Source organism: Roseibium algae, assembly GCF_037783265.1.
GTDB lineage: Bacteria > Pseudomonadota > Alphaproteobacteria > Rhizobiales > Stappiaceae > Roseibium > Roseibium algae.
On the sequence record NZ_JBAKIA010000013.1, the window covers coordinates 115,344 to 164,492 of the forward strand.

50 protein-coding genes and 1 tRNA gene (1 of these 51 cut by a window edge) are annotated in these 49,149 nt (G+C 54.6%); 27 read left to right on the forward strand and 24 right to left on the reverse strand.

What is annotated here, in order from left to right; all coding sequences use genetic code 11:
* Positions 1-343: the 3' end of an HlyC/CorC family transporter gene (locus V6575_RS17230; RefSeq protein WP_340276101.1), read on the forward strand. The gene continues 1,016 nt to the left of window position 1, outside the view; the window shows 343 of its 1,359 coding nt (coding positions 1,017-1,359); the start codon falls outside the window, past its left edge; its stop codon occupies positions 341-343.
* Positions 344-392: 49 nt separating this feature from the next.
* On the opposite strand, the gene V6575_RS17235 is transcribed toward V6575_RS17230, so the two are convergent.
* Positions 393-695: a BolA family protein gene (locus V6575_RS17235; protein WP_340276102.1), complete on the reverse strand. Its 303-nt coding sequence runs from the start codon at positions 693-695 to the stop codon at positions 393-395.
* A 190-nt stretch (positions 696-885) separates the two neighbouring features.
* Between V6575_RS17235 and V6575_RS17240 the strand changes: the two genes are divergently transcribed.
* The 5 genes from V6575_RS17240 to V6575_RS17260 all read left to right on the forward strand — a co-directional run bounded on the left by V6575_RS17240 (position 886) and on the right by V6575_RS17260 (position 5,968).
* Positions 886-1,476, forward strand: a complete 591-nt coding sequence (locus tag V6575_RS17240; RefSeq protein WP_340276104.1) for a J domain-containing protein — start codon at positions 886-888, stop codon at positions 1,474-1,476.
* 66 nt (positions 1,477-1,542) lie between these two features.
* A complete protein-coding gene (gene cobS / locus V6575_RS17245) occupies positions 1,543-2,529 on the forward strand; it encodes a cobaltochelatase subunit CobS (protein WP_340276107.1) in 987 nt (328 codons plus the stop codon).
* Positions 2,530-2,545: 16 nt separating this feature from the next.
* Positions 2,546-4,462, forward strand: coding sequence for a cobaltochelatase subunit CobT (cobT, locus tag V6575_RS17250; protein ID WP_422785597.1), 1,917 nt, complete (start codon positions 2,546-2,548; stop codon positions 4,460-4,462).
* On the forward strand, positions 4,462-5,511 hold the full coding sequence (locus tag V6575_RS17255) for an esterase-like activity of phytase family protein (RefSeq protein ID WP_340276109.1): 1,050 nt from the start codon (positions 4,462-4,464) through the stop codon (positions 5,509-5,511). Before cobT ends, V6575_RS17255 begins: the two co-directional genes overlap by 1 nt.
* 58 nt (positions 5,512-5,569) lie before the next feature.
* Positions 5,570-5,968, forward strand: coding sequence for a hypothetical protein (locus tag V6575_RS17260; RefSeq protein ID WP_340276110.1), 399 nt, complete (start codon positions 5,570-5,572; stop codon positions 5,966-5,968).
* Positions 5,969-6,663: 695 nt separating this feature from the next.
* Here the strand turns inward: V6575_RS17260 and V6575_RS17265 are convergent.
* Positions 6,664-7,320 carry a VUT family protein gene (locus V6575_RS17265; protein ID WP_340276111.1) on the reverse strand — a complete coding sequence of 219 codons (657 nt, stop codon included), beginning with the start codon at positions 7,318-7,320 and terminating at the stop codon, positions 6,664-6,666.
* A 25-nt stretch (positions 7,321-7,345) separates the two neighbouring features.
* Positions 7,346-7,651, reverse strand: a complete 306-nt coding sequence (rpmB, locus tag V6575_RS17270) for a 50S ribosomal protein L28 (RefSeq protein WP_340276113.1) — start codon at positions 7,649-7,651, stop codon at positions 7,346-7,348.
* Positions 7,652-7,988: 337 nt separating this feature from the next.
* Between rpmB and V6575_RS17275 the strand changes: the two genes are divergently transcribed.
* The 3 genes from V6575_RS17275 (at position 7,989) to V6575_RS17285 (ending at position 11,484) form a co-directional block, all read left to right on the forward strand.
* On the forward strand, positions 7,989-8,837 hold the full coding sequence (locus tag V6575_RS17275; protein ID WP_340276114.1) for a DUF3108 domain-containing protein: 849 nt from the start codon (positions 7,989-7,991) through the stop codon (positions 8,835-8,837).
* Between the two features lie 182 nt (positions 8,838-9,019).
* On the forward strand, positions 9,020-9,976 hold the full coding sequence (locus V6575_RS17280) for an acetyl-CoA carboxylase carboxyltransferase subunit alpha (protein ID WP_340276115.1): 957 nt from the start codon (positions 9,020-9,022) through the stop codon (positions 9,974-9,976).
* 269 nt (positions 9,977-10,245) lie between these two features.
* Entirely contained in the window at positions 10,246-11,484 is a 1,239-nt protein-coding gene (locus tag V6575_RS17285; protein WP_340276116.1) for a L,D-transpeptidase family protein, read from the forward strand.
* A gap of 45 nt (positions 11,485-11,529) precedes the next feature.
* On the opposite strand, the gene V6575_RS17290 is transcribed toward V6575_RS17285, so the two are convergent.
* Genes V6575_RS17290 through ispG form a run of 3 tightly spaced genes read right to left on the reverse strand, consistent with a single transcriptional unit; the run spans position 11,530 to position 14,440 of the window.
* Positions 11,530-12,255, reverse strand: coding sequence for a DUF429 domain-containing protein (locus V6575_RS17290; protein WP_340276161.1), 726 nt, complete (start codon positions 12,253-12,255; stop codon positions 11,530-11,532).
* Between the two features lie 4 nt (positions 12,256-12,259).
* Complete coding sequence (gene pdxY, locus V6575_RS17295; protein WP_340276117.1) at positions 12,260-13,162, reverse strand: pyridoxal kinase; 903 nt, start codon at positions 13,160-13,162, stop codon at positions 12,260-12,262.
* Positions 13,163-13,174: 12 nt separating this feature from the next.
* Positions 13,175-14,440, reverse strand: a complete 1,266-nt coding sequence (gene ispG, locus V6575_RS17300; protein ID WP_340276118.1) for a flavodoxin-dependent (E)-4-hydroxy-3-methylbut-2-enyl-diphosphate synthase — start codon at positions 14,438-14,440, stop codon at positions 13,175-13,177.
* A gap of 246 nt (positions 14,441-14,686) precedes the next feature.
* On the opposite strand from ispG, the gene V6575_RS17305 reads away from it, so the two are divergent.
* The 5 genes from V6575_RS17305 to V6575_RS17325 all read left to right on the forward strand — a co-directional run bounded on the left by V6575_RS17305 (position 14,687) and on the right by V6575_RS17325 (position 19,884).
* A complete protein-coding gene (locus tag V6575_RS17305; RefSeq protein WP_340276119.1) occupies positions 14,687-15,484 on the forward strand; it encodes a hypothetical protein in 798 nt (265 codons plus the stop codon).
* 65 nt (positions 15,485-15,549) lie between these two features.
* Positions 15,550-16,509 (forward strand): 4-hydroxy-3-methylbut-2-en-1-yl diphosphate synthase, encoded by a 960-nt coding sequence (locus V6575_RS17310; protein WP_340276120.1) that lies wholly within the window; start codon positions 15,550-15,552, stop codon positions 16,507-16,509.
* Positions 16,510-16,611: 102 nt separating this feature from the next.
* Positions 16,612-17,394 carry a 3-hydroxybutyrate dehydrogenase gene (locus tag V6575_RS17315; protein ID WP_340276162.1) on the forward strand — a complete coding sequence of 261 codons (783 nt, stop codon included), beginning with the start codon at positions 16,612-16,614 and terminating at the stop codon, positions 17,392-17,394.
* 45 nt (positions 17,395-17,439) lie between these two features.
* Positions 17,440-18,459: a patatin-like phospholipase family protein gene (locus V6575_RS17320; RefSeq protein WP_340276121.1), complete on the forward strand. Its 1,020-nt coding sequence runs from the start codon at positions 17,440-17,442 to the stop codon at positions 18,457-18,459.
* Between the two features lie 597 nt (positions 18,460-19,056).
* Complete coding sequence (locus tag V6575_RS17325; protein WP_340276122.1) at positions 19,057-19,884, forward strand: pentapeptide repeat-containing protein; 828 nt, start codon at positions 19,057-19,059, stop codon at positions 19,882-19,884.
* 153 nt (positions 19,885-20,037) lie between these two features.
* Here the strand turns inward: V6575_RS17325 and V6575_RS17330 are convergent, their stop codons facing one another.
* Positions 20,038-20,838 carry a MipA/OmpV family protein gene (locus V6575_RS17330; protein WP_340276123.1) on the reverse strand — a complete coding sequence of 267 codons (801 nt, stop codon included), beginning with the start codon at positions 20,836-20,838 and terminating at the stop codon, positions 20,038-20,040.
* A gap of 231 nt (positions 20,839-21,069) precedes the next feature.
* Between V6575_RS17330 and V6575_RS17335 the strand changes: the two genes are divergently transcribed.
* Entirely contained in the window at positions 21,070-21,360 is a 291-nt protein-coding gene (locus tag V6575_RS17335; protein ID WP_340276124.1) for a YggT family protein, read from the forward strand.
* A gap of 112 nt (positions 21,361-21,472) precedes the next feature.
* Here the strand turns inward: V6575_RS17335 and V6575_RS17340 are convergent, their stop codons facing one another.
* From V6575_RS17340 to V6575_RS17355, 4 genes are all read right to left on the reverse strand, one after another.
* Entirely contained in the window at positions 21,473-21,679 is a 207-nt protein-coding gene (locus V6575_RS17340; protein WP_340276126.1) for a Trm112 family protein, read from the reverse strand.
* A gap of 13 nt (positions 21,680-21,692) precedes the next feature.
* The gene (locus V6575_RS17345; RefSeq protein ID WP_340276127.1) at positions 21,693-22,376 is read right to left on the reverse strand and encodes an LON peptidase substrate-binding domain-containing protein; all 684 of its coding nucleotides are present in this window, start codon (positions 22,374-22,376) and stop codon (positions 21,693-21,695) included.
* Positions 22,377-22,450: 74 nt separating this feature from the next.
* The gene (trxA, locus tag V6575_RS17350; protein WP_422785596.1) at positions 22,451-23,431 is read right to left on the reverse strand and encodes a thioredoxin; all 981 of its coding nucleotides are present in this window, start codon (positions 23,429-23,431) and stop codon (positions 22,451-22,453) included.
* Positions 23,432-23,537: 106 nt separating this feature from the next.
* Positions 23,538-24,059: a prolyl-tRNA synthetase associated domain-containing protein gene (locus V6575_RS17355; RefSeq protein ID WP_340276128.1), complete on the reverse strand. Its 522-nt coding sequence runs from the start codon at positions 24,057-24,059 to the stop codon at positions 23,538-23,540.
* Positions 24,060-24,310: 251 nt separating this feature from the next.
* On the opposite strand from V6575_RS17355, the gene V6575_RS17360 reads away from it, so the two are divergent.
* From V6575_RS17360 to V6575_RS17370, 3 genes are all read left to right on the forward strand, one after another.
* Positions 24,311-24,385, forward strand: a tRNA-Gly gene (locus V6575_RS17360).
* Between the two features lie 184 nt (positions 24,386-24,569).
* A complete protein-coding gene (locus tag V6575_RS17365; protein WP_340276129.1) occupies positions 24,570-25,052 on the forward strand; it encodes a hypothetical protein in 483 nt (160 codons plus the stop codon).
* An 83-nt stretch (positions 25,053-25,135) separates the two neighbouring features.
* Entirely contained in the window at positions 25,136-25,561 is a 426-nt protein-coding gene (locus tag V6575_RS17370; RefSeq protein WP_340276130.1) for a YchJ family protein, read from the forward strand.
* A gap of 167 nt (positions 25,562-25,728) precedes the next feature.
* Here V6575_RS17370 and V6575_RS17375 read toward each other — a convergent pair whose 3' ends face one another.
* The 3 genes from V6575_RS17375 to V6575_RS17385 form a co-directional block, all read right to left on the reverse strand.
* Positions 25,729-28,173 carry a GcvT family protein gene (locus V6575_RS17375; RefSeq protein ID WP_340276132.1) on the reverse strand — a complete coding sequence of 815 codons (2,445 nt, stop codon included), beginning with the start codon at positions 28,171-28,173 and terminating at the stop codon, positions 25,729-25,731.
* Between the two features lie 23 nt (positions 28,174-28,196).
* Positions 28,197-28,754, reverse strand: coding sequence for a helix-turn-helix domain-containing protein (locus tag V6575_RS17380; RefSeq protein WP_340276133.1), 558 nt, complete (start codon positions 28,752-28,754; stop codon positions 28,197-28,199).
* A gap of 254 nt (positions 28,755-29,008) precedes the next feature.
* Positions 29,009-29,776: an SDR family NAD(P)-dependent oxidoreductase gene (locus tag V6575_RS17385; protein WP_340276134.1), complete on the reverse strand. Its 768-nt coding sequence runs from the start codon at positions 29,774-29,776 to the stop codon at positions 29,009-29,011.
* Between the two features lie 103 nt (positions 29,777-29,879).
* Between V6575_RS17385 and V6575_RS17390 the strand changes: the two genes are divergently transcribed.
* Together V6575_RS17390 and V6575_RS17395 are read left to right on the forward strand one after the other, a co-directional pair.
* A complete protein-coding gene (locus V6575_RS17390) occupies positions 29,880-30,443 on the forward strand; it encodes a TetR/AcrR family transcriptional regulator (protein ID WP_340276135.1) in 564 nt (187 codons plus the stop codon).
* Positions 30,444-30,647: 204 nt separating this feature from the next.
* Positions 30,648-31,385 carry a FadR/GntR family transcriptional regulator gene (locus tag V6575_RS17395; protein WP_422785598.1) on the forward strand — a complete coding sequence of 246 codons (738 nt, stop codon included), beginning with the start codon at positions 30,648-30,650 and terminating at the stop codon, positions 31,383-31,385.
* Positions 31,386-31,456: 71 nt separating this feature from the next.
* Here the strand turns inward: V6575_RS17395 and V6575_RS17400 are convergent, their stop codons facing one another.
* From V6575_RS17400 to kdgD, 5 genes are all read right to left on the reverse strand, one after another.
* Positions 31,457-32,992 (reverse strand): aldehyde dehydrogenase (NADP(+)), encoded by a 1,536-nt coding sequence (locus V6575_RS17400; protein WP_340276137.1) that lies wholly within the window; start codon positions 32,990-32,992, stop codon positions 31,457-31,459.
* A 97-nt stretch (positions 32,993-33,089) separates the two neighbouring features.
* A complete protein-coding gene (locus tag V6575_RS17405) occupies positions 33,090-34,625 on the reverse strand; it encodes a tripartite tricarboxylate transporter permease (RefSeq protein WP_340276138.1) in 1,536 nt (511 codons plus the stop codon).
* The gene (locus tag V6575_RS17410; RefSeq protein ID WP_340276139.1) at positions 34,625-35,098 is read right to left on the reverse strand and encodes a tripartite tricarboxylate transporter TctB family protein; all 474 of its coding nucleotides are present in this window, start codon (positions 35,096-35,098) and stop codon (positions 34,625-34,627) included. Before V6575_RS17410 ends, V6575_RS17405 begins: the two co-directional genes overlap by 1 nt.
* Positions 35,099-35,163: 65 nt before the next feature.
* On the reverse strand, positions 35,164-36,144 hold the full coding sequence (locus V6575_RS17415; protein ID WP_340276140.1) for a tripartite tricarboxylate transporter substrate binding protein: 981 nt from the start codon (positions 36,142-36,144) through the stop codon (positions 35,164-35,166).
* A 78-nt stretch (positions 36,145-36,222) separates the two neighbouring features.
* Positions 36,223-37,131: a 5-dehydro-4-deoxyglucarate dehydratase gene (gene kdgD, locus V6575_RS17420; protein WP_340276141.1), complete on the reverse strand. Its 909-nt coding sequence runs from the start codon at positions 37,129-37,131 to the stop codon at positions 36,223-36,225.
* 903 nt (positions 37,132-38,034) lie between these two features.
* Here kdgD and V6575_RS17425 point away from each other — a divergent pair.
* Positions 38,035-39,321, forward strand: a complete 1,287-nt coding sequence (locus V6575_RS17425) for a lipopolysaccharide biosynthesis protein (RefSeq protein ID WP_340276142.1) — start codon at positions 38,035-38,037, stop codon at positions 39,319-39,321.
* Positions 39,318-40,505: a GNAT family N-acetyltransferase gene (locus V6575_RS17430; protein WP_340276143.1), complete on the forward strand. Its 1,188-nt coding sequence runs from the start codon at positions 39,318-39,320 to the stop codon at positions 40,503-40,505. The genes V6575_RS17425 and V6575_RS17430 overlap by 4 nt, the downstream gene beginning before the upstream one ends.
* Before the next feature lie 13 nt (positions 40,506-40,518).
* Here V6575_RS17430 and V6575_RS17435 read toward each other — a convergent pair whose 3' ends face one another.
* Positions 40,519-42,159, reverse strand: a complete 1,641-nt coding sequence (locus tag V6575_RS17435; protein WP_340276144.1) for an acyl-CoA synthetase — start codon at positions 42,157-42,159, stop codon at positions 40,519-40,521.
* A gap of 284 nt (positions 42,160-42,443) precedes the next feature.
* Here V6575_RS17435 and queC point away from each other — a divergent pair, with 284 nt between their 5' ends.
* Genes queC through queF form a run of 4 tightly spaced genes read left to right on the forward strand, consistent with a single transcriptional unit; the run spans position 42,444 to position 44,733 of the window.
* Positions 42,444-43,133: a 7-cyano-7-deazaguanine synthase QueC gene (gene queC, locus V6575_RS17440; protein ID WP_340276145.1), complete on the forward strand. Its 690-nt coding sequence runs from the start codon at positions 42,444-42,446 to the stop codon at positions 43,131-43,133.
* On the forward strand, positions 43,126-43,482 hold the full coding sequence (gene queD, locus V6575_RS17445; RefSeq protein ID WP_340276146.1) for a 6-carboxytetrahydropterin synthase QueD: 357 nt from the start codon (positions 43,126-43,128) through the stop codon (positions 43,480-43,482). The genes queC and queD overlap by 8 nt, the downstream gene beginning before the upstream one ends.
* On the forward strand, positions 43,479-44,261 hold the full coding sequence (queE, locus tag V6575_RS17450) for a 7-carboxy-7-deazaguanine synthase QueE (RefSeq protein WP_340276147.1): 783 nt from the start codon (positions 43,479-43,481) through the stop codon (positions 44,259-44,261). Before queD ends, queE begins: the two co-directional genes overlap by 4 nt.
* A gap of 4 nt (positions 44,262-44,265) precedes the next feature.
* Positions 44,266-44,733, forward strand: coding sequence for a preQ(1) synthase (gene queF, locus V6575_RS17455; RefSeq protein WP_340276148.1), 468 nt, complete (start codon positions 44,266-44,268; stop codon positions 44,731-44,733).
* A 10-nt stretch (positions 44,734-44,743) separates the two neighbouring features.
* Here queF and V6575_RS17460 read toward each other — a convergent pair whose 3' ends face one another.
* Positions 44,744-45,637, reverse strand: a complete 894-nt coding sequence (locus V6575_RS17460; protein WP_340276149.1) for a DMT family transporter — start codon at positions 45,635-45,637, stop codon at positions 44,744-44,746.
* A 213-nt stretch (positions 45,638-45,850) separates the two neighbouring features.
* Here V6575_RS17460 and V6575_RS17465 point away from each other — a divergent pair, with 213 nt between their 5' ends.
* Positions 45,851-46,645: a lytic murein transglycosylase gene (locus V6575_RS17465; protein ID WP_340276150.1), complete on the forward strand. Its 795-nt coding sequence runs from the start codon at positions 45,851-45,853 to the stop codon at positions 46,643-46,645.
* Positions 46,646-46,647: 2 nt separating this feature from the next.
* Here V6575_RS17465 and V6575_RS17470 read toward each other — a convergent pair whose 3' ends face one another.
* The 3 genes from V6575_RS17470 to V6575_RS17480 form a co-directional block, all read right to left on the reverse strand.
* Positions 46,648-47,316, reverse strand: a complete 669-nt coding sequence (locus tag V6575_RS17470; RefSeq protein WP_340276151.1) for a L,D-transpeptidase — start codon at positions 47,314-47,316, stop codon at positions 46,648-46,650.
* A 309-nt stretch (positions 47,317-47,625) separates the two neighbouring features.
* On the reverse strand, positions 47,626-48,660 hold the full coding sequence (rsgA, locus tag V6575_RS17475; RefSeq protein ID WP_340276152.1) for a ribosome small subunit-dependent GTPase A: 1,035 nt from the start codon (positions 48,658-48,660) through the stop codon (positions 47,626-47,628).
* A gap of 231 nt (positions 48,661-48,891) precedes the next feature.
* A partial coding sequence (locus tag V6575_RS17480; RefSeq protein WP_340276153.1) for a hypothetical protein occupies positions 48,892-49,149 on the reverse strand: 258 nt, incomplete at its 5' end.

Consider the following 49,149-nt stretch of genomic DNA (forward strand, 5'->3'; position numbering starts at 1 on the left):
ACTGGAAGGCCTTCGCCCCCAGGCCGACGGGTCCGTGATCGTCGAGGGCTCTGTTCCAATCCGGGATCTCAACCGCGCCACTGACTGGTCCATGCCAGATGACGAGGCCACGACGATTGCAGGACTTGTCATCCACGAAGCACGCATGATCCCGGAAGAGCGCCAGATCTTCACGTTCCATGGCTTCCGCTTCACTGTGCTCAAGCGAGATAAGAACAGAATTACCCACCTGCGCATCATGCCACTTGGCCAGAAAGCAAAACACGTAGCAGCAACCTCGACCACTCAGCCGGTCGTTGCAGCGCAGGCTCAGACATCTGCGCAATTACCAGAACACAGTTGATTGACAGTTTTGTCTGGCCGGGGTTGAAAGTCCGGCCAGACACATCAGATCAAGAAGTGCCGTGTTGGCGCGCGGCACGTGGATCTGTATCTTCAGGAGCCCGAACTTCAATCGCCAGGGCATGAACGGTAGTGGCAAGTTCTGTTGCCAGTGCATCATTGATGGCCCGGTGGCGCGCCACACGGCTCATTCCCGAGAAGGCTTCGGCAACAATACGCACACGAAAATGTGTTTCTCCGCCTTCGCGCCAGCCGCCATGACCCTTGTGCTTGTCGGACTCGTCGATGATATCAAGCGAGGCAGGCGCAAACGCCCGAGTCAGCTTTATCGTAATGGTTTCTTGCATACTCATGAAAGCCATGTCACCCAGTCACAAGGGTCTCGTCAAGATGGATCAGAGACCTTGATCTTCACTTCGAACGCCCCCAAAACAAGTTAATAAGGGCCTTAAATTGTCTTAATCCGCAATTAGCGTCCATCAGCCCACAATTTGCTTCATTACAAAGCTTGTTCCCGCCCTCAGCACCGATCATAATCCGCTCATGAAACTGGACTCAAAAATATTCGACAGCATCCGCGCAAAGCGTGGAAAGGGAGCCGTGAAGGAGGACAAAGATCAGTCCTGCGAGCATCCTGGCTGCACACGCCCCGGCGTTCACAAGGCTCCCAAAGGCCGTGATCGGGAAGGCGAATATTTTCGCTTTTGCGTTGATCATGTTCGGGAATACAACAAGTCTTACAATTATTTTTCTGGCATGCAGGACGATGACGTCCGCAGCTATCAGAAAGATTCCCTGACAGGTCATCGACCGACATGGCAAATGGGTGTCAACAAAGAGGCCGGCCAAGGGCCTGACGGCATTGACCCTAGTGCCAATCCGCGCCCGACCACATCAAGGCGCGGCGGTGCGGCAAGACAACCACGCCAAAGAAAATTGCTGGCACTTGAAAAGCGATCCCTTGATACGCTCAATTTGGGGCCAACTGCCCGTGGCGATGCGATCAAAGCGCGCTATAAAGAACTTGTGAAATTAAACCATCCGGACGCCAATGGCGGTGATCGTTCTTCCGAGGACCGCCTGCGCGAAATCATTCAGGCGTATAACGTCCTGAAGAAAGCCGGTTTCTGTTAGCCTGCACCTTCCATGCGGGCACTTTCCCAATGACCCCGCCCGGCACGCCGAGGCAGCGGAGGAAAAATGACTGAGATGACGAACGCGGCTGCGAGCACGCCAGATACTAAAGTTTCTGTGGAAGAGGTTTTCGGTTTCAAGTCCGACCTCATGGTGCCCGCATTCTCAACTCCGTCCGAGCATGTCCCGGAAGCAGATCCAGATTACCTGTTCGACCGAGCCACCACCCTGGCTATTCTTGCAGGTTTTGCACACAATCGCCGCGTGATGGTCACGGGTTACCACGGTACGGGCAAGTCGACCCACATTGAACAGGTCGCATCGCGCCTCAACTGGCCGTGTATACGTGTAAACCTCGACAGCCACATTTCGCGGATCGATCTGGTCGGCAAAGATGCCATCGTTCTGAAGGACGGCAAGCAGATTACCGAATTCAAGGACGGGATTCTGCCCTGGGCTTACCAGAACAACGTTGCTCTTGTTTTTGATGAGTATGACGCGGGCCGCCCCGACGTGATGTTCGTTATCCAGCGTATTCTGGAATCCTCGGGTCGACTGACCTTGCTCGATCAGTCACGCGTTATCCGACCTCACCCTGCTTTCCGCCTATTTGCAACGGCAAACACGGTTGGTCTCGGCGATACGTCAGGCCTCTATCACGGCACGCAGCAGATCAACCAGGCCCAGATGGACCGCTGGTCAATCGTCTGCACACTCAACTATCTGCCTCACGACAATGAGGTCGATATCGTCTTGTCCAAGGCAAAGCACTATCAAGGTGCAGAAGGTCGCGCGATCGTGTCCAAAATGGTCCGCCTCGCCGACATGACCCGGAATGCCTTCGTCAATGGCGATCTTTCAACCGTCATGAGTCCACGAACAGTAATCACCTGGGCAGAAAATGCAGAAATCTTCGGCGACGTTGGTTTCTCTTTCCGCCTGACGTTCCTCAACAAGTGCGATGACATGGAACAGGCGCTTGTCGCTGAATTCTATCAGCGCTGCTTCGGCGAGGAACTGCCGGAATCCTCCGTCAACGTCGTAATGAGCTGAGGACTTCATGGCAGGGCTGGGTAGCAATTCCAATCCGGGTGGCTCAACGCCGCTTTCAACGGAACCGTTCAAGCAGTCAGTCACCGGCACGATTCGTGCAATTGCAGGTGAGCCAGAGCTGGAGGTCATCTTCTCAGGTGATCGCCCCGGCTTGTCCGGAGGAGTTGCCCGCCTGCCAGAGCCGTCACGCAAGCTAACAGCAAACGAGGTCGCTATCACGCGCGGGCTCGGCGATTCCATGGCGCTCAAGCGGGCCTGCCACGACGCGAAAATCCACAGCAGAAGGGCGCCAACGGGCCCCGAAGCACGGGCCATTTTCGAGGCCGTCGAACAAGCAAGGTGCGACGCTGTAGGCTCCCTGCGCATGGAAGGCGTTGCAGGCAATATCTCTGCAATGCTGGACGATCGCTACAGAAAAGCCAATGCACCGGAAATCGTCAGCCGTGAAGAAGCGCCTTTGCAGGATGCTGTGGCTCTGATTGTACGTGAACGCCTCACCGGCGCACCACCGCCTGTCAGTGCTACCAAACTGGTCGATATGTGGCGTGGCTGGATTGAGGAAAAAGCCTCCGAGGATCTGGACCAACTAACAACCCGCGTCGAGGATCAGGAGAGCTTTGCCAAACAGATCCACCAGCTTCTAACCTCCTTAGATATGGCCGACGAGATTGGCGATCAGGATCAGGACGAAGACCCTGATCAAAGTGAGGACGACGGCAACAACGACGAAGCTGAATCCGGCGGTGAAAACGAAGAAGATGGCGGCGAACAGGAAGCCGCTCCCCAGGAAATGGAAATGTCCGGGGAACAGCAGGATGCAGGTGAGCAGGACGCTGCTGACAGCGAAATGGACGATTTTTCAGAAGATGACATGGCCGACGCCTCGGAAGATTCCGGGGACAGCGAACGTCGTGACATGCCGCTATCAAACCGTCCGCCGGTATCTGATTATAAAATGTTTACCGAACAGTTCGATGAAACCATCACCGCTGAAGAGCTGTGTGACATGGCAGAACTGGACCGGCTCCGCGGCTTCCTCGACAAACAGCTGACACATCTGCAAGGTGCCGTCGCACGGCTGGCCAACCGCCTGCAGCGAAAACTGATGGCTCAGCAGAACCGGTCCTGGGACTTTGATCTGGAGGAGGGCATTCTGGACACAGCGCGCCTGACCCGCGCCGTCACCGACCCCATGGCACCGCTCGCTTTCAAACAGGAAAGCGACACAAATTTCCGCGACACGGTCGTGACCTTGCTGCTGGACAATTCCGGATCAATGCGCGGTCGCCCGATCACAGTGGCTGCCACTTGCGCCGACATTCTGGCCCGTACGCTTGAGCGCTGCGGCGTGAAGGTAGAGATCCTTGGCTTCACAACAAAAGCCTGGAAAGGCGGTCAGTCCCGCGAAGCCTGGCTGGCCGAAGGCAAACCGGCAACGCCCGGACGCCTCAATGATCTGCGCCATATCATCTACAAGTCTGCCGACGCACCATGGCGTCGTTCACGCAGAAACCTTGGCCTGATGATGCGCGAAGGTCTGCTCAAGGAAAACATCGACGGCGAAGCGCTGAACTGGGCACACGAGCGGCTTCTGGGCCGTACGGAACAACGGCGGATCCTGATGATGATCTCCGATGGAGCTCCGGTCGACGATTGCACATTGTCCGTCAACCCGGGCAATTATCTGGAACGGCATCTGCGCCATGTCATCGATGAGATTGAAAACAGATCTCCCGTTGAACTGATCGCCATCGGTATCGGCCATGACGTGACACGCTACTACAAACGCGCTGTGACGATTGTTGATGCCGAAGAGCTTGCAGGAGCAATGACGGACCAGTTGGCCGACCTGTTCGACGATGAAGTTCAGCATGCAGCAGGCAAAGGACGTGGCGGTCGCTCTGGCCGTAAACGGGCAGGCGGGCGACGCTGATGGCAAGGAGCGGGTTTGGTAAGCTTGCTGCCTCTGCCCTCTTCTGCGGCCTCACACTGCTCAACAGCAGCATTGTGTTCGGCAGCGACACCGTCATCTTGAGCGACGCCACGCCGGTCCAGGTCAGAACGAAACAATTCGATAATTTCCGCATTGGACGTAACACTCGAACATTCGGGCGAGTGACCTTTCTCGGAGGCCTGGAGCTGATTTCACCTGATCGCAATGTCGGGGGATTGTCCGGACTTTTGAGCCTGGATCATGGCAATGAAATATTGGCCGTGACGGACAATGGTCTCTGGTTTTCAGCCAGTCTGGAACAAGATTCGGACAGCCGTCCCCTTGGAATTGAAAACGCGCGGTATACCCCGCTCCTGAACGCCAAAGGCAAGACACTTCGGGCCAGTTGGAAACACGATACCGAAGCCATTACCCTCGATGGTGACAGCATTCTGGTCTCGGCGGAGCGGGCGAATGCAATCTTTCGGTTTCCCTGGCCTCTGGCAACCGGCAAGGAGCGGATGCTCGAAGAGCTGCCAGTGTCAGAGCAAATCCGCAACTTGCGCTCGACCAAGGGCCTGGAAGCCATGGCGATGGCACCGGAAGGCACACCGCTCAGCGGCACGTTACTGGCCGTCGCAGAGCGCGGGCCAAGCGGCAGTGATGAATTGCCCGGGTTCTTGCTGAAAGGGGGCAAACAAAAGACTTTCAGCATTCTGCGGTCAGAGCGTTTTGATGCAACGGACGCCGCCTTCCTGCCCTCCGGCGACCTGCTGCTACTGGAGCGCCGCTTCAATCTGCGTGACCTCGTCGGTATGCGGATCAGGCAATTCACTGCAGACAGCATCAGACAGTCTGCACGGCTCAAAGGCAAAGTGCTTCTGGAAGCTGATTACGGCGATCAGATCGACAATATGGAAGGGCTCTCAGTCCATATCGACACAAACGGCTCAACCATCCTGACCCTTCTATCGGATAACAACCGGTCGCTTCTACAGCGAACTCTGCTGCTAAGATTTAAGTTGGACGCCTCATCCCCCAACGACTAAAAGCACGCCAATCTTGCGCTAATTCTTCTTTTAACTTCAAATTCCCAAGGAACTCACGATGAAATTTTCACTCTTCATTCGAGGGTTTTTCCTTTTACCAGCCCTCACTCTCGGCGCTTGCCAGTCGACTTCAGGGCCCTCCGCTGGCAGCTATGAAGCATTGAAAGCTCAAGGCTATAAAATCGGCTCACTCACAAGCAGCCGTGGCGGTGCTCAGGGCTGGTACATGACCGACACCGAAGGCAGATATTTTTGCAATACAAGCTTCAATATCGTTGAATATGCCCCCGGAAAAGTTGGGGTCAGGACTTCATCAGGAAGGTACATCAGCATTGATGTTGAAGCCTACAAAGAATATGGCGGTTACGACGACTTTGAGGCACCAAAACTGACGAATTTGAAAGCCGGTCGAGTAAGGCCTCAAGACGTGGGAAGTTGCAAACGTGTATTAACCTAAGCAGAGGTGAGAATGTCTTGACCAAGCCAGCGCACAGTCACCTGAAGCCTTTTGCTTCACCTCCGCCTTTTCTGCGGGTAGCATCAGCGGCCCTTGCTTTTTGTGCACTCTATTCGGCTCCACTTGCGCAAGCAGAAGCCCTGAAATACGGAACCACAAAGTTGGCGCAAAACAGCACCGAAAAATGGGACATCCCCATAAAACGCAGCACAAACGAGAATTCACCATCTACTGACAAAGCCAAGCCCTGCTCGAACCAAACGCAGGTTTTCATCGGAGGCAATGTCCAGATGACATTCGGGAATGGGGGTGGCAGATCCAGCTCCTCCCAGCCAAACGGGGTTGTTCCAAGGGCAGACCAACGGGATCAAGGCAAAGCGAACCACCTTCTCTATGACAGCTGCCAGTAAATAGGGCGCGCGTAGAAGGGTTATTCAGAGTAGCATGCTCCGAGAGCCTAGCTAAGTAGGCCCCTCAGATAGTTTAGACAATGCGCGCTGTAGGCTGCTCTGCTGTGCCGCAAATCTTATCAGATGACCCACATCGAGCTGCAACGAACTCCTTGCCGAACAGCATTTTGATTCTTGATCTAGCCCTGAGCCAACGAACCAGGCCACCACGACAGCGGTGACGGACATAAAAAAGGCACCAACGCGGCGCCTCTCAAAAGTCTTATCCGATATAGACTCAAATTTTCAGGCAGCCGCTTGCGCTTCCTTGCTGAAAAGGCCGACCACCATCCGATACGGCACAAGCAAAGCCACGGCGACCAGGATCTTCACAACAAAGTCCCCAACCGCAAGCGAGGTCCAGAGCGGCACATCTGTTCCAACTCCCAGGAACGGGACCGGAAACGCCAGGGAGCCATCATCCATGCCAAAGCCTGTATCGATGAACGCAAAAGCTGCCGAAAAGGCGATACCAAAAAACAGCACCGTATCAACAACCGATCCCAACAGGGAGGAAACAATAGGTCCCTTCCACCACACAGCTCGGCGCAAGCGATCAAAAATCGTCACATCAAGCAGCTGGGCGACCAGGAAAGCAGCACCAGAGGCGATTGCGATTCGCGGTGTCGCCAGCCAGATCGACAAGATCACAGCAATGACAAATCCGACGAGCACGACGATACGGGCCGAATTGGCGCCAAATCGTCGATTGGTCAGATCCGTCACCAGAAAGGCTGCTGGATAGGTAAAGGCCCCCCAGGTCAGCAGATCTGCGAGGTTGATTCCCCCGAGGACCAATTGAACAGGGTATTGCACCAGAAAGTTGGAGGCCACAACGACAGACGCCATCGCAAATATGGCGATGGCGAGTCGGGCCACGGAAGAACTCCGGGAAACCGTCATATCTATTTACCCTTGAAGGGAAATTTTAAGCAGCAACCGCAGCTGCGGCAGCAGCCTGCTGGCGCTTGATGCTTGCCTTGATGCGACGAGCCTTCACAGAAAGCTGATCGGTAGATGCTTTCAACAGATATGCATCCAGGCCACCGCGATGCTCAACAGAGCGCAGGGCATGAGCACAAATGCGAAGCTGGAAAGTTTCGCCCAATGTATCGCTCAACAGGGAGATAACGCACAGGTTCGGCAGGAACCGGCGGCGTGAACGGTTGTTGGCGTGGGAAACATTGTTACCCGTCATTACGTCCTTACCGGAAATCTCGCAACGGCGTGCCATGATATCACCTTTTTATCTTTTGGCCGGCCAACGAACTGACCCGGCGATTACGTCCGGAAGGGAGCGGACCAAAGGCCCGGCTACACATGTCCGGCTTTTTACGGAAAAAGTTGGCCTACTATACTGGCCGTACACACGATCGTCAAGGCTTCACAACGTTTGGAACGCGATTCCGTGGTTTTCCCGAACTCAAACGTGCTACGTTAACCACTGAGTTACCATACGCGAGAACAATTGCCATATCTATTCTGAGTGATTTGCAAAATCATCGTTTCACCGGAAGGGCAGCGCGGGGGCGCAGGATCGTCGCCAACACCGGCGACGTGGAGGTTTGGAAGTGTCTGGTTTGAAAATATTCGGTCGACTATCGGCCACGACGTGCCTTGTCGGCATTCTTGTGCTGGCCAGCTCCATGCTGAGCGCACCAGCCTCCGCGAAGACAAGCAGTGTTGGCGGCCTCTACAACATTTCCATTGCCGGGTTCACCGTCGGCCGCGGTAGTCTGTCTCTGGCGCTTCAGGGTAACGCCTATTCGGCCAAAGTATCCATCGAGCCGGCGGGAGTCGGTACCTTGTTCACGACGGGCAAAGGCGGCGCTGAGGCTTCTGGCTGGCTCGTTGGCTCAAAAGTCGTGCCGTCAAATTATCAAATGGCGTCACACGCCGCTGATCGCGATTTTTATGTCGCGTTGAAACAGGGCTCCGGGCACATTCGCAAAATGGAGGTCACCCCCCAGTTCAAGCCAAACAAAGAACGTATCAAGATCACCGGTAAGCATCGCAAGAATGCCATGGATCCGTTGAGCGCCGCGCTGATGCCGGTTCGCTCCGGTAAGGAGGCGCTCGGTCCAGAAGCCTGCAAACGCAAGCTGCCGATCTTCGACGGCTGGACCAGATTCGACATCAAGCTCAGCTACAAGGGCACTCGCGAGGTCTCAGGCAAGGGCTACGACGGCCCTGTGGTGGTCTGCAAGGCTCAGTGGGTGCCTGTAGCTGGCCACCGCCCTTCCAAGGCCTCAGTCAAGCATATGGCAAAAGCCAGCATGGAAGCCTGGTTCGCACCAGCCGGGCGCGATGATGTGCTCATTCCATACCGGATCTCAATCGACACGACCACAGGGCGTTTGGTGGTTCAGGCGTCAAAATTGAAGATTGACGGCAGTGACCAAGATCGCGCTGCACGATAATTTACGGCATTTACGAGAGCCTTCAGCAGACGACTCGCTCTTGCGCCAGTCTGCTTCTCTTGATAGAGCCAATTAACAAAGGCAGGGTGACGCCAGCGACACTCTCCACTTCATGACAGCCAACAGGCCCGCGCCTTGCTCCCGAGGCTTCCGGCAGCTGCTTGTTCCAGGTATACGAGTACATGCACAGCTATTTGGATTTTGAAAAACCCGTCGCCGACATTGAAGGCAAGATCCAGGAACTCCGCGCCCTTGCGGCCGGCGGAGAATCCGTCAACGTCGAAGATGAGATTGGACGACTGAATACCAAGTCGTCACAGACGCTGAAAGATCTCTATGCCAAACTGACCCCATGGCAGAAAACCATGGTGGCACGGCATCCGGATCGTCCACATGCAGCCGATTATCTGGCAGGCCTGATCGAAGACTTCACGCCACTCGCTGGCGATAGAAATTTTGCAGAAGATCATGCGCTCATTGCTGGTCTTGGCAAATTCCGGGGACAGTCCGTTGCGATCCTGGCTCAGGAAAAGGGATCTGACACTCAAGCCCGCCTGAAACACAATTTTGGAATGGCCCGGCCTGAAGGCTATCGCAAGGCCGTTCGCATCATGGACATGGCCGAGCGTTTCAAGTTGCCAGTGATTTCGCTCGTTGACACGGCTGGTGCATATCCGGGTATCGGCGCGGAAGAACGCGGTCAGGCTGAAGCAATTGCGCGATCCACAGACAAGGGCCTTGGCTTGGGCACTCCATCCGTGTCCGTCGTGATCGGCGAAGGCGGGTCTGGTGGCGCCATAGCGATTGCCGCAGCCAGCAAGGTTCTGATGCTGCAACATGCCATCTATTCAGTAATATCGCCTGAAGGCGCGGCCTCAATTCTGTGGCGCGACAGTGCCAAAGCCCAGGATGCCGCCACCAACATGAAGATCACCGCACAGGATCTCCTACAGTTTGGTGTCATCGATGGGATCATTGAAGAACCGGTCGGCGGAGCACACAGAGCGCGCGAAATCGTGATCGATCGCGCTGGTACTGCCATTGAAGCCGAGCTTTCTAGCATGGCGAATATGAGCGCCGACGAAATTCGCAAGCAGCGCCGGGAGAAGTTCATCTCGATCGGTAGAACTTTGCCCTAAGGGACGGCATCAATTCACGCAACCGTGTACGGGAGTGCTCCAAAGGCGCTCCCGTTTGCCGTTGTTTGGCCTGATTTCGCTGGCAGGTCATGACGATGATGAGTGGCGCTTTTGCTGTGCGGATCCAAACAAATGCTGGCGGTATCCTCACTAAAAAGTAACATCCCATAAACCATAAATGCCTAGTTTAATGGCAAGCGCATCTATCGCGATAAACTCCATAAGGTGCATCTGCACCCTGGATGACAAGAAGTTTTTGGAACGATTTCATGGTCGAATGGCAAACTCCAATCGCATCCTCCACACTTTGGAAGCGCCTCTCGTCCCCTTCCGTGCGTAAGATCGGCGGAGCTTTGCTCTTGGCGGGCATCCTGGCCGGGTGCCAAGCTGATGAGCTGGGCTATGGGCCAAAAGCCAAACGTCCGGTCTCCAGCGACATCAAACGGAAAATCACCGACCTCAACATGAGTTCGAGCTCTCCAATCCTGATCCGAATCTTCAAGGAAGAGAACTCTCTCGAAGTCTGGAAACAAAAGCGGAATGGTCGCTTCGCGCTTCTGGAAGAGTTTGAGATATGTAAATGGTCCGGCAAGCTTGGGCCAAAATTCAAGGAAGGTGATCGGCAAGCGCCTGAAGGGTTTTACCAGATCACACCCGGTCTTATGAACCCGAACTCCAGCTATCATCTGGCCTTCAACCTTGGTTACCCGAACAAATACGACCGCTCACACAACCGCACAGGAACACACCTAATGGTCCATGGCGCGTGTTCATCACGCGGCTGCTACGCCATGACAGACCAGCAGGTTCAAGACATCTATGCGCTCGCACGCGACAGTTTCTCAGGCGGTCAGCGCTCCTTCCAGGTACAGGCCTTTCCGTTTCACATGACGCCTGAAAACATGGCCAAGCATCATGACAGTGAACATCTCGATTTCTGGCGCATGCTGAAAACCGGCTACGACCACTTCGAATTGACACAGGTTCCACCGGAAGTTTCGGTTTGCGAAAAGAAATATATCTTTGACGCGACGCCGCTGGTGAAGGGTGTTCCGTTCCGCGCCTCGGCCAAATGCCCGGCCTATGAGGTTTCGCCTCGCTTGCAGCAGCTGGTCGACCAAAAGCAGCGCAAGGACGAGGAAAAATATCAGCAAATCGTCGCCAAGATGGAAGCAAAAGAAGAGCGCAAAAAGCGTTGGGAAGAGAAGAAAACCAAAATCGCGAGTGTGATTGGCACAGACAGTGAAACGCCTGAAGCAACGATTGATCAAGCAACTGCAGCCACGGGTGCTGCGGTATCGGTCACTCCAGCAGCGGCTCCAGGAGCTATAACACCGCAGCCTGGAACGACAATCACAACGGCCTTTACACCGCAAAAACCTGAAGTTGGCACAACCAAATCATTCTTCAAACGATGGGTGCCATTCGGCGCGAAGGCTCAAGACGACACACCATCTCCCGGTGTCGGGGAAATCGCAACCGAGATCAGTCCGGCAGCCAAGCCTTAGGGGGCGGACGCTAGCCAATTACAAATAAATTGACTAACGCCAGCCTCACGCCCAGATCGCGATCCGGAGTCCACGTACATCTCGAGTGAAGGACTTCGGAAACGGCTCAGCCTCACCAAATTGAATACGCCCAGCAATCAAACTGTTGGCCGCAGCATCCAAAAGATCATCGCGCCCTGCCCCCCGCGGTGGTTTTTGATCCAGAAACGCCTGATCGAAGCCGTACGAGACCAGAAGGTCCCGACGTTGATTCAGCCCAGGAGCATTGGCCCGGCCCTTGATCTTCTTGGGCAGGCTCATTTCTGCTTCACCATTTAACCGCCAGAACGCCAGCTCCGGATGGACCTCAAAAACACGAGATTCCATATCGGGATGCATGACCGCATCAATCTCGCGGATTTTCGGAAACAGATAAAATGCCTGTTTGGAGATTTTCCTGGGAGGCTCCGACGTCTTCAAGGAAATCTCGCAGGCATCCCGATAGTCTTCGGTGTAAACCGCAGCGCGGGATGGAACGGAAAACACCGACGATTGCCTCTGCCCCAGCAAAGGACGAACCGACTTTTCAGGGGCCCGCCCCCCTGCACCAACGCGTTCAGGCAAACCGATCGGCATATCGACTGCGATCACCTGCGCAGGAGGATCAAATTTCAGAAGATCAGGGAACTCGGCAAATACATGCAGGCGCGTCGCTGCGGGGTCTTTCAAGTTCCGGAAAACTGCGATCCAACCAGCTTTGCAACCATCAACACCGGCAACCCAAAGGTCCATTGGCTCAGGCACGGCCCGCCGTTTCCATCACCCGGCGGCTCGACACAAGCGCCATTGGACGGCCAAGGGTCATCTGTTCTTCAGCAAACAGCAGTTCATCCGCGCCTTTTTTCACGCTTCTGGCGACCATTTCAAAGGTCGATCCAGCCGCTCGAACAAGGGCCTCTTCCTCGCTCATTCCCTCTAGCAAGCGCGCCAGAAACAGGCCGGACATCAAATCGCCAGTGCCATTGGGCGGATTGGCCACGGCAGCATGTTCGGCCACCAATGCGCTGCGCGGTGTAACAAGGAGGTTGGCAATCGAATTGCGCCGCATAGCTGGCGACGAGGTAACGAGCACCCGCTCATTTCCAAGCGACCGCGCTGCAGACAAGGCCTTGAGTTCAGTAGACACATCCCGCCCGCTGAGCCAGCCAAGCTCAAAACAATTCGGCGTTACAATATCGGCCAGCGGCACCAAATCATCCCGGATCGCTTCAGCTGTAGACTTGGGCACATAAAGCCCGCTACGTTCTGCACTGAAATGATCCCCCATCACAGGATCACAGACATACAGCGCTTCAGGTGAGGCCGCTTTTACAGCCCGGATCAGCTTTGCAATCGGGCCGGACTGGTCACTTTTTCCCAGATAACCGGTAACCACAGCCCCAATTTCAGACAGCTTTGGTGAACCTGCAAGATCATCAACAATTGCCGAAAAGTCTGTCGGATCCGCCGTGATCCGGGTCGCAACCCCATGGCCCGGATGCCAGGGCAACAGCACCGTTGGCAAAAACCAGACAGGGTATCCCAGCCGCTCAAGAGCAAAAACAAGGCCCCGCCCGCTGATTCCACCGCGCACCACCTGTGAGGTAATCACAAGAATGGCAGGCTTGGCGCTGTCCTGAGGACCGGGCATCGATGTCATGGAACTCTTTCGTCAGGCAAGATCGGCAGAGGAAGGGCTTGAAGCCCCTTTACCGTAACGGTTTTCGATATAATCGAGCACCATTTTCTTGAAATCATCGGCAATATCATCACCGCGCAGGGTCAAGACTTTTTCGCCATCTACAAAAACCGGCGCAGAGGGCGTTTCGCCAGTCCCAGGCAAGGAAATTCCGATATCCGCATGTTTGGATTCGCCAGGCCCATTCACAATACAGCCCATGACCGCAACGTTCAGGCCTTCGACACCAGGATACTGCTCACGCCAGGACGGCATGGACGCACGGATGTGCCCCTCAATGTCGCTGGCCAGCTCCTGGAATACGGTGGAGGTCGTGCGGCCACAGCCCGGACAAGCCGCGACCACGGGAACAAAAGCCCGGAAGCCCATCACCTGCAGAAGCTCTTGCGCCACCTGAACTTCACGCGTCCGATCACCGCCAGGCTCAGGCGTCAGGGACACGCGAATGGTATCGCCAATGCCTTGCTGCAACAAAATGCCCATGGACGCTGCCGAGGAGACAATCCCCTTGCTGCCCATCCCTGCCTCGGTCAGCCCCAGATGCAGCGCGTAATCGCAGCGCTGCGCCAGATCCGCATAAACTGCAATCAGGTCCTGCACCTGGCTGACCTTGGCCGACAGGATAATCTTGTCCCGGCTCATGCCCAGCGCTTCAGCCCGTTCTCCGGAAAGAAGTCCGGACTGGATGATCGCTTCACGCATCACTGCAGATGCAGAAATCGGTTTTTCACTGGCAGCGTTCTCATCCATCAGCTTGGTCAGAAGCTCCTGATCAAGCGATCCCCAGTTGACCCCAATGCGTACTGGCTTGTCGTGCTTCTGTGCAAGATCGATAATTTGAGAAAACTGCGTGTCGCGCTTGGCCTTGAACCCAACGTTGCCCGGATTGATCCGGTATTTGTCGAGAGCTGCAGCGCAATCAGGATAATCAGTCAGCAGCTTGTGGCCGATATAGTGGAAATCGCCGACCAGCGGCACATCGACACCAATTCGGTCTAGGCGTTCGCGAATGCGCGCCACCTGTGCAGCCGCTTCCGGCCGGTCCACCGTGATACGCACGATTTCCGAACCTGCCTTCGCAAGCGCTGCGACCTGCGCCACGGTGGCATCTGCATCAGCAGTATCGGTGTTCGTCATGGACTGCACGACCACAGGCGTATCACCGCCAACCGTGACGTTGCCGACCTTCACCGGGATAGACCGCCTGCGCGGCATTTGCTTTGCAAAATTGTCGATCATGAGCCGTTTTGTTTCGCTACCATTAGCCTTGCATATGAGGCGGACTGTTGCCCCATTCAAGCTGTTACAGCCTGATTAGTCCGCAAACGGCAAAAGGGCAATGCCACAGCCTGATCAGAGTGAAATGACACTGCGTTCACCCCTCGTTAAAGTAGCAATGCGTATGTAGGAGCATCACCTGAGAAACCCAATTTAAGTAGGGTAGCCTCACCTTGATACTTTAAATTTTCCCAGAAAGGCCATTCTGTGTTCAAACGCATTATCCGTGACTCCTTCACCCTCGTTTTTGGAAATTTGGAAACCGTCTTCAAGGCCTGCGGAGCCTGGTTTGTCATCCAATTTGTCTTGATCATTGCGACCCAGATGACGATTGGTGGATCGGGAGAATTCAGCGCTGCAACGGTCACCGAGGAACAGCTGCTCACGCCAGCGGGTTTGATCATCGCCCTGCTGACAATAGCTTTTGGCTTTGTGTCCTCAGCTTCCATAGCCGTTGCCTGGCACCGGTTTGGCTTGCTTGGCGACCAACCAGGCCTCATTCATCTGACCGTCGGCCCGACAGAAGGGCGGTTCATCGTTAAAAGCATTCTGATCGTACTCATAGCCGGAGCGGTTTTGAGTGTGATTGGCATCGTTTCAGGTCTTCTGGCCGCCCTGGTTGGCTCCTCATACCTCTTCATAATTCTTTGGGTGTTGGCATGCATTTTCTTCCTGCCGTATTTCATGCGCCTGAATCTGGTACTGCCAGCCGTCGCAATCGAGCGACCGGTTGGGTTCAAGGACGCTTACGAGTTGGGCGAAGGTCTGGGCTGGGGAATGGTTGGCGCTGCACTGGTCTTATCTCTGCCCTTCATCGTCATCAACATGGGGCTGCAGTTCCTTCTGGGCCTTGCCGAAGGCGGACTGCCGCTGATCCTGATCCAGTTCAAGGTGCTGATCCTGAACCTGCTGCTGCAGATCATCGTCACCATCCTGGGCATATCGGTGATCACCGCCGGATACCGGATCGCGATGGAACGGGCGAACGGGCGAACGGCCAGCTAAATTACTGACAAACATTCGGCTTGATCGAATTTCAGCCTCTACAAAACGAGGCTGGAATTCCTATCTTGAACTTACTGCCAGAAAGCGATCAGACTGACAAACGCCCGACCAAAATTGCGCTTCAGGAGATTTTGAAAGTGTTCATCACGCTGCTGGAGCGCTCCTTGGCCTTGGCGATGGCTCATCAAGGCACCCTGTTTCGCACTGGATGGGCCTATATTCTGGTCTTGGCTGCGCTGAATTTCGCGCTTGGCTCTGCCCTGACACCAAGCAGCGGTTTTACCACAGTCTCCTACATGACCGAACCGGTTGCCGAAGCTGATCAGGGTGGTCTGCGACTTCTGGCTCTCTTGGCCAATGGTCTGATCGGCTTTTCAATCGCAATTGCTTACGTGCGACGTATCCTGATCGACGCACGCGACTTCCCCCTCCTACTGTCCAGGCGAGCTCTGAACGTCATTGTCAATCAGATCGTTCTTTCCCTGATCGGCCTGATCGCCCTGATCCCCCTGGCCATTCTCTCCGCTCTTCTGACCATGATCACCGGCGGGTTGGGCTTTCTCTTGCTCCTGACCGCGCCGTTCATTTCCCTGATGGTGGTCCAGAAGTTTTCAGTCATTCTGCCCGCGACAGCAGTAGATGACCCAATGACATGGAAAGACAGCTGGCGTGCCACGCGCGGGCTTGGCTGGCCGATGGCATTTTCAGCACTGGTCATGAGCCTGCTCGCGGGCAGCCTTGTCGGCCTCTGGTATCTGCTGCTCGCTGGTATGGGCGCGCTCACCACAGGCGATCCTGTGTTGGAACAAATCCGTTCAACCCTTTTTCCCATGGGCTCGACGTTGTTGATCGTTTGGGTTTTCGCCAGTCTGCACGCCACCTTCTATGGCCTGATACGCGAGCGCTTTGCCGCACGCCTGGGATTGACGCCCGAAACCTATGAAAAGGCGGACACAAGCCATGAAGCTGCGCGACAAAAAGCAGACCGCGCACTCGCTGCCGTTCGCAAAATGACAAAAAAGTAATCGGCGACATCCTTGCCGTCATTTTATTGCGGCAATATCTATGTTGCAGTGCAATCAAATTCTATTCAATGATGGAAATTCAATAAAGGAAAGCACATGCCAATGCTCACCGGTAAAACTGCTGTCATCACAGGTTCCACATCGGGAATTGGTCTGGGCTGTGCTCGCGCCTTCGCCGCAGAGGGCGCCAATGTGGTCATCAACGGACTTGGTGATGCAACTGAGATCGAAGCCACCCGCGCTGCTGTTGAAAAAGACTTCGGTGTTCGCTGTGTCTATTCCGCTGCCAACATGCTGAAGCCTGACGAAATCACCACGATGATTGAAAACGCCGAACATGAATTTGGCTCAGTCGACATTCTCGTCAACAATGCTGGCATCCAGCATGTCGCACCGATCGATGAGTTCCCGGTGAGCACGTGGGATGCGATCATTGCAATCAACCTTACGGCTGCCTTTCATTCCATCCGTGCAGCCCTGCCCGGCATGAAGAAACGCGGTTGGGGCCGTATCATCAACACGGCTTCTGCCCATGCGCTGGTCGCATCACCCTATAAGGCTGCCTATGTGGCAGCCAAACACGGTATCGCAGGCCTGACCAAGACAGTTGCCCTGGAAGTTGCCGAGCAGGGCATCACCGTCAACGCGATCTGTCCTGGTTACGTTTGGACACCACTGGTTGAGGCTCAAATTCCAGATACCGCCAAAGCACGCGGCATGACGGAAGAAGAAGTCAAACAGGACGTGATGCTCAAGGGACAACCGACCAAGCAATTCGTCACAGTAGATCAGGTTGCCGGCTTTACAGTGTTCCTGTGCAGCGACCCGGCGACATCTATTACCGGTTCAATTCTACCAATAGATGGCGGCTGGACCGCTCAGTAACACCAACAGCTTTCAGCTCATTGCCCTAGATCAGGAAGATACACCATGGCCTCCAAAACACCCAAGCGAATTAACCTGGCGCTCCAGGGTGGGGGAGCCCATGGTGCATTCACCTGGGGCGTGATCGATTGGCTTCTGGAAGACAACCATTTCCAGATTGACGGCATGACAGGAACCTCCGCTGGCGCCATGAATGCCGTCGTGATGGCAAGCGGCTATCAGGAAGGCGGCTCTGATGGCGCGAGGGAAAAGCTGGAGCAGTTCTGGCGGGCGGTCAGCAAACAGTCGTTCCTGAGCCCGATCAAGAGATCACCCATCGATGTTGTCATGGGACAATGGAGCCTGGATTTCTCGCCCAGCTATCTCGCGTTTGACTTGATCTCCCGGTTTTCCTCGCCCTATGAATTCAACCCTCTCAACATCAATCCTCTACGTGATTTGGTAGAGAAGATCGTCGACTTCGAAAAGGTTCGAAGCTGCACCGAGCTGAAGCTTTATGTGGCGGCAACCAACGTTTACTCAGGCAAAATAAGGGTCTTCAGTGAGCAAGAAGTCACTCTGGATGCCGTGATGGCCTCAGCCTGCCTTCCTCACATGTTTCAGGCCGTAGAAATCGATGGCGAACCCTATTGGGATGGCGGCTACATGGGCAACCCTCCCCTGTTCCCCCTGTTCTACTCGACCGGCACATCTGACGTTGTTCTCATACAGATCAATCCAATTGAACGGCGGGAGACACCCAAAACAGCCCGAGAAATCCTCAATCGTCTTAATGAGATCACCTTCAATTCAACGCTGCTGCGTGAGATGCGGGCCGTTGATTTTGTCAGCAGATTGATCGAAGAAGGCAAGCTGTCGAATGATGACTATCGGAAAATCCACCTCCACCGCATTGCCGGAGAAGAACTCAAACCTCTTCAGGCGTCTTCAAAAGTGAATGCGGAATGGGCCTTTTTATCCGAACTGAAGGAGATGGGTCGGCGCGCTGCAGAAACTTGGGTCGAAGAAAACTTCGAAACAATCGGGAAGAATTCGACAATAGATCTGCGCGGCGAGTTCAGCTAACGCGCGCAGTTACCCTTGCTCCGGCGCTCAACAATCTCTCCACCGAAGCCGTCTGCGACCTTCATCGTTAACGCCTCATTATGGGCCGTCGCAGGCCGCCTTGCAAAATGCGAGGCACGAGTGGTTAGCAAAGCCTGAACGCAGTCAGCATCGTGATTTTTGAACCTGCTCAAACACAAGATATTGTGCCCCGACACACAAAACCAAACTGGCAAGCCTCTTGCGTATAGAGGGTATGCTGATTGTAAGGTTGTGCGTCGTCAGCAATAGTGGATGGAAGAAATAGGCAACTGCGACCCCGCCTGTTTCTTCCCTCCAACCCTTTTTCCAATTCTCAGATTTAAAGACACCAGAGCGCTTCGCCTCCCCGGATGGAACCCGAAAGCGACCTACGTGCACCTGTGAAGACAACCGCATAAAGCGGCTCCAGGGTTCGGATGTATTGACCAAATCTCCATAAGGTTTTTTGCCGTTTGAACTATCTGGCAGAAATTCGACAGACAGTTACCGTAAGTTCGGATTTTTGATGCAGATTGCCTTTATAAAAGGGCATCACGCGCATACATATCAGGTAGCGAGATAGACAAGGATCGGTCCATGTATTCTATTTTCAACAACGGAACATCAGCACTTGCCTTAGGTCTTGGTCTAACGCTCCTGCCGCTCCTTGTCGCCGGTCCCGTTGCTGCGCAGAGCGCTGACGAAATCATTCAACAAAAGGGCTGCGAAGGCTGCGATCTACGGCTTAGAGAACTCCGTATGCTGAATTTCGAAGGTGCCAACTTCAACAAGTCCATCTTGCGTGAAACGGACATGAAAACTGTCCAGCTGCCTGGTAGCAGCTTTATAGATGCAGACCTGAGACGCGCGGAGCTGGAGCGCACCAACTTTGAAGGCAGCGATTTCAGCAATGCATCCATGCGGGCAGTCGATTTGGAAAAGGCAACCTTGTCTGGTGCCGTCTTCAAAGGCGCAGACCTGCGCGATGCCGATTTCAATGAGACAACCCTCAAAGGAACGGACTTTTCGCAAACAGACATGCGAAATGCCAGTTTGATTCGGTCTGACGCATCCGGTGCCAATTTTCATCAAGCCAAAATGGACCAGGTCGACCTTGAGCGGACCAATCTCAGTGGAGCGGATTTCTCTCAAGCCCGCCTGAAACACTCTGATCTCGACAGGGTTGTCGCACGCGGCACCAATTTCGAAGGTGCGGATTTAACCGGCGTCCGCCTCTCGAGTGCAGACTTGAGCAATGCAAATCTCAAGGGAGCGGACCTGACCGGTGCATTGCTGCGACACACACACCTGCCAGGCGCGGACCTCTCCGGCGTCTCTGGCCTGTCTGCAGACCGGATTGTTGGGGCTTGCGGAGATGAGAAAACGCTTCTGCCTTACGGCATCACCCTGGAGCCCTGCAGCTAAGTCCCTGCACGGGTTCTGCTGCCAGATAGATAACAGTCCGGTAGTGAATAGCTGGCCTTCCAGACATGCTTCAGTAATTACGAATGAGCAGAGCAAGACAATAAAAAAGCGCGCCAAATCGGCGCGCTTTTTGAGTCAGAATATCCGATTAATCTAAAACAGATCGAAAGAGAACTTGTAGCTAACGCCCACGCCGATGCTGAACTGGTTCTCAGAACCTTGATCGGTAATCGGGCTATCCGCAGCATCTCCAATCAAACGATCATAATCTGCCTGCAGATGGAGACGTGTCTTTTCGGTCCAGTCATAACTGACCCGCGCCGCCATGCCGACAGACTTAAAGCCTGCATTGGTTTTATGAGTGGCCAGCTTGCCACCGCTGGCAGCCGACTCAGCAGAGGTCACACCGAAATATGTGTCCATATACTCGCCAGACGCAAACCCTGCCCGAGGACCGATGCTGAGCTCAAACCGTTCAGCCGGATAAAAGATCCCATCCAGCCCAAGCTGTCCAACCTGCCCGGTATGGCCGTTGATGCCCTGACGCACTTCAGCAAAAACGCGAAAACGCTCGGACCGATAGCCAGCACCCAGACCAAGCTCCAAGGCCCAATCTACATCTTTCGTGCCAGTCAGGTCCTTGTTGTCCTTAGAGCTACGCTCCCCGACAAAACCAAAAGACGGGAAAAAGAAGATACCTGAGCGTACCCGGCCATCAACCACCTGCCCCGCGCCAGGAACATAGAACCGGCCAACGCTGATAATTGGAAAAGGAGCAAACAGGTAAGAATCCGAGGACGCATACTTTGGCTTGAGGATCCCGCCAATTCCAAGATCGATCACATACTGTTTCTGAGGAAGTTGTGTTTCGGAAGAAACATCCTGAGCCGATACACTTGTTGCCGCGAAGCCTGTGAGAACCGCAAGTGCCAGGGGCTTGAAAACTGAAATCATGCTAAAGCCTGCATCCCGAATTTTACTGAATTGACAAAACCTTATCACAGCAAATGCCAAGAATCCTTATTCCCCTCATTTTTTTATCAATTTTGGCCGTCGTGACGTAATTTTGTCGCACCAAAATTCACCATTAAAACAAAGCTTCAAAAGCTTCACCTTGCAGTTAGGGGAAGGGAAAGCTACATGAATTGCACAATATGACCTCTGACAGGCCACAGGCGATTTCCGATGCAAGCAATCCTCGACGTAGTTCTCCTGATTTTGAACCTCTACACCTACGTGATCATCGCAAGTGCCATCTTCTCATGGCTCTATGCATTCAACATCGTGAACTCAAGCAATCAGTTCATCGCAACCATCGGTCAGACACTCTACAACCTGACTGAACCGGCCCTGCGCCCGATCCGTCGCATCATGCCGAACCTTGGCGGCGTCGATCTTTCGCCCATCGCCTTGTTGCTCAGCATTTTCCTGATCCAGAACATCATCATCAAATACATCTATCCGAACGTATTTTAAGGTTCAGCTTTAACGCTGACGCCGCTCCGTTCTGAGAAACACAAAAACGCGCTCAAAGCCATGATGCCTTGAGCGCGTTTTTAGTTTTGGTTTCATAGGGTTCGGACCCAATTCAGTCGTCCAGCGAGCGCGCTTCTTCAGCCAGCATGATCGGAATGCCGTTTCGAATAGGGTAGGCAAGCTTGGCCGCACGAGACACGAGTTCCTGACGCTTTGGATCATATTCCAGCGTCGTTTTTGTCATCGGACAGACCAGCAACTCCAGAAGTTTACGGTCAACCTTGCGTTCGGTTGGCTGCACAGTTTCAGTATCGGCCATGCCGAAAACTCCATTATTGTAGGGTGGTCCCACCACCGTCACTGCCATGTGTTCGGGCCAGGTCCATCTCCGTGATAGCTATCAGGGTCTCAGCCCGTATTTTGAGATCCCGCGCTTCCAGAAGCGCCTGTTTCTCCTGCGGCCCATACGGACACATCATACAAAGCGCATTGACCAGAATTTCTGTTTCCGCTTCGGAAACACTCTCCCAATCCGCTTCCAGATTGTTCGCATCCAGATAATCCCGCAGCGCTTTCAACAAGCCAAGACGATCAACCTCTTCCTCACCAAGACCTGACTGAAGATCATGTGCAAAGGCGGCATAGTCGCATTCGATCTGCCGAAACTCGGTGATCGTATCCAGCTCGCGTCCAACGGCAAAACGCATAACACCCTGGAGGGTAATTTGATAACGACCGTCGCCAGATTCCTGAAAACTTGTCAGCCTTCCAACACAGCCTATGCTCGACAACGCCGGAACATCTGCATCTTCTGACGAGATATCAAGATTTGGCTGAACCATGCCAATCAGCCGGTTCCCTGACAAAGCCGCATCAATCATATCGATGTAGCGCGGCTCAAAGATATTCAGCGGCAGCTGCGTCCGCGGCAACAGCAAGGCTCCCGACAATGGAAACACAGGCAGGACCGGAGGCAGATCCGCAATCATCTCATAGATGGCATTCCCCGCCTGCATTCTCTTAATCCTCTTTACTCATTCATAATATCGCCGAAGGCCTACGCTTTAATTGTGGCGCAAGCCTTGTCCGGTCAAGAGAACAGCACTGCAGACAGTTTACGCCGGCCATAATTCGTTGCAGGTTCTTTGCCGCCCCAGGCTTCAAAAAACTGCAGCAACTGCTTGCGCGCACCGTCTTCATTCCATTCCCGGTCACGGCGAATAATTTCGATCAGCTGATCAACAGCCGCTGTCTTGTCTCCTGCACCATTCAATCCAAGTGCCAGATCAAAGCGGGCCTGATGATCAAGAGGATCTTTCTCGATGCGGTCTTGAAACTCAGCCAGATCTCCCAATGCTGCCGCTTGCTCGGCAAGATCAACCGCCGCCTTGACCGCGACATAGGCTGGATCAGTATGGTGTTCTTCCGCAACCATTTGCAGCGCCTGCTTTGCGCGGTCAATGTCATCCGCACCAAGATAGCATTGGGCAAGGCCGCAAATGGCACGCACGTTATGCGGCTCTGCCTGCATCACGGCGCCGAACATTTGAGCTGCCTGACCCCAATCTTTTTCCAAAACAAGGGCATCGCCCTGTTCCAGCAGGGCATCGGCCTGACTGACAGGCGCAGCACCACCCACCTTTTCGATAAAGGCCTTCACTTCACTGTCGGTCTTTGCGCCCATAAACCCATCCACCGGCTGCCCGTCCTTGAAGACAACAACCGCCGGAATGGACTGAATGCCGAGCTGTCCGGCAATCTCCGGATTTTCATCGATATTCATCTTGACGAGCTTGACCGCCCCACCGGCAGCTTTCACCGCACCTTCAATCACCGGGGTAAGTTGCTTGCACGGACCACACCAAGGCGCCCAAAAGTCGACCAGAACAGGCTGGCTTCGGGAAGCCTCCATAACGTCTTGCATAAAACTCTTGGTCGTTGCGTCCTTTATAAGGCTGTCGCTTCCGGAACCCGCGCCGCCACCAAGACTGCCACTCATACTGCCGCCGAAACTGGCACCGACCTGGCTACCGCCAACCTGACCGCCCATTGAATAATTGTCTGTGCTCATTTTACGTTGCCTCTAAATATCTGGCGTATCTATTCAAGTCGGCGTGCGCAATCTCGCCCAACAAGCGCTCACCATTTGCTTCTAACATGGCGTTGTCTGCACTGAATTACAAACCTGCTTCGATGGCTTGCGTGCTGACAGCCAGAACTTGCGGTGTGTGTCCACATGCCCTGGCAAATACCAACAGGTCCTCTCTTGAAATCGAGGTCGTGGCATCATTGAGAAGGGGATGATAATTCAGCACCGCATGCTCCATCATCGCCGCATCAAAAACGGGCGTAACCCGAAGCACCTCCCGATCGTTGATCAACGCAAAAGGCGTGACCGAACCCGGCGCGACACCAAGCACTTCCATCAAGAGATCCGCATTGCCGAAGGACACACGCCCCTGCGCTCCTATGACGTGATGTATCTTCTTCAGGTCGATCACAGCGTCATGCAAGGCAACCACAAGAAAGAGCCGTCCCTTCTTGTCCTTCAGAAACAGGTTCTTAGTATGCCCGCCCTCAATCTGCTCATGAAGGTCGCCAGATTCCGAAACCGTGAAAACGGGCTGATGATCATGGGTCGTGACTTTAATTTCGTGGCTATGAAAAAAGCCCATCAGGTCATTACGGCTGGCTGGCATAAAAACTTCCCTGTTTCCGGACATCATTTGCCTGATCTAGCCAGAATTCACCTTGAAGCTCAAGATCGATACACCCTGCCAAGTGACAGAATTCTTTGATTTTATAACAATTTAACCAACGCCTTATCCACAATCGGTGTGCATAAGAATTTAGCTGTAATTTGTCTGTTGCAATCCGTCTCGCCATAGTCCATATACTGCGCACCTCGCCGACAAAGGCTGCTGACAAGCGCCCTGGTCGAGCATAAAATGCGGGTGTAGCTCAGGGGTAGAGCACAACCTTGCCAAGGTTGGGGTCGAGGGTTCGAATCCCTTCGCCCGCTCCAAATTTCGCCGAATGGCGCTAAAGCCGATGATCTGAAGATCGTCGGCTTTTTTGGTTTTAAACCCATCGAGAATTATATTTGCCTCTTTACCTGCCCATTCTTCCCGGCAAAAATACTTAGGAAACAAACTGGGCAAGTCACTCAAATCGAGCGCCGCACATAAGCCCTGTGGGAGAGGCATTTCATGAACGTATTTAAACGGCCGATTTCTTTGATAATTGTTTGTTTTTGGTTTTGCTTCTGGTTGCTAAATGCACTGGACAAAGTGCTCGCCCGTCAGGACATCGGCTCTTTCCATTGGTGGGGCAATCATCGGATCGAGAAGTTTTCGATGTATTTCGAACGCCTTTCCATCGACATAGCGCATGTTTTTCCCACGCTTGTTTTTGCCGGTCTTGTCGAGCTGGCCGTCGCACTGCCCTTTTTCTTTGCCGCGATCAAACTGGCTCAGGGCAAACAGGGGGCCGCACGCCTTGCAGATAAGGCAATTGGCCTCTCCCTCTTAGTTTTCATCGGCTTCACGGTCTTCGACATTATCGTTGGCGATAGGGCGGAGCTTCTTGAGCATTCCACCTACATAGGAGTTTTGCTGGTTTCATTCCTTGCTGTCACAGCAGAAACCTTCCTCGACCACTTGCACCGACTGGGTAAAGAGAAAGAAGGCTGACCAGAAATGCGAAAATACCTGAGCAGAAAACACTTTGCCTTCACCGTACCGATGGTATGGCGTAAAGCCTGTACTCTTTAACCATGACCTCGACACCCTGCCCTTGCGGCTCCAATCACGCCTTTGATGAGTGTTGCGCCCCCTATCTGACGGGCGCCGCCTTGCCGAAGACAGCAGAAAGCCTCATGCGCTCCCGGTATAGCGCTTATGTCCGACAAAATATTGACTACCTGAAAGACACACTCTGGCCGAAGTTCCAGCCGTCTTTTGATTTCCCAGCTACAGCCAAATGGGCAGCGGAAAGCCACTGGACAGAGCTCAAAATCCTGAACACGTCGGACGGCACCGAACAGGACCGAGATGGAACTGTGTTGTTCGAGGCAAAATTCCTATCCGCCGGAAGCCTGCACACCCATCGCGAGCTCAGCCGCTTTCGCAAGAAGTCCGGCCGCTGGTATTATCTCGAGGCAGTAGAAGGCCGACAAGGCGCCGGTTTCGTTGCCATTTAGGGATTCCTAACCGTGAATATGGGCATGAATACCGAGGCCAGCACCCGACGGCCATCGCTTCCTTCAAGACCGATAAAACAAAATTCGGACAGTGCATGGCGGGAACCTCTTGAAAGCAAGCAGCGCGTTTTCATCAACCCGCGGCCTCTTTTCCTGACACGACGCAATCAGACCTTCACCCGTTCGGATTTAGGATCATAAAACGGCTTCAAGGAAGCTTCCGCCTTAAACCGGACCCCAGCCACTTCGATCTCATAGGACGAGCTGAGAACCTGCTGAACGTCTTCACCGGTGCAAGGCACATAGCCGAGCCCGATTGCGCTACCAAGGGCATGCCCATAGCTACCGCTGGTGAGGAAGCTGACCACCTCACCGTCTCTGAGGATAGGCTCTGCATGATAAAGCAGTGGTTCCGGGTCGCCCAGGCGGAACTGGATCAGCCTCCTATCCAGCCCTGCATCACGCTTGCGCAACACCGCCTCCCGGCCAATGAAGTCCGTCTTGTCCCTCTTCACCGCAAACCCAAGTCCCGCCTCCAGGACATGATCTTCGCAGGTGATATCGTGACCAAAGTGCCGGAAGCCTTTTTCGATCCGGCAGGAGTCCATCATATGCATGCCGCACAGCTTGGCGTTCATTTCCTGTCCTGCTGCATGAAGCACTTCGAAGACATGGGCCGCCATATCCGCTGAGACATAGACCTCCCATCCCAATTCGCCAACATAGGTGACCCGGTGCACCCGAGCCAGGGCCATACCGACCTCGACCTCCTGTGCCGTGCCGAAAGGATTCTTGGCATTGGTGAAGTCGTTCGGGGACACGGCTTGCAAAAGCTTGCGCGAGTTGGGGCCCATCACGGCCAGCACGGCTTCGCCAGCAGTGACGTCAGTGATCACAACACGGAAGTCGCCAATGTGTCGGCGCATCCAGGTTTCATCTGCCAAGCAGGTCGCAGCCGGAGTGACAACCAGATAGGCGGCTTCCGAAAGGCGAGTGACCGTGACATCCGCTTCGATACCGCCGCGCTGATTAAGCAGTTGTGTGTATACGATCTTGCCAATCGGGACCGAATAATCACCGCCGCCAACATAGTTCAAGAAGGCTTCAGCATCCGGGCCTTCAACACGGATCTTGCCGAAAGACGACATGTCGTAGATGCCGACGTTCTCACGCACAGCCATATGTTCGCGCGCCGCATTTTCAAACCAGTTCTGGCGCTTCCAGCTGTATTGGTACTCTCGCTCCTGACCTTCATCCGCGAACCAGTTCGCCCTTTCCCAACCGGCCAGCTCACCGAAGACTGCGCCATGAGATTTCAGATGCTCATGCAGCGGTGTTCGCCGAATGCCGCGGGCAGTCGCCTTTTGCCGATAGGGGAAATGGTCAGCATACAGAAGCCCCAGCGTTTCTTTCGAGCGCTCGAACAGATATTGTCGATTGCCCTGAAACGGCTGCATACGCGATATGTCGACATCGCCAAGGTCGAACGGTTTCTCACCGGCCTCCATCCATTCGGCCAGCGCCATGCCCGCGCCTCCCGCCGACTGAATGCCGATGGAATTGAACCCTGCCGCAACCCAGAAATTGTCGGTCTCTGGCGTCAGCCCGAGATGATAGGCATCGTCCGGAGTAAAACTTTCTGGTCCATTGAAAAACGTATGAATGCCGACCTCAGCCAGCATCGGCATCCGGTTCACAGCCTTTTCAAGAATTGGCTCGAAATGGTCGAAATCTTCCTGCAGCTGATCGAATTCAAAGCTCTCTGGAATGCCGGACATGCCCCAGGGCTTGGCATTGGGCTCAAACGCCCCGAGCAACATCTTGCCAGCGTCCTCCTTGTAGTAGGCGCATTCATCAGGAACCCGGAGAACCGGCAAACGTCCAAGGTTCGGAACCGTATCGGAGACTATGTAGAAGTGTTCACATGCATGCAGCGGAACATTCGCGCCTGCCATGCGGCCTAGCTCATGCCCCCACATGCCACCGCAGTTGACGACATGATCGCACTCGATGACGCCGGTTCCTTCCAACGTTTGCCATTCAACGCCTGAGACACGACGCCCATCCTTGCGCAACCCGGTGACCTTAACCCGTTCCAGTACTTGCGCGCCGCGCATGCGTGCGCCTTTGGCCAATGCCAAGGCAATGTTGCCTGGATCTCCCTGACCATCACGCGGCAAATAAACACCAGCTTTGACACCGTCGATGTTGAGACGCTCATAACGGGATTTGACTTCTTCCGGAGAAATCTCCTCCACCTCAACTCCAAAGGCACGCGCCATAGAGGCCTGGCGGAAAATCTCTTCCTGGCGTTCATCAGTCAGCGCGACTGTGATTGAGCCGGTGCGCCGAAACCCTGTCGCCACGTCTGTCTCGGCTTCCAGATCGCCATAAAGCTCCTGACTGTATTTTGCCAGACGGGTCATGTTTTCCGTGGCACGCAATTGCGCGATCAGGCCCGCTGCATGCCAGGTCGTTCCGGATGTCAGCTGCTTGCGTTCAAGCAGTACGACATCTGTCCAGCCTTTCTTGGCCAAATGATAGGCGACTGAACACCCAATGATGCCACCGCCAATAATGACAACACGGGCCTTCGATGGAGGAAGGGACATAAGCAGCTCCTTTGGAACAGGTGTCAGTAGACCGGCGGTGAAATGACCCAGACGGCGACTGCGGGATCGGCATAGGGATTGGCCCATCGATAGGCTGTGCCGCGAATGCGAAAACTGTCACCAGTCTCAACTGTGAATGCCTCGTCGTTGATCCAGATATCGAGCTTTCCGGACACCAGGTAGGCAACCTCCTGAGTTGGCCGGGAAATGGCTTCCTGGAGGCATGCACCAGGCTGGAAGGTCGAGTGGATCATTTCAAAGCTGTCAGTTAGATCTGGCGAGATAAGCGTCTCGACCAAGCCTGCCTCGCGCTCCCCAATGATCCGTCTTGCGGCGGAGCGTACAATCAGACCTTGCTCGATTTCCGGCGCGTCTGCACTTCCGAAAAACAGGGAAAGCTGAACACCCAGAATGTCGGCGATGGCACGCAGATCAGACATCCGCGGGGTCGAAATATCCCGTTCCACCTGCGACAGCCATCCAACAGACTTGCCCAAGCTTTGAGCAAGCGCGTCCAGTGTCATTTTACGTGCCGTTCGAAGGGCCCGAATGTCCTCACCCAAAGTGCTCTTACCCGCCATCACGCCCCCTAAATGAAAATTTATAGTAATTTTTCACGAGATGATGAAAAAATCAATCTATTTTTCATGGCAACCAAGTCAGACAATCGCCTCCAAACAAACGTGCCCTTAATCCTGAATGAAATGAGGCCGCGGTGAGGAGATCCTCGATCTTGTCTTGCGGCCCCGTCACCCTGGCATCGACGATATCGAGCACCTGCTCGGCCCACCAACACGATTGGTCAGCGCCTTGCCGCTCTGCCTTGAGTGTTCGCTCACTTCGCCTGAATGTCATAGACCATTTGGAGAACCATACGCCGTGGCAATAAGGGCACCAGCCAATTCAGCATGAAACGCATTTTGGGATCATTTATGACCCGCAGCTTGCCCTTGAGCATCGCGTCATAACCAAACTTTGCGACACTCTCAGGGGTCGCTCCGAATTTTGTCTTTTCGATATGGCCCATGGCCGCCACTTCTGCGAACTCCGTCTTCACGAACCCCGGTTCAAGTGCCGTCACCGTTACACCACTTGGCCGCCACTCATAATCAAGAGCAGGTGACAGACTGCTGACAAAAGCTTTTGTTGCAAAGTATGTCGCCTGCAGCGGACCAGGCTGATAGGCCGCCGTGGAGCTGACATTCAGAACCTTCCCCCGACCTCGGGCAACCATGTCTTTTCCAACCAAATGGCAGAGCGTGACCAACGCGCTGATGTTCAAATCAATCATGCCCTGATCAGCCGTGATATCACGGTCCAGAAATTTTCCGTGTCCGCCAAAACCTGCATTATTGATCAAAATTTCAATTGTCTGTTCTTTGGTCGCCTCGTAGAGAGCCACAGCACCGCCCTCTGCAGCCAGATCCAAAGCCACCGTTTTAACCTTCACATTGTGCGCAGCTTCTAGCTCGGCTTTCAGCGAAATCAATTCTGCCTCTCGCCGCGCGGTAATGATCAGATCACCACCCATGTGTGCGTGATAACGCGCCAATTCTCGGCCTATTCCCGAGGACGCACCGGTGATCAAGGCTGTATTGGACATCTGCCTTCTCCATAAAGTCAATGAATGTTGACATTAATATGAATACCCACCCAGAAATGTCAATGCTTGTTGACATTATCTCTTGCGGTTATGATCCAAAGACATGGGAAATGCAGACATCACCCGCGACAAGCTGATTGCGGCGGCAACACAAACGTTCTGGGAACAGGGCTATTCCAACACATCACTGCGGAGGATTGCTCTGGCGGCTTCGGTGGATGTCGCTCTGATATCAAGATATTTTGGCGGCAAGCTCGGGCTGTTTAAAGCAACGTTGACGACAGCCTTTGAGTGGCCAGAACTGGTCTCGCCGGACAATGACCCCATCGAAGTGGTGATCAACAAATATGCCAACCCGGCATCTGACGCCCATCAAACATCAGTCATCCGGATGATTGTCATGAACGCCAATGACCCTCAGGTGGGGGAGCTGGTGCGACAAACCTTGCGCGATACCTTGCTCGATCCATTAGAAGCCCGGATGGGCGGCCCGAAGGCCTCCGAGCGACTGGCCATGTTTATAGCCGTCGTAATTGGAGCCTCAATGGTGCGCCAGTCCTTGCAATTGCCTGGAATGGCTACTGCTGAGCCAGACCTATATGCACGGCAACTGCGCCACTTGATCGAAGCAGCACTAAATTTCAGAGAAGATCCAGCGGATCTGTAACCCTTTTCCACGCTCGCTATGGAAGCCGTCGCCTTCCAAAGCACGGTCAGGCCACAGCACGACGCGACGTCAATGTGACACGTTGTGTAGACACGCAAAACGAGTATAAAGCTCACGATCATAGAGCGTGCAGATTTGACCCAAACTCATGATCTGATATAGCTCATACAAATTACAAACTTACCAGACAAGTCGTAGCTTGGAATTGAAAAAGTGGCAAATCTCCCTCGAAGTTCCAGTAAAAGATCACTGGTCGATAAAGTCTGTGAAACGCTCCGGCAACAAATCAAAGATGGCCAATATAGCACCGGGGATCGCCTTCCCAGCGAGGCTGGCCTCACAGCCGAATTTTCAGTGAGCAGAACTGTGGTACGCGAGGCAATAGCCACCCTGCGCGCTGACGGACTGGTTGAACCAAAACAAGGCGCCGGCGTTTTTGTTCTTCAACCCAGCGAATCTGGCAGCCTGCCTTTTCGGAAAATAGATCCAGAACGCGTCTCATCGATGATCGATTTTCTGGAGCTGAGAACAGCGGTTGAGACGGAAGCGGCAGGACTTGCTGCACAGCGCCGCTCTCCCTCTCAAGAAGAAGCAATCATCCAGGCTCATCGCAAGATACTCAAGCTCGCATCCCAAGGGCTGTTTACTGCCGATGCGGACTTTGAGCTCCATCTCGCCATCGCCGAGGCAACAAACAATCCGCGCTTCGGGGATTTTCTTCAACTCACTGGACCAGACGTGATCCCTCGGCGGGGCCTGACACCGACCACGGCGAACCCTGATATGCAGGCATATCTCGAGATCCTGAACCATGAACATGAGCTGATCGTCACTGCAATCATCAATGGCGATGAAACCTCAGCGCGGGAGGCAATGAGATCCCACCTGAAGGGTAGCCAGAGCCGCTATCGCAAGCTGCTCCGCCAATCCGAATCCCAATAAAAAGGAACCCGACGCCATGTTGAAAAGCATCGGGTTCCTTTTAAGGTTAGGGTTCTGACCCTAATCGGCAATTAACCAAGGAAAACTTGGTCATTGCCTTTCAAGTCTTCAGGTAGAAGATCGACTGGGATTCCCTGATAACAGACAGGGCGCAGAAAACGGCGAATAGACATCGTGCCCACCGACGTTGCTCCGAAATTGGTCGAGGCTGGATAAGGTCCGCCGTGCACCATTGTGTCACTGACCTCCACTCCGGTCGGGAATGCATTTGCCAACACACGTCCAGCCTTACGCTCCAGAACCGGCATGAGCTTTCGCCCATGCTCGAAATCACCCTCATCCAGATGCAATGTACAGGTGAGCTGCCCTTTCAGACTTTGAGCAACACTTAGCATTTCCTCAAATCCCGAGACGCGTACAACCAGGCCCAATGGCCCAAAGACTTCCTCGCCAAGCACCTCATTGGCAAGCCAATTTGAGCCACTTGTTGAAAAGAGATAAGGCGTCGCATTGCGAAGATCACATGTGGACGTCAGCAACTCCTGTACCCCAGAGGTGCCGGCGACCTGATCACGGCCAGCTCGATAAGCCTCGGCAATACCGTCCGTCAGCATTGTTTGGGTTTGAGAAGGGTCAAGTGCAGCTTTTGCAGCGTCGACAAATGCATCAGCTTCAGGACCATCAATCACCACGGCAATACCCGGATTGGTGCAAAACTGCCCAGCCCCCATGGTCAATGAGCCAGCCCAGCCCTTGCCCATATCGTCAGGACGGTTTTTGACCGCCTCAGGCAGCAAGAACATTGGATTGACCGAACCCAACTCACCAAAGAAAGGAATAGGCTCTTCACGCGAGGCACATAGATCAAACAACGCCCGTCCACCGGCCAGCGAACCGGTAAATCCAACGGCCTTGATCAAGGGGTGCGTGACAAGCGCCTGTCCAGTCTCGCGTGTTCCACCTTGAACCAGAGAAAAGACACCAGGATGGACACCGCAAGTCTTGATAGCAGCATCAACGGCCTGTGCCACAAGCTCGCCAACTCCCGGGTGAGCCGAATGCCCCTTTACAACAACGGGGCAGCCCGCCGCCAAAGCAGCAGCCGTATCTCCACCTGCCGTAGAGAACGCAAGAGGGAAGTTGGAAGCCCCAAACACAGCAACCGGGCCAATCGGGCGCTGGATCATGCGCAGATCTGGACGCGGCAAAGGCTGACGATCTGGCAGAGCCTCATCGTGGCGACGGTCGAGATAATCCCCATCTTCGATGTGACTTGCAAACAGTCGCAATTGGCCGGTTGTTCGCCCACGTTCGCCGTTCAAACGAGCTTCCGGCAGTCCCGTTTCCGCGGTTCCGATCTCTGTAATCGCTTCACCGCGGGCTTCGATTTCATCGGCAATCGCAGTCAGAAAGACTGCACGCTCTGCCCGCGTGGAATAACCGTAACTCAGAAAGGCCTCTTCGGCAGCAGTCACGGCAGCATCGATATGTGCAGGTGTTCCAACTGCATACTTCAAAGGCTCGCCACGCGAAGGTGAACTGGGAAACTCAGTGTCTCCTGACACCCAATTGCCTGCGATCAGATGTTTACCGGTCAATGTGCTCATGAAGTCCTCAATGTCGTCTTCGAAGAAATTGCAGACAGCCAACCACTGGCCATCGACTGATTGATAAGGGCACGTTCCGCCTGTTGTGCGATCAACGCTATGGCACGGAGGAGGTACCACCCTTGCCGGTTTTCGACTGCCGAACCACCATAATGTAGAAAAAGAAAGCGGTCAGAGCGAGGAAAAACAAGCTGTCTGGATGGGTCAGAAAGACCGTCGGATCATTGTCATTCAAGGACAGGGATCGCCGCAGATATTGCTCAAGATCCGGCCCCAATATGTAGCCGAGCAAGAGCGACACAGTCGGGTAGCCGTTGCGGCGCATGAAGAACGCCAAAACACCGAATGCAATTGCAAGTGACATCTGGAAGATCGAGAACGTCGCGACATAACTTCCCACAAGCGCAACAACAGAAATGGACGCATAGAGAAGACCGCGCGGAATTGAGACAATCCGAACGAACCACGGCCCCAACAAGAACAGGGTCAGGGGGATCAGGATCAAGGCACTGACAAAGAGCGACGCAAACATCGGCGCGATCAGATCGGCCTGGTTCTCAAGAAGCCGAGGCCCCGGCTGCAGGCCATTGATAATCAAGACACCAAGCACGACCGCTGTGGTCGGGTCTCCGGGGATCCCGAACATCAGCATTGGAACGAACGCCCCACCACACATGGAGTTGTTTGCGGATTCCGCAGCAGCAATGCCTTCACGGCTGCCTTTGCCATATTCTTCCGGCTTTTTCGACCCGCGCTTGGCATCTGCATATGCGACAAAGGCTGCCATGGAACCACCGGCTCCCGGCAAAACGCCAATCCCGTAGCCAATCAGCGCGCTCTTCACGTAAGTAAACAAGCCAATTTCGCGCACCTCGGACCACTTGGGCAGGAAGTCGCGTCGCCGTATGGTCGGCATGTTGGCAGGCACTTCGCCCTCACCGCTGGATCTGACAGAATACATTTGCGCTTGAAGAAGCACTTCGCAAATCGCGAATGTCCCGATAATGATCGGCATCATGTCGATGCCCTCGACCAGAACTTCGGTTCCAAAGTTGATACGCGGGATCGGCTGCATGACATCAATACCGATGGTCGCAACCATGATTCCAAGCATTGTTGCAACAATGCCTTTGCTCAGCTCGGCCCGCTCCACAATGATGATCACCACCAGTGCGAACAACACCAGGGAAAACTTGCCGGGGGTTTGAATGAGCAGGGATGCTTGAGAGGCAAGCGGCATCAAACAGATCAGCAACAATGCTCCTATGCTGCCGCCAATCATGGACCCCAGAGCAGCATGGCCCAATGCGTTGGCACCTTTGCCCTTCCGCATCAAGCTGTTGCCTTCGATTGCAGTCATCATAGAAGATGGGGCACCGGGGATATTGATCGTAGTCGCCGTGATACTGCCTGCATACATGCCAGACATAAAAATAGACGCACACATAACCAGAGCAGGCACGACATCGATGCTGTAGGTCACCGGCAAAAGTAGTGCGATGGCCAGAACCGACGTGAGACCTGGCATGGCCCCAAAGAAAGCTCCAATAAAGAAGCCAAGCACCATGAACCCGAGAACATCAGGCCGCGCCAACACGGCGAACCCCTGAAGAACCTCCATGAAGAACTGCATCACAAGATCCCTGGAATGACAGGCAAGCGAATATCGAACGCCACACCGAACAACAGATAAAAGACGAATGTCACAGCAGCGGCATAGAGCAACATGAACACCGGCCGCTCCCGCTCAAAGCCAAAGACACCGAACAAACAGAGAGAGAAGATAAAGGTCGAAATCGCATAGCCGAGCATTTCGAACAGAGCGACATAGCCGATGGTCACGACAACAACGATCGCGGGTCGAACCAGCGACTGAGATTGCCCGACATCATCGCTGTTACGTGTCTCTTTCCATAGAATTCTAAGCAGACAGATGTAGGTCAATCCAGCGGCAAGGAATGGCATAAACCGGGGGCCGACCAAACCTTCACTAAATTGAACTCTGATCTGATAGGTGGCGACCAGATAGGCTGTCGTCAAAACCATCAAAAAGAGCGGAAAGCCACAACGAGCCAACGTAACTCTGGCATTTTGCATCTCAGCCATTCCTTGCTGCAAAAGCGAAGTGCCAGCGAAACGCTGGCACTTCTATATAGCTTGTCAAAGGTGTTCTATTTGGAGATCACACCGCGCGCCACCAAATCATCCATCTGCTTGAACAGCACTTCAGATGTTTCTTCCGACCATCCCGTGACATCGGCAGAGCCAATCCAGTCCGGCGTAACACCGACATTTGCAACCCAAGTCTGGAACTCTTCGCCATCGAGCGCTGCCTTATACGCGCCTTCAATCTTGGCCACGACATCGTCAGGTGTCCGGGCTGGCACAGCTAGAACGATAAAGCTGCCCATACGAACATCAAGCCCTTCATCAGCAGCGGATGGCACAGTTTCATAAGTTGGATTCCGAGTGCCGGAGAATTCCATCAAACCGCGTGCATCCCCGCCCTGAATTAGGCCTGCCAAATCGCCCAGGCTGGTCGCGACAACAGCCACTTCGCCATTCAGGATCGCTTCTTTTTGCAAAGCAGCACCGCCGGGATAAGCGATCAGGTTGAATGTAACACCCGTTTCTTCCTGCAATTGAAGAAGAGCCAAATGCGTGCGTGAGCCAATGTTCTGAATGCCGACCTTGACCTTTCCTGGGTTCGCTTTCGCGTCTGCAATAAGGTCCTTGACCGTTTCGTAAGGAGCGTCCTTGGAAACGATAAGCGCATCAGGTTCACTGGTCACCCGGGCAATCAGCTTCAGCTTGTCCATTTTGTAGCTCGGCAAAAGACCCTGCCACGGCACTGTGATCACGCTATCATAGGTCAGCGCACCAATCGTGTACCCATCGGGCTTGGCCTTCATGACCTTGGCAATGCCAGTCGCACTGATGCCGCCCTCGATGTTCTCAACATACATTGAGGCACCAATGGATTTCTCAGCGATCTGGGTAAGCTTGCGAACAATGCCGTCCGTCCCGCCGCCAGCGCCCCAAGGCACAACAACGCGAATATCCCTCGCTGGGTATTCAGCGAAAGCGCTTCCAGGGGCCGTAAAGCCGAACGAAGCTGCAGCAGCCAACACAAGAGCCAATTTTTTCAACATAATAACCTCCCATTACGAATTATTTCTGATACGTGGCGTGCCACGCACCATGGTTATGAAACGGCACTTACCGGAACCTCAGCTCACGCTGACTTTCTCAACAAGTGTCCGGAGCATTTCAACTTCTTCCTCGCTCAGATCCGTCAGAGGCGGACGCACTGGCCCTGGCTTGAAGCCAGCAATGCCAACACCTGCCTTGATTGCAGAAACCGCATAACCGGCCTGCCGATCACGGATCTTTGCGAAAGGAAAGAAAAAGTCTTCAAGTATGGTCTGAACAGTTTTCCGATCACCGCCGCGCAGAGCATTGAAAAATCGCAAGGCAAGATCAGGAACGAAATTGAAGACCGCTGACGAATATGTGGTCACACCGGCGCCATACAGCGCTTCGGCATAGAGCTCATGGGTCGGCATACCGCCCACATAGCAAAGCCGATCACCCAGCGTCGCGGTAATTTCGCGAACAAGGTCAACTTTTCCAGTACCGTCTTTGAATCCGATCAGGTTCGGACATTCATCAACAAGGCGCTTCAAGGTCTCAACACCGAGAACACTGTTGTCACGGTTGTAGACCATCACACCAAGCCCGGTGGATGCACAGACTGCTTTAACATGGCGATACAGACCTTCCTGAGGCCCGGTGATCAGGTAGTTGGGTAGCAAAAGAAGACCATCAGCCCCGGCTTTTTCTGCTCTTGCAGCAATGTCCTTCGCCAGTTCAGTGCCATAACCACACCCGGAAATAATCGGGACATCGCCAGCAGCTTCCTTGGCAGCCTTGACGACACTGCCAACTTCAGCCGGAGACATCGAGAAAAACTCGCCAGTCCCGCCAGCTGCGAACAAGGCAGCCGCATCAAACCGGGCAAGCCATTCAACATGAGACTGATAGCTGTCCAATTCCAGGGAGCCATCTTCGCGAAAATGCGTCACCGGGAATGAAAGGAGGCCAGAAGAAATTTTGGTTTTGAGTTGCTCAGGGGTCATCACTGCTACCTTTTCAATTCACCAATTCATATGATAAGAAGGCCAACAAAGTCAACAAGTTATAATACAGCCCAAAAAGCACACATTCTTAAGAGCGCCAGATAACAATTAAACAGCTGATATAATTCATTAATTTAAAGAAAATCATTTAAAATGCACGATATATAGAGGACCATAAAACCACCCTATCTTATGAAAAAACCAAGGAAATAAACCAGATAAATTAAATTCAACAGACAACTTTAATGATCACAAAAAGCACGATCCGATAGCATTCATCAAGCCCCCCAACAACCGGAAACAAAGATCAATTCACTGGCTTCACCGGCTTGTAAGGAACAAATCCAGATCGCCCCGTTCAGCCAATTTGGGAGGCCAATCCTCTGCGCTAGAAAATTGTATAATTTTCCGGTCCCTACTTCCTAGCGGCGGAGGCAGGGACCGGTGCGAACTGCATCTGCGAAGGGAGGCCTCCTTCAATATCCGCAATGCGGCGACGCAGTTCGGAAAGGTCCGTCATAGTTCTGGAACCTTCTGCACAACAGAACCTGTTTTCAGGCATCTGTTATTTTGTTCTATATTTGTTCTTGTAAATTCCGGAGCTGAGCCTCAGAGTCAAGAGGCAAAATAGCAACTCAGGCAGAGACAGAAATCGGCTTCAATTCAAACATTCCCAAACGAGACTTTGATATCCAGGAAAACAACGCATGCAGCAATCAGAAAAAAGCCACAGAATCTTAAACCCCTCATGTCAGAATTACGCAGGTTTTGATCTGGGGACATGTACGATTGCGGCTTCTGACGAGAACATGGACACAACGCTTGCAGCGGTATGATGCTTGGCACCCCCTTGCCGCACTACTGGATCGCGCGCTGATTCTCATTAGTGGGGGCGCATCGCGCATGGCCCTGTCCACATTCGCCATAAGGGTTTTGGGTGCTGGCCTCGCCTATCTGTCGCAGATTTTGCTTGCCCGATGGATGGGAGCCCATGAATACGGCATCTATTCAGTCGCCTGGACCGTCATCATCGTGCTCGGTGTCTTCGCCTGTATCGGGTTTTCATCCTCGCCCAACCGCTTCATCCCGCAATATGACAAAACCGGCGACCTGCCACGCCTGCGCGGTTTTCTACTGACCAGTCGCCTCAGTGCGCTTGTTGCAGCAACGGTTCTGGCGGGATTTGGCATGCTGGGGGTCTGGCTGCTGCGCCAAACCATCGAACCCTTCTACGTCTGGCCGCTGATCATCATTCTGACGGCCTTGCCACTGTTTGCCCTTGGCGGCGTGCAGGACGGCATTGCCCGCAGTTATGACTGGCCATCTCTGGCCATGCTGCCAACCTATATCTGGCGACCGCTTGTGATCATCGGACTGGTTCTCGGACTGATTTTGAGCGGAGAACCTGCCACCGCAATGACCGCTGCAGCCGCAGCGGTTATCGCAACATGGCTCGTTGCCATCTATCAGGTCATTGCGCTCAAACGACGCCTTGCCAACAAGGTCCAGCCGGGGCCACGGAAGATCGAGTTGTCAGGATGGCTGGCGATATCCTTGCCCATGTTGATGGTCGAGGGCTTCCTCCAGCTGATCACCAGCGCTGATGTCATCATGGTCAGCTTCTGGCACTCTCCTGAGGAAGTCGCCGTTTATTTCGCCGCGTCCAAGACACTCGCCCTGGTGCATTTCGTCTATTTTGCAGTCCGCGCCGCCTCGGCCCACCGGTTCTCAGGCTTCGTCCATTCAAATGACCAAACTGGCCTGGAAAACTACGTCAGACAGGCAACCATCTGGACGTTCTGGCCATCCCTCACCGCAGGCATCGGCCTTCTTCTGGTCGCCCCGCTGCTTCTGAGCCTCTTTGGCGCGGGCTTTGGGGCCGGATACCCCTTGATCGCCGTGCTACTGGTCGGGGTTCTGGCCCGTTCATCCGTCGGCCCGATTGATGCCCTCTTGACCATGAGCGGACACCAGAAAAGCTGCGCCCTCATATACTCTGCAACCTTCGCCGCCAATGTCCTGCTTAATCTTCTGCTGATCCCGAAGTTCGGACTGATGGGGGCGGCCATCGCCACCAGTGCCTCGATCATCTTTGAAGCCACCTGCCTGAGCATTACAGCGCACCGCAAGCTTCAAATCCGCACCTTCATCTTGTTTTCGAAAGCCGACAACAAGGGATCGACCAGGTGAGCGGGTTTCAAACGGCCCCAGATCCACAAGGCAGCGCCAGAGACAATGTGGACGGCGATGAGCCGACAGATCCAAACAACCTTGAAACGCTGACCCTGGATTCGGATAGCGCAGAGAACCATTGGAACGCCTGGCATCGCCTTGCATTAAAAAGCCTGGATCCAAACCCCTTTTTCGGGCCTGAGTTTCTCGTCCCGTTTCTGCGCAACATGAACCAGACCAACGTCAGTCTCTATGTCATTCGATCAAGAAAAACCGGCCACTGGCTGATGGCGGCTCCCATGGCCTCTCGCAAGTTAGGGCTCTTCGTACCGGCGGCAACAAGCCTTGCGACCGAATATGGCCCGCTCGGCGTACCTCTTCTCTCGCCACAAGCGCCAGCCCCAACCATCCCTGCATTCTTGTCACTGGCCAACAAGGCAACCGGCAAGCCTCTGATCGCGTTCCCTTACATGCCTCTGGACAGCCACACAGCACAAGCTCTTCAGGCAGCGCCCGGCTGGACAGCGCGCATTGGATCCCAATCTCATAGGGCCGCTCACGGCAATGAACTGGAAGGGGAAGAACAATTTTCCAGAGCCTACAGTGGCAAACGACGCAAGGAGCTGTCCCGCCTTCTTCGGCGCTTGTCAGCCCATGGCGAAGTCACGTTCGAAAGCCACATTGGCACGGACGCGCTGGATCAATTTGAGAGATTTCTAGACCTCGAAGCCTCCGGCTGGAAAGGCAAACGAGGCAGCGCCCTGCTCAGCCAAAACAGCACAGCCTGTTTCGCCCGTGACATGATCACCGGACGTGAAGCCTCCAACGGCATTCGCATTGATGCCCTCCGTGTTGCAGGTCAGCCCATTGCCATGCTGCTGATTATGCTGGAAGCCGATCAGGCCTTTTCCTGGAAGATTGCCTATGATCAGGACTTCTCGCGTTATTCGCCTGGAGCGCACATCACCTTGTTTGCATTCGAGCGAAATTTGAGCGATCCAACAATCATCAGCGCAGATTCTCTCGCCATACCCGGGCATCCGATGATCGAACCGCTGTGGCGTGGGCGCTTGCGGTATGGCACACTGTTTTGCGCCAAATCAGTCTCTGGCCGCCTGCTGCAAGCTGCCGCAAAATACGACCAGTCCCTGGAGCAAGATATCCGCAAGATCGCCCGCAAAATCCTGCGACGGCCCAGCTAAAACACAATCCACCTTACACAGGCTGATCGGTTTCATCCTGCGCCCTTTCGCGCAGCTTCCGACGAATGACCTTGCCGGTTGTCGTCATCGGCAGATCTGGAACAAATTCGATCTCGCGCGGATATTCATGCGCTGACAGCCTCTGGCGAACATAGGCGCGAATTTCCCCTTCCAGATCCGCATCCGCAACAATGCCGGGCTTTACAACCACATAGGCTTTGACGATCTCCGTTCTGAGCGGATCCGGCTTGCCTATGGCTGCCGACAAGGCGACCGCAGGATGGGTCAAAAGGCAATCTTCGATCTCGCCCGGCCCGATCCGGTAACTTGCCGACGTGATGACATCATCATCCCTGCCAACGAAATGAACATAACCGTCTGCATCCATCAGCCCCTGATCGCCCGTAACCATCCAGTCGCCAATGAATTTGTCTGCCGTGGCCTCCGGATTGTCCCAATAAGTCAGGAACATCACCGGGTCAGGCCACTTCACCGCAATCTGACCGAGGCTCTCCGGTGGCAACACATTGCCCTCACCATCAATAATCGCAACCTCATGCCCCGGGATTGGCTTGCCGATGGCCCCAGATCTGGACACGTCTGCACTCTTGCAAGATCCAAGCACCGCGTTGCATTCGGTCTGCCCGTAGAACTCATTGACGTTAAAACCAAATTCTTCGGAGAACCAATCATAGGTCTCTCGCCCAAGCGCTTCACCAGCCGATCCAACGCTGCGCAATTTCAGATCATAGCGACTTGCCGGACTGTCGACAGACCGCAACATTTTCAAGGCGGTCGGTGGAATGAAGGCATTTCGGACCCCTTCATCCTGCATCACCTGAAAGGCGCGCTCCGGATCGAACTTTTTGAATCCGAAGGACACCACCGGCACGCCAAAGTGCAGCGCCGGAAACAGCGCATTGAGCAATCCGCCCGCCCAGGCCCAGTCAGACGGCGTCCAGAACAAATCACCCGCCTTCGGCATGAAGTTCTGCGACATCTGGATGCCGGGCAGATGACCGAGCAAAACCCGGTGGCCATGCAAAACACCCTTTGGCTGCCCCGTCGTGCCAGAGGTGTAGATCATCATCGCCGGATCATCCGGCGACGTCAGCAGTGTCTGGAAACGATCAGAACCCTGCTCAAGAAGTGCGTTGAAATCATCGACCTGGCTGTCCGGCCCATCAATCGAAATCACCAGCTGAAGTCCCGGCACCGCATCCCTGATCTGGCTGAGCTTGGCAAGACCCGCAGCATCCGTCACAAGCGCCTTGGCGCCGGAATTCGACAGTCGGTACTTGAGCGCCTCCAGCCCGAAGAGCGCAGCCAGCGGCACGGCGACAGCGCCAAGCTTGTAAGTCGCAAGATGGGCAATCGCTGTCTCAGGTGCCTGTGGCAACAGCAAAGCCACCCGATCTCCCCGGCTGATGCCCTTTGCCTTCAACGCATTGGCAAAGCGATTGGCAGCACCGCAAAGCGCACCAAAACTCCAGTCCTCGGAAGGCCCGTCTTCACGCACATGACGAATGGCCAGACGATCCGGCTGCTGCAGCGCCCAACGATCACAGACGCTCTGCGCGATGTTGTAGGTCTCCGGGATCTGCCAACGAAAATTGGCAAGGAGCGCTTCATAATTGCCAGCTTGCTCAAGCATGCATGATCCGTCACTAAGGGAAATGGAGCCGGAGCCTAGCTCCACTCGTGCTGCAGCGCAATAGAGCCCGATTGAGAGCAATCCCCAAACCTCAACCGCACTCGTTCTCTCTCAAGCAGGCTTTTCTCCAAACACAGCAAGACCACTTCAAATTTCCCTTTCCTTTTCGCTTCATCCTGTTAGAAGGCCGCACTTGCCATAAGGGCAAAACACCGGTCGCAGCCCACCCGGTGGCAGTCGTTTGAGGATCTCCTCATCGGCTCACGCGAAAACAAGGGACCAAAATGAAAACACTAGTCATCTGCTCTGGCGGACTGGATTCCGTCACGCTTGCGCATAAGGTTGCACGCGAAAATGAACTCATCGGCCTTGTCTCTTTCGACTATGGCCAACGGCACAAGAAGGAACTGGCCTACGCCAGAACCTGCGCCGAGACCCTGAAGACCGACTATACGCTGATCGATATTGCCAATGTCGGCCAACAGCTTTCCGGCTCGGCGCTGACTGACGATGTGGATGTACCGGACGGCCATTATGCCGAGGACAGCATGAAGGCCACGGTGGTTCCGAACCGCAACGCCATCATGATGGCCATCGCATTCGGCATTGCCTCATCGCGCGGGGCAGAAGCTGTTGCAGCGGCAGTCCATGGCGGCGATCACTTCATCTATCCGGACTGCAGGCCAGGCTTCGTTGAGGCTTTTGAGACCATGCAACGCCACGCGCTTGAAGGCATGGGCGACATCCGCTTCTACGCGCCATTCGTCCATAAGACCAAGGCTGACATCGCCGCTGAGGGCCTGCGCCTTGGTATCGATTTCACCCAGACCTGGTCTTGCTACAAGGGCGGCGAAAGCCACTGCGGCCGCTGCGGCACATGCGTCGAACGGCGTGAGGCCTTCCATCTGGCTGGCAACCCGGACCCGACCCTCTATGAGGACACAGAATTCTGGAAGGCGGCCTGCAATGTTTAGCATCTTCAAGGAATTCCACTTCTCTGCCTCGCATCAGCTCTTTGGTTTGGCGGAGGACCATCCCTGCTCACGCCTGCATGGCCACAATTATGTGGTCGAGGTAGAGCTGCAGTCTGACACGCTGGACAGCACAGGCTTCGTTCGGGACTACCGGGAATTGAGCGCCTTCAAGGCCTATGTGGATGACACACTCGATCACCGGCACCTGAATGATGTCCTCGGCGATGAGTGCGTCACCGCCGAACGGTTGGCCAAACATTTCCATGACTGGTGCAAGGCCCGCTGGCCCGAGATCTCGGCAGTCCGCGTCAAGGAAACGCCAAAGACCTGCGCAGAGTACCGGCCATGAGCGCCCCATCTCTGCAGGCAAAGACCCCGGTAACATCGAACAACAGCCCAATCCGCATCAGCGAAATCTTTGGCCCGACCATTCAGGGCGAAGGGTTTCTGGTCGGCAAACCTACTGTCTTTGTGCGCACCGGTGGCTGTGACTATCGCTGCTCCTGGTGCGACACCCTGCACGCAGTCGACAGCGAATACCGACACAGCTGGGCTCCCATGACGGCCTCGGCCATCATGATGCAGGTCGAAGCCTTGTCCGGTGGCACGCCTTTGACAATATCACTGTCCGGAGGAAATCCGGCGATCCAGCCGCTCAGCGAATTGATCGCCCTTGGCAAGGAAAACGGCTATCGCTTCGCTCTGGAAACACAGGGCAGCCTTGCAAAAGACTGGTTTGCAGACCTCGACGTTCTGACGCTGAGCCCAAAACCACCCTCCAGCGGCATGAAAACCGACTGGGACGCCCTATATGACTGCATTCGGCTTGCAGGTCAGGACACAGACATCGTGCTGAAAGTCGTTGTCTTCGATGACGAAGACTACGCCTACGCCCGCGAGGTCGCAGACAGACATCCTGATTTGCCCATGTACCTGCAGCCCGGCAATCACACGCCCCCGCCAGCTGAAGATGACAAGGCTGAAAGCACTCTGGCTCAAATCGACCTTGATGGCATCATGGTGCGCATGCGCTGGCTGATCGACAAGGTATCGAACGACCGGTGGTTTGACGCCACCGTTCTGCCGCAGCTTCACACCCTGATCTGGGGCAACCTTCGCGGAGTTTAGACCCATGACCGACAAAAGCATTTACGAAAACCTGACCCAGCTCGGCGGAGCAACAGAACTGCCGCAAACCCCTGAAGAGGCGGTTCTGGAGCGGGTGCCAAATCCGCAGGCCGGCACTGGCTATCTGGTGCGCTTCACCGCACCGGAATTCACCTCGCTGTGCCCGATCACAGGCGCACCGGACTTCGCTCATCTGATGATCGACTATGTGCCGGATCAATGGCTTGTAGAGAGCAAGTCCCTGAAATTGTTCCTCGGCTCGTTTCGGAACCACGGCGCATTTCATGAAGATTGCACCGTCTCCATCGCCAAGCGGATCGCAGACCTTCTGGAGCCAAAATGGCTCCGCATCGGCGGCTATTGGTACCCGCGCGGCGGCATTCCCATCGACGTCTTTTACCAGACCGGCCCACAGCCAGCAGACGTCTGGATCCCGGAACAAGGCGTGCAGCCCTATCGAGGTCGCGGCTAGGACTGCCGCACTAGAAAATCATAATGATCGAGGCCCCGACCACCGCGAGTGCAGCGCCGAAAAGAGCCTGCGGGCGCGGTGGTCGCCGCTCCTTGAGCCACAGGACGGGAAGCACGAAAACCGGCGAGAGCGAGCCCAGCACCGCCGCCAACCCGGCAGGGAGATTGGCAAAGGCATAGAGCAGCAGGGACGATGCCACCACATAGCCGATGAAGCCCGGGAGAATGGTCCGCGCCAACAGCATCGTCGTAAGATCTGCATCAGACCTGAATGCTTTCGCAGGCCATAGACCGATCACCGAAATCAACAGTGCCGCGCCCAGCAGGCGTACGGCAGAGACCGCCAAAGGCTCTGTTCCGGACAGCAACATTGGTTTGACGACCAGATAGCCAAACCCCTGCAAGGCGGCAGCCCCAGCCCCCAAAAGAACAACCGGCAACAAACCGCCGCTCATCCGTTCACTTTCGACAGATGGATCATTGCCGTAGAAAATGGCCAAGCCAATTCCGGCCAGCACAAAAACTGCACCGGCAATGTCTCCAGGCTGCAGCACCTCCCCAAGCCAGAGATACGCCATCGCAGCAACAAGCGGTGCTTTCAGGCACAACAACAGCTCGGTACGCCGCGGTCCGCCTCGCCGCAAACATTCAATCATCGCCAGATTGCCGAGAAAAATCCCCAAGCCAATGTTCAACACAAATGCAGGCCAGGCCTGCCAGTCAACGCTCTGCCAATACCCCAGAGCCGAACACAACAGCGCAACGATTGCAGAACATGCGATCAGCTGGATACGCGTAAACTCAAATGCGCCAAGGGCCCGCGCAGGGGCTTGTGCCAGAACAATACCCGTCGCCCAACCAAACGATGCGACAAGCGACGCCAGAACCGGGAGAAAAACAATCATGACAATCACATTTCGCTACATTTTCAATAGCAATAATTCGCTACAAAAAAGATAGCAAGAGAAATCATGCTTTCGAAAAGCTGTGCAGGAACACCCATACGCGGACCAAACCCGGTACGCCGTTCCGCAGAACTTACCGATGACGCTACGTTTTGATGATGATAGATTGTCAAAAAGACCTGACAGCACGGTGAGGATCCTATGCGCCTAATCATGATCGCCTTTCTTGGACATATGGCCGTTCTAAGCAGCTCGGCCTTCGCTGCGACCTGCGGCAATGGACCGAACGGATTTGATGCCTGGCGTCAGGCGTTCATCAAGGAAGCGCCGAAACACGGCATCAAGGAACGCGTCGCGCGCAATGCGCTGAAAAACGTCAAATACAATTCAAAAGTCATCCGGCTGGAACGCAATCAAAAATCCTTCAAGCTCAGCTTTGAACAGTTTTATGCAAAGCGCGTCAACAACGCCATGATCCGGCGCGGCCAGAAACTTGGGCAAACCTATGCCCGCATCTTCAAAAAGGTCGAAAAGAAATACGGCGTTCCTACCCCGATACTTCTGGCGATCTGGGGCCTGGAAACCAATTACGGCGGATTTTCCGGTAAAATGCCGGTGATCCAGTCTTTGGCCACGCTAGCCTATGACTGCCGCCGCTCGCAATTCTTCACCAACGAACTGGTCGCAGCTCTGACCATCGTCCAGCGGCGCGACATGGCTCCCGAGGAAATGCGCGGCGCTTGGGCCGGCGAAATCGGCCAGACCCAGTTTCTGGCATCGTCCTATGTCAAATACGCTGTCGATTATGACCGAAACGGCCGCGCTGACCTGATCCGGTCCATACTTGATGTTCTGGCTTCAACAGCCAATTATCTTGCCAAACACGGCTGGCGCAAAGGCCAACCATGGGGACCAGGCACCGCAAACTACAAGGTGCTGAAAAAATGGAACAAGGCCAGCGTCTACGTCCAGACCATATCCGTCATGGCTGAAAAAATCGGCAGCTGAGATCAACTCGCCCCCAGAACCACAACCTGGGCTCCGACTTCGACCCGGCCATACAGATCGATGATGTCCTGCTGCCACATGCGGATACAGCCACTTGAGGCATTGGTGCCGATGCTGTTCGGCGCGTTGGTGCCGTGGATCCGGTACAGCGTGTCCCGGCCGTTCTGATAGAGATAAAGACCACGTGCGCCGATCGGGTTGCGCGGACCGCCTGCCTGACCGTCCCGGTATTTCTCAAGGTGTGGCTCACGGGCAATCATTTCTGCAGGTGGGAACCACTTGGGCCACTCCCGCTTGAAGCCGATTTTGGCCTCGCCATTCCAGGCAAACCCGGCCCGCCCGACACCGATCCCGTAGCGCATGGCCCGCCCGCGTGACTGGATCAGATACAGAAACTTCTTGGCCGGGTCGACCACGATGGTCCCCGCCGGATAGCGCGTCGAATAATAGACCGACTGCCTGAGAAACTGCTCATCAAAGTCCTGATACTGAATACCCGGCAACGAAAACCCGCCATCTGTGACTGGCGCATAGGCCAAGGCATAATCCGGTTTTCCAGCCGAAAGAAAGCCCCATCCAGCTGGCAGCCGCGCAGGTCTGCGGCTCCCGCAAGCTGCCAAAAGAAGCGGAAGACCCACGACAAAACTGCGGCGGCTTATCGTAGATGTCATACCAGGCACCTCATATCGGCTCTCAAAGAACCCTCGGGCAGGCTCCGCCAAAGTGTTTGGCCGAGCATGAAAACGGAAAACGCAACAAGGCAGACATAAGCAAGCCTCGAAAAATAACGTTGCGTCATTAGCAACACATTTATGGTAAACAGAAGGTGAATTTGAGCAGCCCTGCCAACATTTGACCCCATATTCAGGACCGCATCACAACATACGCACTTGATCAGCGAACGTGAGCCGATGATCACAGAGCAAGGGGCTAGGAAGCCAGATTTACAGGATTCCAGCAGACCGCCCCCATCGCTGGGCCTAACGTCGTTTGCCGCGAAACTCGGGGGTCTTGTTTCCGCGAGGCCCGGATTCAGTTACGCTGTTCCCCCGGTTTTCCTCGGCAAGTTTTCGCCATCGGGCAAGGCGCTCCGGGTCGAGGGTTCCAGCCGCAACCGCAGCCTGAACCGCACACCCCGGCTCTTGCGTGTGGCTGCAATCCCGGAATCGACACTGCGGCGCAAGTTCCATGATCTCCGAGAACAAGATGTCCAGACCTATCCCCACATCGCCCACATGCAGTGTCCGCATTCCGGGCGTATCAATCACCCAGCCACCACCGATGATGGGATGAAGCGAACGCGACGTTGTGGTGTGGCGTCCCTTGTCGTCACCCTTGCGAATACCGCCTGTCGGTTGCGCCGTCTCGGACGACTTGGCCGCAAGGGTGTTCAGCAGAGTTGATTTGCCGACCCCAGAGGATCCGACAAGCGCAACGGTTTGCCCAGCCCCGCACCAAGGCGCCAGGGCGGTCATCGCCTCGTCTGATTTCGCATTCACCGCAACGACGTCAAGATCGCGCTGAAGCTCTGCAGCCTTTTGCAGAAACGGCGACACATCAGCCGTTTGATCGGCCTTGGTCAGGACAACCACCGGGGTCGTTCCGGCCTCGTTGGCCAGAACCAGATAGCGCTCCAACCGGGCGTGATTGAAATCTTCGTTGCAGGACGTAACGATGAAGAGCGTATCCACATTCGCGGCGATCAATTGCGACGTACGTGCACCCTCGGTCTGACGCTGCAGCAGGGTATGCCGTTCCAGCAGGCGCACGAGCAGGTGCGTTCGCGGCTCCGTCAGCACCCAGTCCCCCACGGCAAAATACGCTGTGTTCGTCTTGGGCGGAAGCCGCAGCTTGACCGGGCCAGCCACAGATTGAGCCGTCATCCGGGACCGATGAACCGTCGCGACACGCACCGGGACCAAACCCGTTTCGTCGGACCCGATCTGATCGTCAAAAAACTCGGACCAACCGAGGTCGACAAGGGACAGGGTGGAATGATTGATTGAATGATACACAGGGCCTACATGCCCACTCCTTCCGCAAGGTGCAAGACTTTCCGGAGGGAATGGAGAATTCGGATCGATAAAACTGGATCCGCAGGCGTTAAGGCAGGCGTGACATCGCCGTCGAAACGATCCCAACGGGCAGTCGGCTGCTATATCCGGTTTCAACCCGCTGACCTTTGCCGCAGAGTGGATTGGATCCCCGAACAAGTCGGGGATGACCTCTGAGTATGAGGCAATCCCTTAGCCTCCCGGTCCGTCCTCATCCCATGGCTTGATCGCTTTCGACCTTGGGGAATCCTCACCGATACCCGCCCGCAGTCGAAAAGCCTGACCGGTGACACTATCACAAAGTGAATACCGCAAGATCCCCCGGTAATCCCCCCTAAAATTAGTGGTGTTCAAAAGTAGAATTTTCTCGGCAAGATATCTGAGGAGATTTTTGATGAAGAACGGACGATACAGCGACGCACAGATCATGGCGGTGTTGAGGCAGGCGGA

Bases quoted from the DNA above. Each gene is read 5' to 3' on its own strand.
- V6575_RS17375 (WP_340276132.1), bottom strand. From the start codon at position 28,173: ATGTCCCTTCCTCCATCGAAGGCCCGTGTTGTCATTATTGGCGGTGGC.
- V6575_RS17460 (WP_340276149.1), bottom strand. From the start codon at position 45,637: ATGATTGTTTTTCTCCCGGTTCTGGCGTCGCTTGTCGCATCGTTTGGT.
- kdgD (WP_340276141.1), bottom strand. From the start codon at position 37,131: ATGACCCCTGAGCAACTCAAAACCAAAATTTCTTCTGGCCTCCTTTCA.
- queC (WP_340276145.1), top strand. From the start codon at position 42,444: ATGAAAACACTAGTCATCTGCTCTGGCGGACTGGATTCCGTCACGCTT.
- V6575_RS17465 (WP_340276150.1), top strand. From the start codon at position 45,851: ATGATCGCCTTTCTTGGACATATGGCCGTTCTAAGCAGCTCGGCCTTC.
- queE (WP_340276147.1), top strand. From the start codon at position 43,479: ATGAGCGCCCCATCTCTGCAGGCAAAGACCCCGGTAACATCGAACAAC.
- V6575_RS17235 (WP_340276102.1), bottom strand. From the start codon at position 695: ATGAGTATGCAAGAAACCATTACGATAAAGCTGACTCGGGCGTTTGCG.
- V6575_RS17365 (WP_340276129.1), top strand. From the start codon at position 24,570: ATGAACGTATTTAAACGGCCGATTTCTTTGATAATTGTTTGTTTTTGG.
- V6575_RS17240 (WP_340276104.1), top strand. From the start codon at position 886: ATGAAACTGGACTCAAAAATATTCGACAGCATCCGCGCAAAGCGTGGA.
- queF (WP_340276148.1), top strand. From the start codon at position 44,266: ATGACCGACAAAAGCATTTACGAAAACCTGACCCAGCTCGGCGGAGCA.
- V6575_RS17320 (WP_340276121.1), top strand. From the start codon at position 17,440: ATGGCCTCCAAAACACCCAAGCGAATTAACCTGGCGCTCCAGGGTGGG.
- V6575_RS17255 (WP_340276109.1), top strand. From the start codon at position 4,462: ATGGCAAGGAGCGGGTTTGGTAAGCTTGCTGCCTCTGCCCTCTTCTGC.
- V6575_RS17315 (WP_340276162.1), top strand. From the start codon at position 16,612: ATGCTCACCGGTAAAACTGCTGTCATCACAGGTTCCACATCGGGAATT.
- trxA (WP_422785596.1), bottom strand. From the start codon at position 23,431: ATGAGCACAGACAATTATTCAATGGGCGGTCAGGTTGGCGGTAGCCAG.
- V6575_RS17405 (WP_340276138.1), bottom strand. From the start codon at position 34,625: ATGCAGTTCTTCATGGAGGTTCTTCAGGGGTTCGCCGTGTTGGCGCGG.
- pdxY (WP_340276117.1), bottom strand. From the start codon at position 13,162: ATGACATCGATGCCCGGTCCTCAGGACAGCGCCAAGCCTGCCATTCTT.
- queD (WP_340276146.1), top strand. From the start codon at position 43,126: ATGTTTAGCATCTTCAAGGAATTCCACTTCTCTGCCTCGCATCAGCTC.
- V6575_RS17285 (WP_340276116.1), top strand. From the start codon at position 10,246: ATGGTCGAATGGCAAACTCCAATCGCATCCTCCACACTTTGGAAGCGC.
- V6575_RS17260 (WP_340276110.1), top strand. From the start codon at position 5,570: ATGAAATTTTCACTCTTCATTCGAGGGTTTTTCCTTTTACCAGCCCTC.
- V6575_RS17385 (WP_340276134.1), bottom strand. From the start codon at position 29,776: ATGTCCAATACAGCCTTGATCACCGGTGCGTCCTCGGGAATAGGCCGA.
- cobS (WP_340276107.1), top strand. From the start codon at position 1,543: ATGACTGAGATGACGAACGCGGCTGCGAGCACGCCAGATACTAAAGTT.
- V6575_RS17280 (WP_340276115.1), top strand. From the start codon at position 9,020: ATGCACAGCTATTTGGATTTTGAAAAACCCGTCGCCGACATTGAAGGC.
- V6575_RS17330 (WP_340276123.1), bottom strand. From the start codon at position 20,838: ATGATTTCAGTTTTCAAGCCCCTGGCACTTGCGGTTCTCACAGGCTTC.
- V6575_RS17335 (WP_340276124.1), top strand. From the start codon at position 21,070: ATGCAAGCAATCCTCGACGTAGTTCTCCTGATTTTGAACCTCTACACC.
- V6575_RS17400 (WP_340276137.1), bottom strand. From the start codon at position 32,992: ATGAGCACATTGACCGGTAAACATCTGATCGCAGGCAATTGGGTGTCA.
- V6575_RS17345 (WP_340276127.1), bottom strand. From the start codon at position 22,376: ATGCAGGCGGGGAATGCCATCTATGAGATGATTGCGGATCTGCCTCCG.
- V6575_RS17470 (WP_340276151.1), bottom strand. From the start codon at position 47,316: ATGACATCTACGATAAGCCGCCGCAGTTTTGTCGTGGGTCTTCCGCTT.
- V6575_RS17410 (WP_340276139.1), bottom strand. From the start codon at position 35,098: ATGGCTGAGATGCAAAATGCCAGAGTTACGTTGGCTCGTTGTGGCTTT.
- V6575_RS17265 (WP_340276111.1), bottom strand. From the start codon at position 7,320: ATGACGGTTTCCCGGAGTTCTTCCGTGGCCCGACTCGCCATCGCCATA.
- V6575_RS17290 (WP_340276161.1), bottom strand. From the start codon at position 12,255: ATGGACCTTTGGGTTGCCGGTGTTGATGGTTGCAAAGCTGGTTGGATC.
- V6575_RS17355 (WP_340276128.1), bottom strand. From the start codon at position 24,059: ATGCCAGCCAGCCGTAATGACCTGATGGGCTTTTTTCATAGCCACGAA.
- V6575_RS17435 (WP_340276144.1), bottom strand. From the start codon at position 42,159: ATGCTTGAGCAAGCTGGCAATTATGAAGCGCTCCTTGCCAATTTTCGT.
- rpmB (WP_340276113.1), bottom strand. From the start codon at position 7,651: ATGGCACGCCGTTGCGAGATTTCCGGTAAGGACGTAATGACGGGTAAC.
- V6575_RS17390 (WP_340276135.1), top strand. From the start codon at position 29,880: ATGGGAAATGCAGACATCACCCGCGACAAGCTGATTGCGGCGGCAACA.
- V6575_RS17370 (WP_340276130.1), top strand. From the start codon at position 25,136: ATGACCTCGACACCCTGCCCTTGCGGCTCCAATCACGCCTTTGATGAG.
- V6575_RS17425 (WP_340276142.1), top strand. From the start codon at position 38,035: ATGGCCCTGTCCACATTCGCCATAAGGGTTTTGGGTGCTGGCCTCGCC.
- V6575_RS17380 (WP_340276133.1), bottom strand. From the start codon at position 28,754: ATGGCGGGTAAGAGCACTTTGGGTGAGGACATTCGGGCCCTTCGAACG.
- ispG (WP_340276118.1), bottom strand. From the start codon at position 14,440: ATGATCGACAATTTTGCAAAGCAAATGCCGCGCAGGCGGTCTATCCCG.
- V6575_RS17325 (WP_340276122.1), top strand. From the start codon at position 19,057: ATGTATTCTATTTTCAACAACGGAACATCAGCACTTGCCTTAGGTCTT.
- V6575_RS17415 (WP_340276140.1), bottom strand. From the start codon at position 36,144: ATGTTGAAAAAATTGGCTCTTGTGTTGGCTGCTGCAGCTTCGTTCGGC.
- V6575_RS17340 (WP_340276126.1), bottom strand. From the start codon at position 21,679: ATGGCCGATACTGAAACTGTGCAGCCAACCGAACGCAAGGTTGACCGT.